This is a genomic window from Variovorax sp. KBS0712 (assembly GCF_006323185.2).
Classification (GTDB): domain Bacteria; phylum Pseudomonadota; class Gammaproteobacteria; order Burkholderiales; family Burkholderiaceae_C; genus Variovorax; species Variovorax boronicumulans.
Map to the genome: position 1 here is coordinate 220,728 of NZ_VCCD02000004.1, position 54,964 is coordinate 275,691.

The 54,964-nt window shown below is 69.3% G+C and carries 55 protein-coding genes and 1 tRNA gene (1 of these 56 running past the window's edge); 21 read left to right on the top strand and 35 right to left on the bottom strand.

Features of this window, described 5'->3' with window-relative positions:
- A protein-coding gene (gene boxA / locus FFI97_RS29240) for a benzoyl-CoA 2,3-epoxidase subunit BoxA (RefSeq protein ID WP_062470507.1) crosses the window boundary here: on the top strand, positions 1–784 show its 3' portion. Its footprint begins 497 nt before the window's first position; only the last 784 of its 1,281 coding nucleotides appear in the window; the start codon falls outside the window, past its left edge; the stop codon is at positions 782–784.
- Positions 785–794: 10 nt separating this feature from the next.
- Entirely contained in the window at positions 795–1,241 is a 447-nt protein-coding gene (locus tag FFI97_RS29245; RefSeq protein ID WP_062470325.1) for a MaoC family dehydratase, read from the top strand.
- Between the two features lie 102 nt (positions 1,242–1,343).
- Here the strand turns inward: FFI97_RS29245 and FFI97_RS29250 are convergent, their stop codons facing one another.
- Positions 1,344–1,820 carry a hypothetical protein gene (locus tag FFI97_RS29250; protein WP_062470328.1) on the bottom strand — a complete coding sequence of 159 codons (477 nt, stop codon included), beginning with the start codon at positions 1,818–1,820 and terminating at the stop codon, positions 1,344–1,346.
- A 250-nt stretch (positions 1,821–2,070) separates the two neighbouring features.
- Between FFI97_RS29250 and FFI97_RS29255 the strand changes: the two genes are divergently transcribed.
- The 3 genes from FFI97_RS29255 (at position 2,071) to FFI97_RS29265 (ending at position 3,563) form a co-directional block, all read left to right on the top strand.
- Positions 2,071–2,532: an Rrf2 family transcriptional regulator gene (locus tag FFI97_RS29255; RefSeq protein ID WP_139703472.1), complete on the top strand. Its 462-nt coding sequence runs from the start codon at positions 2,071–2,073 to the stop codon at positions 2,530–2,532.
- Positions 2,522–3,424: an NAD(P)/FAD-dependent oxidoreductase gene (locus FFI97_RS29260; protein WP_139703475.1), complete on the top strand. Its 903-nt coding sequence runs from the start codon at positions 2,522–2,524 to the stop codon at positions 3,422–3,424. Before FFI97_RS29255 ends, FFI97_RS29260 begins: the two co-directional genes overlap by 11 nt.
- A gap of 63 nt (positions 3,425–3,487) precedes the next feature.
- Positions 3,488–3,563: transfer RNA gene (locus FFI97_RS29265), tRNA-Gly, on the top strand.
- A 54-nt stretch (positions 3,564–3,617) separates the two neighbouring features.
- Here FFI97_RS29265 and fahA read toward each other — a convergent pair.
- Genes fahA through FFI97_RS29300 form a run of 7 tightly spaced genes read right to left on the bottom strand, consistent with a single transcriptional unit; the run spans position 3,618 to position 9,846 of the window.
- Positions 3,618–4,940 carry a fumarylacetoacetase gene (gene fahA / locus FFI97_RS29270; RefSeq protein WP_139703477.1) on the bottom strand — a complete coding sequence of 441 codons (1,323 nt, stop codon included), beginning with the start codon at positions 4,938–4,940 and terminating at the stop codon, positions 3,618–3,620.
- Positions 4,941–4,942: 2 nt separating this feature from the next.
- Positions 4,943–5,749, bottom strand: coding sequence for a cyclase family protein (locus tag FFI97_RS29275; RefSeq protein ID WP_095743084.1), 807 nt, complete (start codon positions 5,747–5,749; stop codon positions 4,943–4,945).
- A 49-nt stretch (positions 5,750–5,798) separates the two neighbouring features.
- A complete protein-coding gene (locus FFI97_RS29280) occupies positions 5,799–6,590 on the bottom strand; it encodes an ABC transporter permease (protein ID WP_139703479.1) in 792 nt (263 codons plus the stop codon).
- Positions 6,587–7,357, bottom strand: a complete 771-nt coding sequence (locus FFI97_RS29285) for an ABC transporter permease (protein WP_070061386.1) — start codon at positions 7,355–7,357, stop codon at positions 6,587–6,589. The genes FFI97_RS29280 and FFI97_RS29285 overlap by 4 nt, the downstream gene beginning before the upstream one ends.
- Complete coding sequence (locus FFI97_RS29290) at positions 7,350–8,135, bottom strand: ABC transporter ATP-binding protein (protein WP_139703481.1); 786 nt, start codon at positions 8,133–8,135, stop codon at positions 7,350–7,352. Before FFI97_RS29290 ends, FFI97_RS29285 begins: the two co-directional genes overlap by 8 nt.
- Entirely contained in the window at positions 8,132–9,079 is a 948-nt protein-coding gene (locus tag FFI97_RS29295; RefSeq protein ID WP_139703483.1) for an ABC transporter substrate-binding protein, read from the bottom strand. Before FFI97_RS29295 ends, FFI97_RS29290 begins: the two co-directional genes overlap by 4 nt.
- Entirely contained in the window at positions 9,076–9,846 is a 771-nt protein-coding gene (locus FFI97_RS29300) for a TetR/AcrR family transcriptional regulator (protein ID WP_139703484.1), read from the bottom strand. The genes FFI97_RS29295 and FFI97_RS29300 overlap by 4 nt, the downstream gene beginning before the upstream one ends.
- Before the next feature lie 100 nt (positions 9,847–9,946).
- On the opposite strand from FFI97_RS29300, the gene FFI97_RS29305 reads away from it, so the two are divergent.
- Both FFI97_RS29305 and FFI97_RS29310 read left to right on the top strand, forming a co-directional pair.
- Positions 9,947–11,941: an acetoacetate--CoA ligase gene (locus FFI97_RS29305; RefSeq protein WP_139703486.1), complete on the top strand. Its 1,995-nt coding sequence runs from the start codon at positions 9,947–9,949 to the stop codon at positions 11,939–11,941.
- Positions 11,942–11,972: 31 nt separating this feature from the next.
- Positions 11,973–12,416, top strand: coding sequence for a YbaY family lipoprotein (locus tag FFI97_RS29310; RefSeq protein ID WP_095747385.1), 444 nt, complete (start codon positions 11,973–11,975; stop codon positions 12,414–12,416).
- Positions 12,417–12,460: 44 nt separating this feature from the next.
- Here the strand turns inward: FFI97_RS29310 and FFI97_RS34370 are convergent, their stop codons facing one another.
- A complete protein-coding gene (locus FFI97_RS34370; RefSeq protein ID WP_139703488.1) occupies positions 12,461–14,425 on the bottom strand; it encodes an adenylate/guanylate cyclase domain-containing protein in 1,965 nt (654 codons plus the stop codon).
- Positions 14,426–14,652: 227 nt separating this feature from the next.
- Complete coding sequence (locus tag FFI97_RS29320) at positions 14,653–15,366, bottom strand: 2OG-Fe(II) oxygenase (protein WP_139703489.1); 714 nt, start codon at positions 15,364–15,366, stop codon at positions 14,653–14,655.
- Positions 15,367–15,486: 120 nt separating this feature from the next.
- On the opposite strand from FFI97_RS29320, the gene FFI97_RS29325 reads away from it, so the two are divergent.
- Complete coding sequence (locus FFI97_RS29325) at positions 15,487–15,996, top strand: GFA family protein (RefSeq protein WP_139703492.1); 510 nt, start codon at positions 15,487–15,489, stop codon at positions 15,994–15,996.
- A 98-nt stretch (positions 15,997–16,094) separates the two neighbouring features.
- On the opposite strand, the gene FFI97_RS29330 is transcribed toward FFI97_RS29325, so the two are convergent.
- Positions 16,095–16,589, bottom strand: coding sequence for a helix-turn-helix domain-containing protein (locus FFI97_RS29330; RefSeq protein WP_139703494.1), 495 nt, complete (start codon positions 16,587–16,589; stop codon positions 16,095–16,097).
- 63 nt (positions 16,590–16,652) lie between these two features.
- Complete coding sequence (locus tag FFI97_RS29335) at positions 16,653–17,555, bottom strand: LysR substrate-binding domain-containing protein (protein WP_139703495.1); 903 nt, start codon at positions 17,553–17,555, stop codon at positions 16,653–16,655.
- 185 nt (positions 17,556–17,740) lie between these two features.
- Between FFI97_RS29335 and FFI97_RS29340 the strand changes: the two genes are divergently transcribed.
- From FFI97_RS29340 to FFI97_RS29350, 3 genes are read left to right on the top strand one after another with little or no spacing between them, the layout of a single operon-like run.
- Positions 17,741–18,940, top strand: a complete 1,200-nt coding sequence (locus tag FFI97_RS29340) for an acyl-CoA dehydrogenase (protein WP_062470370.1) — start codon at positions 17,741–17,743, stop codon at positions 18,938–18,940.
- Between the two features lie 8 nt (positions 18,941–18,948).
- The gene (locus FFI97_RS29345) at positions 18,949–20,187 is read left to right on the top strand and encodes a CaiB/BaiF CoA transferase family protein (RefSeq protein ID WP_139703497.1); all 1,239 of its coding nucleotides are present in this window, start codon (positions 18,949–18,951) and stop codon (positions 20,185–20,187) included.
- A gap of 13 nt (positions 20,188–20,200) precedes the next feature.
- Complete coding sequence (locus tag FFI97_RS29350) at positions 20,201–20,659, top strand: VOC family protein (RefSeq protein ID WP_139703499.1); 459 nt, start codon at positions 20,201–20,203, stop codon at positions 20,657–20,659.
- On the opposite strand, the gene FFI97_RS29355 is transcribed toward FFI97_RS29350, so the two are convergent.
- Both FFI97_RS29355 and FFI97_RS29360 read right to left on the bottom strand, forming a co-directional pair.
- Positions 20,656–21,114, bottom strand: a complete 459-nt coding sequence (locus FFI97_RS29355; protein WP_139703501.1) for a CopD family protein — start codon at positions 21,112–21,114, stop codon at positions 20,656–20,658. The two genes, FFI97_RS29350 and FFI97_RS29355, sit on opposite strands and share 4 nt — an antisense overlap.
- A 56-nt stretch (positions 21,115–21,170) precedes the next feature.
- Complete coding sequence (locus FFI97_RS29360; RefSeq protein WP_139703571.1) at positions 21,171–22,154, bottom strand: LysR family transcriptional regulator; 984 nt, start codon at positions 22,152–22,154, stop codon at positions 21,171–21,173.
- A 113-nt stretch (positions 22,155–22,267) separates the two neighbouring features.
- Between FFI97_RS29360 and FFI97_RS29365 the strand changes: the two genes are divergently transcribed.
- From FFI97_RS29365 to FFI97_RS29390, 6 genes are all read left to right on the top strand, one after another.
- Positions 22,268–23,617, top strand: a complete 1,350-nt coding sequence (locus FFI97_RS29365) for a DUF3100 domain-containing protein (RefSeq protein WP_095743098.1) — start codon at positions 22,268–22,270, stop codon at positions 23,615–23,617.
- A gap of 25 nt (positions 23,618–23,642) precedes the next feature.
- Positions 23,643–24,812 carry a M20 aminoacylase family protein gene (locus FFI97_RS29370; RefSeq protein WP_139703503.1) on the top strand — a complete coding sequence of 390 codons (1,170 nt, stop codon included), beginning with the start codon at positions 23,643–23,645 and terminating at the stop codon, positions 24,810–24,812.
- A 4-nt stretch (positions 24,813–24,816) separates the two neighbouring features.
- On the top strand, positions 24,817–26,202 hold the full coding sequence (locus FFI97_RS29375; protein WP_185993757.1) for an L-serine ammonia-lyase: 1,386 nt from the start codon (positions 24,817–24,819) through the stop codon (positions 26,200–26,202).
- A 115-nt stretch (positions 26,203–26,317) separates the two neighbouring features.
- A complete protein-coding gene (locus tag FFI97_RS29380) occupies positions 26,318–27,415 on the top strand; it encodes a serine hydrolase domain-containing protein (protein WP_185993751.1) in 1,098 nt (365 codons plus the stop codon).
- A gap of 25 nt (positions 27,416–27,440) precedes the next feature.
- Positions 27,441–28,271, top strand: a complete 831-nt coding sequence (locus FFI97_RS29385) for an oxaloacetate decarboxylase (protein WP_139703509.1) — start codon at positions 27,441–27,443, stop codon at positions 28,269–28,271.
- Positions 28,272–28,281: 10 nt separating this feature from the next.
- A complete protein-coding gene (locus FFI97_RS29390) occupies positions 28,282–28,866 on the top strand; it encodes a uracil-DNA glycosylase family protein (protein WP_139703511.1) in 585 nt (194 codons plus the stop codon).
- Here the strand turns inward: FFI97_RS29390 and FFI97_RS29395 are convergent.
- Together FFI97_RS29395 and FFI97_RS29400 are read right to left on the bottom strand one after the other, a co-directional pair.
- On the bottom strand, positions 28,847–30,514 hold the full coding sequence (locus FFI97_RS29395) for a hypothetical protein (RefSeq protein WP_139703513.1): 1,668 nt from the start codon (positions 30,512–30,514) through the stop codon (positions 28,847–28,849). The two genes, FFI97_RS29390 and FFI97_RS29395, sit on opposite strands and share 20 nt — an antisense overlap.
- Positions 30,515–30,577: 63 nt before the next feature.
- Positions 30,578–30,772: a DUF1127 domain-containing protein gene (locus FFI97_RS29400; protein ID WP_139703515.1), complete on the bottom strand. Its 195-nt coding sequence runs from the start codon at positions 30,770–30,772 to the stop codon at positions 30,578–30,580.
- A gap of 90 nt (positions 30,773–30,862) precedes the next feature.
- On the opposite strand from FFI97_RS29400, the gene FFI97_RS29405 reads away from it, so the two are divergent.
- Positions 30,863–31,753: a LysR family transcriptional regulator gene (locus tag FFI97_RS29405; RefSeq protein WP_095948497.1), complete on the top strand. Its 891-nt coding sequence runs from the start codon at positions 30,863–30,865 to the stop codon at positions 31,751–31,753.
- 6 nt (positions 31,754–31,759) lie between these two features.
- Here FFI97_RS29405 and FFI97_RS29410 read toward each other — a convergent pair whose 3' ends face one another.
- From FFI97_RS29410 to FFI97_RS29470, 13 genes are all read right to left on the bottom strand, one after another.
- A complete protein-coding gene (locus tag FFI97_RS29410) occupies positions 31,760–32,413 on the bottom strand; it encodes an ANTAR domain-containing response regulator (RefSeq protein ID WP_095948498.1) in 654 nt (217 codons plus the stop codon).
- Positions 32,414–32,596: 183 nt separating this feature from the next.
- A complete protein-coding gene (locus FFI97_RS29415; RefSeq protein WP_062470403.1) occupies positions 32,597–33,751 on the bottom strand; it encodes a transporter substrate-binding domain-containing protein in 1,155 nt (384 codons plus the stop codon).
- A 66-nt stretch (positions 33,752–33,817) separates the two neighbouring features.
- Entirely contained in the window at positions 33,818–35,455 is a 1,638-nt protein-coding gene (locus tag FFI97_RS29420) for a nitric oxide reductase activation protein NorD (protein WP_139703517.1), read from the bottom strand.
- Complete coding sequence (locus FFI97_RS29425; RefSeq protein ID WP_139703519.1) at positions 35,452–36,270, bottom strand: CbbQ/NirQ/NorQ/GpvN family protein; 819 nt, start codon at positions 36,268–36,270, stop codon at positions 35,452–35,454. Before FFI97_RS29425 ends, FFI97_RS29420 begins: the two co-directional genes overlap by 4 nt.
- A complete protein-coding gene (locus FFI97_RS29430; protein ID WP_139703521.1) occupies positions 36,267–37,277 on the bottom strand; it encodes an alpha/beta fold hydrolase in 1,011 nt (336 codons plus the stop codon). Before FFI97_RS29430 ends, FFI97_RS29425 begins: the two co-directional genes overlap by 4 nt.
- Before the next feature lie 11 nt (positions 37,278–37,288).
- Complete coding sequence (locus FFI97_RS29435) at positions 37,289–38,326, bottom strand: aliphatic amidase (RefSeq protein WP_070061362.1); 1,038 nt, start codon at positions 38,324–38,326, stop codon at positions 37,289–37,291.
- A 42-nt stretch (positions 38,327–38,368) separates the two neighbouring features.
- Positions 38,369–39,058, bottom strand: a complete 690-nt coding sequence (urtE, locus tag FFI97_RS29440) for an urea ABC transporter ATP-binding subunit UrtE (protein ID WP_139703522.1) — start codon at positions 39,056–39,058, stop codon at positions 38,369–38,371.
- Between the two features lie 17 nt (positions 39,059–39,075).
- On the bottom strand, positions 39,076–39,858 hold the full coding sequence (gene urtD / locus FFI97_RS29445; RefSeq protein WP_139703574.1) for an urea ABC transporter ATP-binding protein UrtD: 783 nt from the start codon (positions 39,856–39,858) through the stop codon (positions 39,076–39,078).
- A gap of 14 nt (positions 39,859–39,872) precedes the next feature.
- Positions 39,873–40,925: an urea ABC transporter permease subunit UrtC gene (gene urtC, locus FFI97_RS29450; protein WP_139703524.1), complete on the bottom strand. Its 1,053-nt coding sequence runs from the start codon at positions 40,923–40,925 to the stop codon at positions 39,873–39,875.
- A 3-nt stretch (positions 40,926–40,928) separates the two neighbouring features.
- The gene (gene urtB, locus FFI97_RS29455; protein ID WP_062470432.1) at positions 40,929–41,831 is read right to left on the bottom strand and encodes an urea ABC transporter permease subunit UrtB; all 903 of its coding nucleotides are present in this window, start codon (positions 41,829–41,831) and stop codon (positions 40,929–40,931) included.
- Positions 41,832–41,836: 5 nt separating this feature from the next.
- The gene (urtA, locus tag FFI97_RS29460) at positions 41,837–43,030 is read right to left on the bottom strand and encodes an urea ABC transporter substrate-binding protein (protein WP_139703526.1); all 1,194 of its coding nucleotides are present in this window, start codon (positions 43,028–43,030) and stop codon (positions 41,837–41,839) included.
- A gap of 400 nt (positions 43,031–43,430) precedes the next feature.
- Positions 43,431–43,925 carry a hypothetical protein gene (locus FFI97_RS29465; protein ID WP_070061358.1) on the bottom strand — a complete coding sequence of 165 codons (495 nt, stop codon included), beginning with the start codon at positions 43,923–43,925 and terminating at the stop codon, positions 43,431–43,433.
- Positions 43,926–44,882, bottom strand: coding sequence for a LysR family transcriptional regulator (locus tag FFI97_RS29470; RefSeq protein ID WP_139703528.1), 957 nt, complete (start codon positions 44,880–44,882; stop codon positions 43,926–43,928).
- A gap of 95 nt (positions 44,883–44,977) precedes the next feature.
- On the opposite strand from FFI97_RS29470, the gene FFI97_RS29475 reads away from it, so the two are divergent.
- Positions 44,978–45,967 (top strand): NAD-dependent epimerase/dehydratase family protein, encoded by a 990-nt coding sequence (locus FFI97_RS29475; RefSeq protein ID WP_139703530.1) that lies wholly within the window; start codon positions 44,978–44,980, stop codon positions 45,965–45,967.
- A 7-nt stretch (positions 45,968–45,974) separates the two neighbouring features.
- Here FFI97_RS29475 and FFI97_RS29480 read toward each other — a convergent pair whose 3' ends face one another.
- The 5 genes from FFI97_RS29480 to FFI97_RS29500 form a co-directional block, all read right to left on the bottom strand.
- The gene (locus FFI97_RS29480; protein WP_139703532.1) at positions 45,975–46,919 is read right to left on the bottom strand and encodes a glutaminase; all 945 of its coding nucleotides are present in this window, start codon (positions 46,917–46,919) and stop codon (positions 45,975–45,977) included.
- Complete coding sequence (locus FFI97_RS29485) at positions 46,916–47,824, bottom strand: DMT family transporter (RefSeq protein WP_139703533.1); 909 nt, start codon at positions 47,822–47,824, stop codon at positions 46,916–46,918. Before FFI97_RS29485 ends, FFI97_RS29480 begins: the two co-directional genes overlap by 4 nt.
- A gap of 82 nt (positions 47,825–47,906) precedes the next feature.
- Positions 47,907–48,410 carry a BON domain-containing protein gene (locus FFI97_RS29490; RefSeq protein ID WP_139703536.1) on the bottom strand — a complete coding sequence of 168 codons (504 nt, stop codon included), beginning with the start codon at positions 48,408–48,410 and terminating at the stop codon, positions 47,907–47,909.
- Positions 48,407–48,916, bottom strand: a complete 510-nt coding sequence (locus FFI97_RS29495; RefSeq protein WP_139703538.1) for a flavin reductase family protein — start codon at positions 48,914–48,916, stop codon at positions 48,407–48,409. Before FFI97_RS29495 ends, FFI97_RS29490 begins: the two co-directional genes overlap by 4 nt.
- A gap of 50 nt (positions 48,917–48,966) precedes the next feature.
- Positions 48,967–49,881: a LysR family transcriptional regulator gene (locus tag FFI97_RS29500; RefSeq protein ID WP_139703541.1), complete on the bottom strand. Its 915-nt coding sequence runs from the start codon at positions 49,879–49,881 to the stop codon at positions 48,967–48,969.
- Positions 49,882–50,004: 123 nt separating this feature from the next.
- Between FFI97_RS29500 and FFI97_RS29505 the strand changes: the two genes are divergently transcribed.
- Entirely contained in the window at positions 50,005–52,005 is a 2,001-nt protein-coding gene (locus tag FFI97_RS29505) for an alkyl/aryl-sulfatase (protein WP_139703542.1), read from the top strand.
- Positions 52,006–52,011: 6 nt separating this feature from the next.
- Here FFI97_RS29505 and FFI97_RS29510 read toward each other — a convergent pair whose 3' ends face one another.
- Positions 52,012–53,241, bottom strand: a complete 1,230-nt coding sequence (locus tag FFI97_RS29510) for a nucleoside recognition domain-containing protein (RefSeq protein WP_139703544.1) — start codon at positions 53,239–53,241, stop codon at positions 52,012–52,014.
- Positions 53,242–53,337: 96 nt separating this feature from the next.
- Here FFI97_RS29510 and FFI97_RS29515 point away from each other — a divergent pair, with 96 nt between their 5' ends.
- A complete protein-coding gene (locus FFI97_RS29515; protein WP_139703546.1) occupies positions 53,338–54,930 on the top strand; it encodes a phospholipase D family protein in 1,593 nt (530 codons plus the stop codon).
- The last annotated feature ends 34 nt before the right edge of the window (positions 54,931–54,964 follow it).

A 54,964-nucleotide genomic window follows, 5' to 3' on the forward strand; every position in this document is an offset into this window, starting at 1 on the left:
CACCGAGGCCGGCTTCGACAGCGAGACCCACCACATCGTGCTCGACTTCGGCGTGGTGCCGTTCCCCGTGCTCGAAGGCCAGTCGATCGGCATCGTGCCGCCGGGCGTCGATGCCATCGGCAAGCGCCACCATGCGCGCCAGTACTCGGTGGCCAGCCCGCGCAACGGCGAACGGCCCGGCTACAACAACGTCTCGCTCACCGTGAAGCGCGTCACCGAGGACCACGAGGGCGACCCCGTGCGCGGCGTGTGCTCCAACTACGTGTGCGACCTCAAGGTGGGCGACACCGTGCAGGTGGTGGGGCCCTTCGGTGCGTCGTTCCTGATGCCGAACCACCCCAAGTCGCACATCGTGATGATCTGCACCGGCACCGGCAGCGCCCCCATGCGCGCCATGACCGAATGGCGTCGGCGCCTGCGCAAGAGCGGCAAGTTCGAAGGCGGCAAGCTCATGCTGTTCTTCGGCGCGCGCACGCAGCAGGAGCTGCCGTACTTCGGCCCGCTGCAGTCGCTGCCGAAAGACTTCATCGACATCAACTTCGCGTTCTCGCGCACGCCGGGCCAACCCAAGCGCTACGTGCAGGACCTGATGCGCGAACGCGCCGCCGACCTGGCCGCGCTGCTGAAGGACGGCGCCAGCCACTTCTATGTGTGCGGCCTCAAGAGCATGGAAGAGGGCGTGGTGCTCGCACTGCGCGACGTGGCGAAGGAAGCGGGGCTCGACTGGGACACCGTCGGTGCGCAACTCAAGCGCGAAGGCCGCCTGCACCTCGAAACGTACTAAGCTGCGGCGGATGCAGTTCGCCGACTTCCACGCAGGCCAGGTCATCGAGGCCGGGCCTTACGTGCTCACCGAAGCCGAACTCGTGCAGTTCGCGCGGGCCTACGACCCGCAGTGGTTCCACACCGATGCCGAGGCGGCGGCAGGCAGCCCCTTCGGCGGGCTCATCGCGAGCGGCTGGCACACCTGCTCGATCGCGATGCGGCTGGTGGTCGAGGCGGCGCTGGCCGGTTCCGAATCGTTCGCGTCGCCCGGGCTCGAGCACGTGCGCTGGCCGAACCCCGTGCGCCCCGGCGATGCGCTGCGGCTCGTGGCCGATGTGATCGAGGTGCGCCGCTCCGAGAAGCGCCCCACGCTCGGTATCCTGCGTTGGCGCTGGCGGCTGTTCAACCAGCGCGCGCTGGTGGTGCTCGACACCGAAGTCACCAGCCTCTTCAAGCTGCCCGCCCCCGACCTCTGAACGACACAAGCCCGCAACGCTTTAGCGCTGCGGGCTTGATTACTTGCGGAGCGATGCGCTGCAACAGCCGCGTCCGGCCGCTGCAACCATGCGGCGTGCGACTTACTTCTTGTGCAGGTCGACCGCGCCCGAGCCCTGGGCCTTGCCGCTCGCCTTGGCGCCGGCCGTGGCCGGTTTCACGGCGCCGCCCACGGCGCCCGCGGCACCGGTCGCGCTGTTCACGGTGCTGCCCACGGTGTTGGTCACACCGCCGACGGCTTGCGTCGCGCCGCCCACGGCGCCGGTGGCACCGCCGACCGCACCCGTGGCCGTGCCGAGCACGCCACCGACGGCATTGCCCACGCCGCCGGTCGCGCCGGAGGTGGAGGTGTCCGCATTGGCATCGGCCGACGCACCGGTCTGCGCGCGTGCACCTGCTGCGCCGCCTTGTGGCGTCGCGCCGGTGCTGCCCGAGGCCTTCACATCGGCGTTGACCCCCACGCCGACCCCGACGCCTTGCGCCTGGGCCGTCCCGCCGAGGGCCAGCAGGCCCGCCAGCATGGCGCCGATGAAGATGCGGTTGGTTGCATGTGTAGTCATGAGTGACAGTTCCTTTCGTTGCTGAGTCACGGTTTGCAGAACCGACCGGGGTTCGATCGATTCGGGGGCAACCATGACGGGCCGGCAGGTTGTCGCCATGTGCGGCGCGTTCGCTCGACGCTGTGGGAATCGGCCGTCGGCGGAATCGGGGGCTCGTGCGTTAGGGCGGCGTTTGCAAATCCCCGCCCGATCCGGGGGTTTCTTGGCGCGATGCGCCACGTCATCGAAAACATGCAACTCATAATGTTGCATGAAACGAGACAGCAAGCTTTCCGGTGTGCTCCACGTGCTGCTGCACATGGCCGAGCTGGACGCCCCCATCACCTCCGAGGCGCTCGCCGCGGCGATGCAGACCAACCCCGTGGTCGTGCGCCGGCTCATGGCGGGCCTGCGGCAGGCCGGCTTCGTCAGCTCGGCCAAGGGGCATGGCGGCGGGTGGGTGCTGTCGTGCTCGTTGAATTCGGTGACGCTGGGCGACATCCACAACGCCGTCGGTGCGCCTGCGCTGCTGGCCATGGGCAACCGCACCGAGAGCCCGGGCTGCATCGTCGAGCAGGCGGTGAACGCGGCGCTCGACGGCGCCTGCCAGGAGGCCGAGGCGCTGCTGCTGCGGCGGCTCAACGGGATCACGCTGGCCGATCTTTCCAGGGACTTTCATCGCCGCATGACGGGTGGCGGCTTCACCGCGAAGGACATCGCACATGCGTTTTGACGCACTCATCGTGGGCGGCAGCTTTGCCGGCCTCTCCGCCGCCATGCAACTGGCGCGCGCACGCAGGAAGGTCTGCGTGGTCGACGCGGGCGCGCCGCGCAACCGTTTCGCCGCAGCCTCGCATGGCTTCTTCGGGCAGGACGGCATGCCGCCGCTGCAGATGATTGCCGATGCGCGCGACAAGCTGCTCGCCTATCCGTCCGTCACCTTCGTCGAAGGCACGGTGACTGCGGCAACGGCCGATGGCGCGGAGGGCTTCACGGTTTCGTTGAACAACGGGGAACAGTTGTCGACGCGCAAGCTGCTGCTGGCCTTCGGCGTGCAGGACGGCCTGCCGGACATCGCGGGCCTCGGCGAGCGCTGGGGAAAGAGCGTGCTGCACTGTCCTTATTGCCACGGCTACGAGTTCGGCGACCGTCCGCTGGGCGTGCTCTTTCACAGCGCGCACCCGCCGGACCACGCGCTGCTGATCGCCGAGTGGGGCCCGACCACGCTCTTCCTGAATGGCGACGCAGGGCCGGATGCCGAGGCACGCGTCCGGCTGCAATCACGCGGCGTGGCCGTGGAGCCCGGGCGCATCGCCGGCCTCGAAGGGCAGGGGACGGACCTCGCGGCCGTGCGCCTGGACGACGGCCGGCGCGTGCCGATCGAGGCGCTGTTCGTGGCGCCGCACACGCGGCCGACCAGTCCGCTGGCCGCGCAGCTGGGCTGCGCGTTCGACGACGGCCCCATGGGCCCGGTGCTGCGCGTCGATGCGATGAAGACGACCACGGTGCCCGGCGTGTATGCGGCGGGCGATGTGGCGATGGCTTTTTCCAACGCCACGCTGGCCTCGGCCGACGGGCTGTTCGCCGGGGTGTCGATGCACCGCGCGCTGGTGTTCGGCGCCTGATTTCAAATTTTTTCGGGGGAAGATGGCAAACCGCCTCAAACCACCTTATAATCTGAGGCTCACGCGGGAATAGCTCAGTTGGTAGAGCGCAACCTTGCCAAGGTTGAGGTCGAGAGTTCGAGACTCTTTTCCCGCTCCAAATCGCATGAAAAGGCCACCTCACCAGGTGGCCTTTTTCATTGGCGCGTCGCTTTCAACCTCGCGCCGGCAGCACGGTCCCCCGGCTCTCGCCGAAACCGATGCGCGCATGGCCGGGCTTCTCGCACCAGCCGCGCAGCAGCACCGCATCCCCGTCTTCCAGGAAACCGCGCGTTTCGCCGTTGGCGAGCGTCACCGGCGTTTGCGCCGCGCGGGTCAGCTCGATGATCGCGCCGGCCTCGCCCTCGCCAGGGCCCGAGATGGTGCCGCTGCCGAACAGGTCGCCCGGGTTCAGACTGCAGCCGCCCACCGTGTGGTGCGCCACCATCTGCGCAATGCTCCAGTACTGATGCCGGAAGCTCGTGCCCGACAGGCGCGACGGCCCGGTCTTCTGCTCGCGCGCCTTTTCGCTTTCGAGCCACACCTCGAGCCGGATGTCGAGTGCGCCGCCGTCGCGGTTCGCGCTGCCTTCCAGGTAGGCCAGCGGTTGCGGCTCGTTCGCGGGCCGCGTCCACGCCTGACGGTAGGGCGCCAGCGCTTCCATCGTCACGATCCATGGCGAGATCGTGGTGGCGAAGTTCTTCGCAAGGAAGGGCCCGAGCGGCGCCATCTCCCAGAACTGGATGTCGCGCGCCGACCAGTCGTTGAGCAGGCAGAGACCGAAGATGTGGTCTTCCGCGCGCGCGAGCGGAATCGCCTCGCCCTGCGCATTGCCCTGGCCGATCCACACGCCCAGCTCCAGCTCGTAGTCGAGCCGCGCGCAGGCCTGGTAGGTCGGCGCCTTCGCACCGGGTGCCATGGCCTGGCCCATCGGCCGGTGAAAGCGCTGGCCGCTCACGCCGATGGTCGACACGCGCCCGTGGTACGCCGTCGGCACCCAGCGGAAGTTGGGCGTGACGTCGCCGTCGGGGTTCATCAGGCGGCTGATGTTCAGCGCGTGGTCGATCGAGGTGTAGAAGTCGGTGTAGTCGCCGATGCGCGCGGGCACGGTGTATTCGACCTCGGCCTGCGGCACGAGGCAGCCGCGCAGGTCGTCCGCGGTCGCGGCCGGCGCGTCGCTGTGCAGCAGCGCGAAGACCGCATGGCGCAGCGCCTGCCAGGCGGGCGGGCCGAGCGCGAAGAAATCGTTCAGCGCGGGCAGGGCGGCGGCGCGCGCCGCATCGAGCGCCAGGCCGTCGACGTGCGAGCCCGCGGCCAGCGCCGCGAGGTCGAGCACCTGGTCGCCGATGGCCACGCCGCCGCGAAACGGCTCGGGGCGGCCGGTGCGGCGGAACATCGCATAGGGCAGGTTCTGGATCGGAAAGTCGCTGCCCGCGACGTTGGCGGATGCGACCCAACTGCGGGCGCCAACGTCGTGCGTGTGGTTGAGTTCGATCATGTTCACACCGACGCCATCAACGCGTCGTCGAAGATCGCCACCGCGCGCGTCCAGCCCGCCGAGGCGCCGCGGATCTTGTGCGGGAAGCAGCTGATGAAAAAGCCCGTGGGCGGCAGCACCTCGAGGTTGTGCAGCTTCTCGATGTGGCAGTAGCCGATGTCGCGACCGGCCTTGTGGCCTTCCCAGATCAGCGAGGCGTCGTGCGTCTCGCCGTACTTCTTGGCGGTGTGCACGAAGGGCGCGTCCCAACTCCAGGCGTCGGTGCCCGTGAGGCGCACGCCGCGCTCCAGCAGGTACATCGTCGCTTCGTAGCCCATGCCCGCGCCGGCCGACACGTAGTCGGGGTTGCCGTAGCGCGAGCCGGCGCGCGTGTTGACCACCACGATCTCCAGCGGGCTCAGCGTGTGGTTGATGCGCTTGAGCTCGGCCTCGACATCGGCGGCCGTGACCACGTAGCCGTCGGCGAAGTGGCGAAAGTCGAGCTTCACGCCGGGCTGGAAGCACCATTCGAGCGGCACGTCGTGGATGGCGATGGCGGGCTTTTTCTCGCCCAGCGCCTTGTCCATGGTCGAGTGGAAGTGATAGGGCGCGTCGAGGTGCGTGCCGTTGTGCGTGGAGAGCTGCACCAGTTCCACGGCCCAGCCTTCGCCGTCGGGTAGGTCTTCTTTCTTCAGGCCGGGAAAGAAGGGCTCGATCTGCTCGAAGGTGTGCTCGTGCGTGAAGTACTGGATCTTCGGCGCGAAGGCCGGCGGATCGGACAGCACGTCGTTTTCGAGAAAGATCGACAGGTCGACGAACTTGCGTGGCATGGCGAGGCTCCTTGTGGGGTGTAGGTTTTGAAGGAATCGATCGAATCGGTCAGGGCTGCTGCCAGCGCAGCAGGCGCTTTTCGGCCAAGGCCAGCAGCGCGTTGCTCACGAAGCCGATGAGCCCGAGCAGCACGATGCCGGCGAACAGATCGCTGGCGCGGAAGGCGCGCGCCGCCAGCAGGATGGCCTGGCCCAGGCCGCTTTGCGAGGCGATCATTTCGCCCACCACCGCGACGATCAGCGCAATGGTCAGTGCCAGCCGCATGCCGGCCAGGATGTCGGGCATGGCGTTGGGCAGGCCCATCTTCCAGATGTACGCGGTGCGCGACATCTGCAGGCAGCGCGCCACCTCCGACAGGCGCGGCTCCACCGCCGCGAAGCCGTGCACCGTGGCCAGCAGCACCGGCCACATCGCGCCGAAGGCGACCACGAACAGCACCATGCCGGGGTTCAGTCCGAAGATCGAAATGGCCAGCGGCAGCAGCGCCGAGGCGGGCAGCGGACGGATGAACTCCAGCGTCGGCTGCACCCACGCGCGCACGGCGGGCGACACGCCGATGGCCGCGCCCAGCAGCACGCCGAAGAGCGACGCCAGCAGCCAGCCTTCGACCATGCGGCCGACCGTGGCCTGCGTGAAGGCGAGCAGCTCGCCGTTGCCTGAATTGCCCGAAGAGAGATTGAGTCCTTCGAGCAGGCTCGCGAAGGTGGCCTGCGGCGTTGGCAGGAACACGCGGCTGACCCAGCCCGCGTTGCTCGCCACCCACCACAGCGCGACCAGCGCGAGCAGCACGCTCACCGAGCCCAGCCACCCCAGGCCCAGTCGGCCGTTGCGGTTGTTCATGGCTGCACCCCCATGCGGCGTGCGACCCAGGCCTGCAGGCGCACCATGCCCGCGTTGACCGCGAAGCCCACCACGCCGATCCAGCCCAGCCACGCGAGCATCAGCGCGGGGTCGAAGCTCTGCTGCGCGATCATCATCGCGTAGCCCATGCCGTGCGGATTGGCGGCGATCTCGACCGTCACCGCCACCACCAGCGCCACCGCCACACCGAGGCGCAGCGCGACGAACAGGCGAGGCACGATGGCCGGCAGCACGATCTTGAAGGCACGCTCGCGCGCCGACAGCCCGAGCACGCGGCTCACCTCGAGCAGCCGGGGCTCGATCTGCTGCACCGCCGACTGCACCAGCACCAGCAGCGGCCAGAAGGTGGCGAAGGCGACGATCGCCACTTCCATGCGCACGCCGAAACCGAAGCCCAGCATCGCGAGCGGGATCAGCGCGACGGAAGGCACGGGGCGCAGCACCTCGATGGACACGGCGCCCAGCTGCGCCGCACGGCGCGAGAGCCCGAGCACCAGCCCGAATGCAATGCCGAGCACCGCACCCAGCAGCAGGCCCAGTGCCGCCGTGCCCAGCGTGAAGCCCGTGGCCTGCCAGAGCGAGCCGTCCATGGCCGCGCCGACAAAGGCCTTGGCGGCCGCGCTGGGCGGTGCAAGCGCATCGCTGCCCAACGCCGCCGCGCGCCGCGCGTACCACTCGAAGGCGCCGACCAGCAGCGCGGGAAACACCCACGGCCGCAGCCAGCGAAAGAGACGGCCTTCAGTCATGACCCTGCTCGATGAAGGCGAACAGCTCACGCCGCAACTGCAGGTATTCCGGATGCTCCTTCGTCGTGAGCTGGTCGCGCGGACGCGGGATCTTCACGTCGATCATCCGCGCCAGGCTCGGCCGTCCCGGCCCGGGATTGGCCTGCAGCGCGATCACGCGGTCGCCGAGGTAGATGGCTTCTTCCAGGTCGTGCGTGACGAACAGCACCGTGAGCCCGTCGTCGCGCACCAGCCGCGCGAGCTCGTCCTGCAGGCTCTGGCGCGTGAGCGCGTCCAGCGCGCCGAAGGGCTCGTCCATCATCATCAGCTCGGGCTTCTGCGCGAGGCAGCGCGCAATCTGCGCGCGCTGCTGCATGCCGCCCGACAGCTGCACCGGAAACTTGTGCGCATGCTTGGCGAGCCCGACCTTGCCGAGCACGTCGGCGATGCGCGGCGCGCGCTCGGCCGCCGGCACGCCGGCCGCTTCGAGCGCCAGGCTCACGTTGCCTTCCACCGTGCGCCACGGCAGCAGCGCGCGGCCGTAGTCCTGGAACACGAAGGCCACTTCGCGCGAGGGCGCCGTCATCGGCACGCCCTTGCGCCGCACCTCGCCGGCACTGGCGGTGACGAGGCCGCTGGCCGCGCGCAGCAGCGTGGTCTTGCCGCAGCCGCTCGGGCCGACGATGCACACGAACTCGCCGCGCGCCACGTCGAACGAGGTGGGCGACAGGATCTCGCGCCCGCCGAGGCGGATGGTGACGCCGTCGAAGCGCAAAAAGGAATCGGCGGCCGCGCTCACTTGGCGATCAGCTTCGCAACGTCGATGTTCGTCTTGAGCATGTCCTGCTCCTTCATGAGCCCGGTCCAGTAGCCCAGTTGCTTGTCGGTGACCACGGGGCCGGGCGGCGAGACCTGCACCTTGGCCAGCACCTCGGGCGGCAGCTTGATGTACTTGCCGATGGCCGTGCGCACCTTGGCGTCGTTCTTCGGCTGCTGGATGAAGGCGCCGGCCTCGACCAGCGCCTCGCGGAAGGCGCGCGCGGTGGCGGGGTTCTTCGCCACCCACTCGCGCTTGGCCGCGTGCACGATGGTCTGGTTGTTCTCGGGCAGGAAGGTCGAGTAGTACGAGGCCACGTAGCCCGCGCCGCTCTCGGTGATGCGGCTCATGAACGGGTCGGCCGACACCACCGCATCGACCGAGCCGCCGCGCAGCAGGTCGGCATGCTGCGGGAACGCGGCCTCGATGAAGTTGACCTTGCGGTAGTCGACGCCGCTGTCTTTCAGCCACGCGCGGAAGGTCACGTGCAGGAAGGCACCGAGCCCCGGCACGCCGATCTTCTTGCCCACGCAGTCCTGCGCGCTCTTGATGCCCGAGCCCGCGCGCGCCACGAGGCCGAAGCCCGTGATCGTCTTCGAGGTGAGGCCGCCGCCGGCCACCAGCACCAGGTCGAGTCCGCCGTCCACCGCCTGCAGGAACACCGAGGGCGTGGGCCCGCCGATCTGCAGCGAGTCGGACTGCAGTGCGGCCGGGATGGTGGAGTTGAGCGGAATGAACTTCAGCTCCACGTCGAGGCTGCGCTTCTTGAAGTAGCCCTCTTCGGCCGCCACGAAGACCGAGGCGAAGTCGGTCACCGCCGTGTAGCCGAACACGATCTTCGGGTGGGCCTGCTGGGCGCGCGAAGGCAACGAGGCGGTGGCCGATGCGGCCGCGAGCGCCGACAGCAGGGTGCGTCTTTTCATCATGGCTGGGGTCTCCTGGGGATGGTCTTTTTCGTGCGTGAGGGCTTGGCGGCGGCGGTCTTGGCGGCCGCTTTCGGTTTCGGCAGCGCGGCGCGCAGGCCGCCGGCGATGAAGTTCACGAGCATCGGCGCCACGGCCGGGTCGGCGCGCGTGTTCTCGCCGCGCGAGAGCCGTTCGATGCGGCTGTCGGTCAGGTGGTGCAGCAGCGCGCCCAGCGCGAACTGGTAGCCCCATGCGACCTGGCTGCGCGTGGCGTGCGGCAGCGCCACGTGCAGTGCGTCGATGTAGGCCTCGGCCAGCGGATCGAAGTAGCCGCGCAGCACGCGGTCGGCTTCCTCGGTGGCGTGGTACAGCTCGCGCGCCACCAGCAGCGCGTAGTACTCGCCCTCGGTGCTCGCGCGCAGCGCCAGCACGGGCGCGGTGAAGGCTTCGATGATGCGCGGCAGCGTGCGCGCGTCGTCGGGGTCGATGGTCACGGCCGCCAGGCGCGCCAGCCGCTCGTCGATGGTGTGGCTCCAGTGCTCGAAGATCGCGTGGAACAGCTCATGCTTCGGGCCGAAGTAGTAGCCCACCAGCGCGAGCGGCACGCCGGCTTCTTCGGCGATCTGGCGGATCGTCACGGCGTGGTAGCCGTGCTGCGCGAAGAGCTTCTCGGCCGCCAGCAGGATGGCCTGGCGGCGGTCGGGCCGGGCGGGCTCGGGCGCGACGGTCGGGGCGCGTGATGCAGCCGAGGCGCTGCGTTTTCGGGCCGGCGGTGTGCGAGCGTTCATGGGGGCGTATTGAACGGCTGTACAAAAATGTTGAACACACGTATAAACCCTGAGGTCAACCCTCATTGAGCACGGCCGTTCGCGGCGCTACGCTCGTGGCATGCCCGCTCCCAACATCCCCCAGATCCGCCTCTATCAGAACTGGCTGCGCGACACGCGCGGCCTGGCCTTCGACAGCTACGACGCGCTGTGGCGCTGGTCCGTCACCGACCTCGATGCCTTCTGGCAGAGCATCTGGGACTACGCCGGCCTGCACTCGCCCACGCCGCACACCGCGGTGCTCGCCGAACGCCGCATGCCCGGCGCGCGCTGGTTTCCCGGTGCGCAGGTCAACTACACGCGCGAGGTGCTGCGCCACGCCGACGCGGCCCATGCGGCCGGCCTGCCCGCCATCGTGAGCGACAACGAACGCGGCGAGGTGCGCGAGCTGTCGTGGCCCGAGCTGCGCCGGCAGGTGGCCTCGGTGGCGCTCACGCTGAAGTCGCTCGGCGTGCGCCGCGGCGACCGCGTGGCCGCCTACATGCCGAACGTGCCCGAGACCATGGTGGCGTTTCTCGCGTGCTCCAGCATCGGCGCGGTGTGGAGCGTGTGCGCGCCCGACATGGGCACGGCCGCCGTGGCCGACCGCTTCCGCCAGATCGAACCCACGCTGCTCATCGCGGTCGACGGCGTGCACTACGGCGGCAAGCCGCTCGATCGCAGCACCGTGCTGCAGGAGCTGCGCGGCCAGCTGCCGAGCGTGCAGAAGCTGCTGCTCGTGCAGTCGCCTTTTGCTGCGAACGCGGTGGCGCACGACGGCGAATGGCAGCAGGCCATCGCGCGCGACGACGCCGTAGTCGCAGCCTTCGAGCCCGAGTGGCTGCCCTTCGACCACCCGATCTGGATCGTCTATTCGAGCGGCACCACCGGCCTGCCCAAGCCCATCGTGCACGGGCAGGGCGGCATCCTGCTGACCATGCACGCCTGCGGCCTGCACAACGACGTGGGCGCGAGCTACGGCGCCAACAACTTCGGCGAGCGCTACCACTGGTACAGCTCCACGGGCTGGGTGATGTGGAACTCGCAGCTCTCGGGCCTGGCCTTCGGCGCCACCATCTGCATCTACGACGGCAACCCGGCGGGCAGCAAGGAGAAACCCGACTGGGGCGTGCTGTGGCGCTTCGTTGCGAAGCACCGTGTCACCTTCTTCGGCGCGGGCGCGGCCTACTTCACCAACTGCATGAAGGCGGGGCTCGTCGCGAAAGACTGCGGCGACCTGTCGCGCGTGCGCGCGCTCGGCAGCACCGGCTCGCCGCTGCCCGACGAGGTGCAGCGCTGGGGCTCGCAGCAGATCCTCGACGCGGGCTCGAAGGGGGTGTGGTGGTGCAACATTTCCGGCGGCACCGACTTCTGCGGCGCCTTCGTCGGCGGCAACCGCGAGCTGCCCGAAGTGCCGGGCCAGATGCAGTGCCGCGAACTCGGCCACGCGGTCGAGGCCTGGAACGAGCAGGGCCAGCCGGTCATCGGCGAGGTCGGCGAGCTGGTGTGCACGCAGCCCATTCCGTCGATGCCGCTGTACTTCTGGGGCGACGAAGGCAACGCGCGCTACGTGTCGAGCTACTTCGACACCTACCCCGGCGTGTGGCGCCACGGCGACTGGATCAAGGTCGGCAGCGACGGCGGCTGCATCATCTACGGCCGCAGCGACGCCACCATCAATCGCCAGGGCCTGCGCATGGGCACCAGCGAGATCTACAGCGCGGTCGAAGGCCTGCCCGAGGTGCTCGACTCGATGGTGGTCGATCTCGAATACCTGGGCCGCGACAGCTACATGCCGCTGTTCGTGGTGCTGCGCCCCGGCGTGGCGCTCGACGAGGCCATGCGCACGCGCATCAACAATGCCATCAAGACCTCGCTGTCGCCGCGCTTCGTGCCCAACGACATCTTCCAGGTGGCCGAGATTCCGCGCACGCTGTCTGGCAAGAAGCAGGAGCTGCCGATCAAGAAGTTGCTGCTGGGCCAGCCCATCGAGAAGGTCGTGAACCGCGAGGCGATGGCAAACCCCGGCAGCCTGGATTGGTATGTGGCTTTCGCCGCGCAGCGGGCCTCCGCATAATGGGGCGATGAAAAGACGCACCAGCCTCCTCATGCTCTCCGCCGTTGCCGGCGCCTCCGTCCTGAGCGCTTGCGCGGGCGGCTCGCCGGGCACGCCGGCCCAACCCGCCGCCGCACCGCTGCGCGTGACGGGCACCGTGGCCTACCGCGAGCGCATCGCGCTCGATCCCGCAGCCGAAGTGCGCGTGCAACTGCTCGACGTGTCGCGCATGGACGCGCCCTCGGTCGTGCTCGCCGAGCAGCGCATTCCCGCCAACGGCAAGCAGCCGCCCTTCGCCTTCGAGCTCAGCGTCGATGCCGCGCGCATCGACCCGCGCATGCGCTACGCCGTGGCGGCACGCATCACGCGCGGCGAGCAGCTGCTGTTCATCAACGACACGCAGTATTCGGTGCTCACGCAGGGCAACGGCACCAGCGCCAACCTGATGTTGGTGCGCGTGGCCACGCCACCGCCGCCGCCGCGTCCCTCGCGCTAATCGACCACCCCGCGCGACACGACGTTCGCGTGGGTCAGTTCAGATCAGGTCAGCAATTCGTGCAGCACCATGCGCGTCTGCCGGCCGCGCAGTTCCACCAGCTCTTCGATGCGCCGCGTGGCCAACCGGCCGTTCAGCGCCGCGAAGGTGACTTCCGAGATCAGCATGCGCGTGCCCAGCTGGCGGTTCGCGCCTTCGATGCGACTGGCCACGTTCACCACGTCGCCGAACGCCGTGTACGACAGCCGGTCGTTCGAGCCCAGCACCCCCGCCACCACCACGCCCGTGTGAATGCCGATGTGCGTGCGGAACTCGGGCAGGCCCTGTTCGGCCCACTGCCGGTTGAGCTGGTGCATCTCGGCGTGCAGTTCGAGCGCGGCGCGGCAGGCCTTGTACTCCGCGTCTTCCAGGTCGGCCGGCGCGCCCCACAGCACCATGATGCCGTCGCCGATGAACTTGTCGATCACGCCGCCGTGGCGTGCGAACACCGCGGCCGCGAGGTTGAAGTAGTCGGTCAGCTGGCGCACCAGCACGTCGGCCGCGATCGATTCGGAGATCGACGTGAAGCCCTCCACGTCGGTGAACATCACCGTCACCTGGCGCGGCGAGCCGTTGGGCGCGAGCGCGTGGCCCTGCGCCACCAGCTGGTTGATCACGTCCACCGGCACGAACTTGCTGAAGGCCTTGAGGCTGCGCGCCGAATCGTCGAGCGCCTGGTCCAGGTGCTGGATTTCGAGCACGCGGCTGGGCTCGCGCGGCAGGTCGTCGAGCTCGAGGCGGCCGATGCGGTGCGCGATGCGCGAGAGGTTCTCGACCGGCGCCGTCACCAGCTTCGACAGCTTCAGCGACATGTACAGCGCCAGCCCCAGGAACACCAGCGCCAGCAGCAGCGACCACGCCACCGCGCGGCGCAGGCCACCCAGCAGCACGTCTTCGGGCACCCAGCTGACCAGCTGCCAGCCGGTGGCGGGAATGCGCGAGGCCTGCACCAGGTAGCGCCGCCCTTCGTGGCTGAAGGCGAAGGCCTTGTCGCTGCCGCTGCCGGCGATGCCGTCGGCCACCATCTGCGCGTTCAGTGCGCCGAGTGCACCCGTGGGTGCTTCCAGCGTGTGCAGCACGCCCGGCATGTCGCTGCGCGCGAGCACCTTGTGGTCGGCACTGAGCAGCGCGCTGTTGCCATTGCCGTTGCGGCTGAACAGGCGCACGAACTCCGACAGCCGGCCCAGCGACACGTCGCCTGCCACCACCATCGCCTGCGGGCTGCCTTCGGCCTGGCGGCGCTGGCTGGGCAGCGCGTAGGTCACGCCCAGTTCCTGCGCGGCGGCGAACACGTAGGGGCTGGTCCACACCGGCCCTTGTGTCTTGCGCGCCTGCATGAACCAGCTGCGTTGCGTCGGGTTGTAGTTGCTGCGGTAGGCCTCCACGCGCTGCGTGGCAAAGCGCTGCTGCACATCGGCCTCGGAACCCAGCGGCAGCTTGTACTGCCAGGTCTCGGTGGTGAAGCCGTCGCCGCGCGCGATGTGCCGGATCGCCGGCACCGGGTAGCGCAGCGCCATCAGCATCTTGCCCTCGACGTTCGCCACGTAGACGCTGTCGAGTTCGGGTGATTGCTGCAGCAGCGTCCACAGGAGCTCGGCCGTGCGGTCCACGTTCTCACCCGCGGGCGTGAGGCTGGGCGAGCTGCCGATCGCGCCGACGGCCGACTCGGCCTTGGCCAGGAAGGCCAGCACCTTGTCTTCGGTGCGGTCGTGGTTCGACTTGTGCGCCGAGGTGCCGATCGTCGTCACCAGTCGCTGCGAGCCCCAGTAGCCCAGCGTGACCAGCAGCAGCGACTGCGCGAGCGCCACGGCACTGACGATGGAGCCGACATCGACCCGGAAGCGACGCGGGCGTCGGGGCGGCGGACTCTCGGCGGTGGAAGGGGACGGGGATGGTGGCACCGGCGTGGTGACGTGCGCGAAAGACGGGCGACCCGCCGCATCCGGAGGCCCGGACGATTCCTTGTACATACAGCTCCCTGACGACAACTCGGAACGGACCCCGGCTCCTCCTCACGAGGTCGTGGTCCGGCGTCCGGAGGGTGTTGCGGGGCCGATCGTGTGCGCCGGCCATCCTGGCAATCCCCCCGGATGCGCGCGGGATTTTCGCCTGTATTTGATACATGTGTGCAACTTTGCACGCTTGGTGCGATGTTGCTGCGCCCGAGGGCTTGATTGCGAACGGACGTTCGTTCTATTCAGCGCGCGTCGTGAAAGATCAGGCCCAGCGTGTGGCGCTGTCCGCTGCGCACGCGGCTCACGCCGTGGCGCATCGTCACGCGGTAGTTGCCGCGCGTGCCCGCCACGGGCCGCTGGTTCACCGCGAAGACCACGGCCTCGCCCTGCGCGAGCGACACCACCTCGGCGCGCGACTGCATGCGCGGGCGCTGCTCGGTCAGCACGAACTCGCCGCCCGTGAAGTCTTCGCCGGGCCGGCTCAACAGCACCGTGAGCTGCAGCGGAAATTGCAGGTCGCCGTACAGGTCCTGGTGCAGGCAGTTGTAGTCGCCCTCGCCGTAGCGCAGCAGCAGCGGAGTGGGGCGCAGCTGGCCCGCTGCATGGCAGCGCGCGAGGTAGGCCGCGTGGTCCGGCGGGTAGTTGGCCGGCTGGCCCATGGCCGCGGCCCAGGCATTGGCCAGCGGCGCGAGGCGTTCGTACAGCGCGCTGCGAAACGCCACGAGTTTGGAAGGCAGCGGGTTCGCGAAGTACTGGTACTCGCCCTGGCCGAAGCCGTGGCGCTGCATGACCACGCGGCTGCGAAAGCGCACGCCTTCGTCGTACATGGCCGTGAGCGCGGCGCATTCCGCGGGCGTGAACAACGCTCCGGTGACGGCACAGCCGCGCGCGGCGAGGTCGGCATCGATGCGGGGCCAGTCGAGGGCGTGGATGCGGGCGGCGACGGAAGAACTCATGCGGGCAGTGTCGCGCGGCGGCGGGATGGGGGCTCGCCGTTTTCGGACGCGGGTTTCGGTGGGGCAGGGCCCGGCTTGAGCGATCATCCCGGAGACCCAGCCTGAAAGCATTCACATTCAATGAGCACTCAGAACCACACCCCCCAAGACACCGCCAGCGACTGGCAACTCCCCTGGACCGGCGGCTGCCGCTGCGGCCAGGTGCGCTTGCGCATCACCGCACCGCCGCTGCTGGCCATGGCTTGCCACTGCACCGGCTGCCAGCGCATGAGCGCCAGTGCGTTCTCGCTGTCATTGGCGATCCCCGCGCCGGGCTTCGAAGTGGTGTCGGGCGAGCCCGTCATCGGCGGGCTGCACGGCGAGGAGTCGCACCACTTCTTCTGCCCGCATTGCAAGAGCTGGATGTTCACGCGCACCGAGGGCATGGACTATTTCGTCAACCTGCGCGCCACCATGCTCGACCGGCACGAATGGGTCGTGCCCTTTGCGGAGACTTGGACCGACGAGAAGCTGCCGTGGGCCACGACGCCCGCGAAGCACAGCTTCGGCACCTTGCCCGCGATGGACGCCTTCCCAGCGATGATTCAGGCGTACGCGCAAGAGGGCGCACGGCCGGCTGCGAAGGCCTGAGCGGACCTGCCTCGATTCCCGTCTCGGCTCAGGAGCCGGGGTTGCCGGCCGCGTCTAGCGCCGCGAGCATGTCGGCGACCTGGCGATGGTGCGCACGCTCAAACATCGAGCGGTTTCCGGCCCAGCAGGCGGGCCAACTCGGCCAGCAGCTGGCGTTCGTTGTCCTCGAGCGCGGACGGATCGGCGTGGCGCCAGTTGCGCTCGTAAGTGCCCCAGGCCTCTTCGGGGGTGAGTTCCGCGTCCGCGGGCAATTGCCAGGCGAGGCGGCGCAACTGCGCGAAGTCGCCCACCCGGACGGTCTGCGTCGGCGTGCGCGAAGGCGCCGGCGTCGCCATCTCTTTGGCGGTGCCTGCGACCGGTGCCGTCACTTCGACATCCAGACCCAATGCCGCCAGGGCGTTCATGTAGGCCCCCATCGTGACGGAGGGCTCGCCGCGTTCGATGCGATGCAGCGTCATGCGCGACATGCCCGCCGCCTCGGCGGCCGTGGTGGCGCTGATCTTGAGCGACTTCCGACGGACATGGATATGCCGACCGAACGCTTCAAGGCGTCGGTTGGCTTTGTCTAAGGTCGGCGGGGCGGTGGATGGCATATGTGTATCTCATATTAGTCAAAACCAATGAAATGTCTAGTACGAGATGCATTTTTGGCTGCTTCAACCTTCGCGTGCCTGCCCCAACAGCCAATCACTGAACAACTTCAGCAACGGCCGCTGGTCCGCCCGCTCCGGCGTCACCAGGTAATAGCTGCGCTCCGCCGACAGCGCCCGCGGGCAGGCCACCACCAGCTCGCCGCGCGCCAGTTCGTCGGCCACCAGCATGGTCGGCATCAGCGCCACGCCCAGGCCGTGCGAGGCGGCGGCGGCGAGGATCGAGAACAGCTCGTAGCGCGGGCCGCCGCGGGCGGTGGGCGCGTCGACTTGCTGCGCGTCGAACCACTGGCGCCAGCCGTCGGGGCGGGTGCTCTGCTGCAGCAGCGGCATCTGCGCGATGGCTTCGGGCGACACGGCCTTGCCGTCGGGCAAGAGAGAAGGGCTGCACACGGGCACCACGTCTTCATGCATGAGCAGCAGCGCGCGCGCGCCGGCCCAGTTCTCGACCTGCGCGGGTGTGCCGGCGTACAGCGCGGCGTCGAATTCCGCGTCGGCAAAGAGGAAGGGGCGGGTGCGCGTCTCGATGTGCACCACCACGTCGGGCTGCAGCGCCGCAAAACCGCGCAGGCGCGGCACCAGCCAACGCGTGGCGAAGGTGGGCACTGCGGCCAGCGACAGCGACCCGCCTTCGCCCTGGTGCGCCATGGCGTCGAGCGTGTCGCGTTCCATGGCCTCCAGGCGGCGGGCGATCTGGCGTGCGTAGGCGGCGCCGCTGGCCGTGAGCGCCACGCCGTGCCGCGTGCGGCGAAACAGCGCCACGCCCAGGAAGGCCTCGAGCGCGCCGACCTGACGCGACACCGCGCTCTGCGTGAGCGCCAGTTCCTGCGCGGCGCGGGTGTAGCTCTCGTGGCGCGCGGCGGCGTCGAAGCACACGAGGGTCTGCAGGGGGGGGATCTTGCGGCGCATGTATGCTGTGAGTGTATGACTGGCGTCCTGGTTTCACCAGTAAATCAACAGGATGTATCTCTCAAGATGTGCGTCAGACGCATATCTGGGTGAGGATTCATCGTTTGCGCCGGGCCCCCTGCGTGGCTACGATCGACCGCATTCCCCCTTCTTTTGTTTCTTCTTCCTTTTCCGGAGACATCCACATGGCCGCCAAAGCGCAATTCCACTGGGACGACCCCCTTCTTCTCGACCAGCAGCTGACCGACGAAGAACGCATGATCCGCGACGCGGCCAACGCCTACTGCCAGGAGCGCCTGGCGCCCCGCGTCATCGAAGGCTTCCGCACCGGCGAGACCGACCCCGCCATCTTTCGCGAAATGGGTGCGCTCGGCCTGCTCGGCCCGACGATCCCCGAGCAGTACGGCGGCCCCGGCCTGAACTACGTGGCCTACGGCCTGATCGCCCGCGAAGTCGAGCGCGTCGACTCGGGCTACCGCTCGATGGCCAGCGTGCAGAGCTCGCTGGTGATGGTGCCGATCTTCGAATTCGGCACCGAAGCACAGAAGCAGAAGTTCCTGCCCAAGCTCGCCACCGGCGAATGGATCGGCTGCTTCGGCCTGACCGAACCCGACCACGGCTCCGACCCCGGCAGCATGGCCACGCGCGCCAAGAAGGTGCCGGGCGGCTACTCGCTCAGCGGCTCGAAGATGTGGATCAGCAACTCGCCCATCGCCGACGTGTTCGTCGTGTGGGCCAAGGAAGTCAGCGAAAGCGGCACCGTCGGCCCGATCCGCGGCTTCGTGCTCGAAAAGGGCATGAAGGGCCTGACGGCCCCCGCCATTCACGGCAAGGTCGGCCTGCGCGCCAGCATCACCGGCGAGATCGTCATGGACGGCGTGTTCTGCCCCGAAGAAAACGCGTTCCCTGAAGTGCAAGGCCTCAAGGGTCCGTTCACCTGCCTGAACAGCGCCCGCTACGGCATCTCGTGGGGCGCCATCGGTGCCGCCGAAGACTGCTGGCACCGCGCCCGCCAGTACACGCTGGACCGCAAGCAGTTCGGTCGCCCGCTCGCCGCCAACCAGCTCATTCAAAAGAAGCTGGCCGACATGCAGACCGAGATCACGCTGGGCCTGCAAGGCAGCCTGCGCCTGGGCCGCATGAAGGACGAAGGCATCGCCGCGGTCGAGATCACCTCGATCATGAAGCGCAACAACTGCGGCAAGTCGCTGGACATCGCCCGCATGGCGCGCGACATGATGGGCGGCAACGGCATCAGCGACGAGTTCGGCGTGGCCCGCCATCTGGTGAACCTCGAAGTCGTGAACACCTACGAAGGCACGCACGACATCCACGCGCTCATCCTGGGCCGCGCCATCACCGGCATCGCCGCTTTCGCCAACTGAACGAACGCATGAGCACCAAGCCCGCAGCACTCGACGGCATCAAGGTCCTCGATCTGTCCCGCGTGCTCGCGGGCCCGTGGTGCACACAGATCCTCGCGGACTTGGGCGCCGATGTCGTCAAGATCGAACGCCCCGGCGTCGGCGACGACACGCGCACCTGGGGTCCGCCGTTCGTGAAGGACGCGAACGGGCACGACACCGACCAGGCCAGCTACTTCACGTCCTGCAACCGCAACAAGCGCTCGGTCACCATCGACATGGCCACGCCCGAAGGGCAGGCGCTGCTGCAGCAGATGGCGGCGCAGGCCGACATCGTGGTCGAGAACTTCAAGACCGGCGGCCTCAAGCAGTACGGCCTCGACCAGGAAAGCCTGCGCGCGGCCAACCCGCGCCTCATCTATTGCAGCGTGACCGGCTTCGGCCACGACGGCCCCTACGCCGAGCGCGCCGGCTACGACCTGATGATCCAGGCCATGACCGGCATGATGAGCATCACCGGCCGCCCCGACGGCGAGCCCGGCGGTGGCCCGCTGCGCGTGGGCGTGGCGCTCACCGATCTCTTCACCGGCGTGTACGCCAGCACCGCCATCCTCGCGGCGCTGCAGGTGCGCGACCGCACCGGCGAAGGCCAGCACATCGACATGGCGCTGCTCGACGTGGGCATGGCCATCCTCGCCAACCAGGCGAGCGCTTTTCTCAACACCGGCAAGGCGCCGGGCCGCCAGGGCAACACGCACCCGAGCCTCGCGCCTTATCAAGACTTTCCGACGCAGGACGGCGCAATGCTGCTGGCCATCGGCAACAACGGCCAGTTCGCGCGTTTCTGCGAAGCCGCCGGCCACGCCGGGTGGGCCGCCGACGAACGCTTTGCGACCAACACGCTGCGCGTGAAACACCGCGGCGTGCTGATCCCGATGATGGAAGAGCTCACGCGCACCCGCACCACCGCCGACTGGGTCGCGCTGCTCGAAGACAAGGCCGTGCCCTGCGGCCCCATCAACGACATCGCGCAGGCCTTCGACGACGCGCAGGTCAAGGCGCGCGGCCTGGCCGTCACGCTGCCGCGCGATGCGGGCGACGGCATCGCCAGCATCACCGGCGTGGCGAGCCCGTTGCGCCTCACGGCCACGCCGCCGGTGCTGCGCCGCGCACCGCCCGCGCTCGGACAGCACACGCAGGAGGTGCTGGCCGAGATGGGCGTCGACACCTCGCGCTTCGAGGCATTGCGCGCGGCCGGGGTGGTCTGACACACTGGCGGGCATGACGCGCCCGCCTGCTTCGTCTCCTGTTGCTTCCGCAGCCGATGCGGCCCCGTTCGCGGTGCTGCGCATCGACCACGTCGTGCTGCGCGTGCGCGACGCCGCGCGGTCCATGGCCTTCTATTGCGAGGTGCTCGGCTGCACGCTCGAGAAGCGCTGCGACGACCTCGGCCTCGTGCACCTGCGCGCCGGCAGCAGCCTCATCGACCTCGTCACGCACGACGGCAAGCTGGGCCGCCAGGGCGGCGCGCTGGCCGGGCGCGAGGGGCGCAACGTCGATCACCTCTGCCTGCGCATCGAGCCCTTCGACGAAGCTGCGATCCGCGCGCGCATGGCGCGGCACGGCGTGCCGGTGCAGGGCGAGGTGCAGAACAACTTCGGGGCCGAGGGCAGTGGCCCTTCGATCTACCTCGAAGATCCCGATGGCAACGGCGTCGAGCTGAAGGGCCCGGCGGCCTAGCCGCCGCGCCCCATCACCGCCACCGCGAACACCACCACGCCCAGCGCGAGGTTCAGCGTCACCAGCTGGCGCACAGTGTTCAGCCGCGCGGCCGCCACGGGCCAGGCGTTGTCGTCCACCGCGCGGCGCAGCGCGCGGAACACCGAAGCACGGATGTAGACGTAGATCGCCGCCATCACGAGCGCGATGCCCATCATGGCCTCGACGCGCCAGTGCACGGCGCGAAAGCCGCCGGTCGCGAGGATCATCGCGAAGCCGCTCACGAACAGCAGCGTGACCGACGCGTCCACCCCGATGAAGAAACGCCGCAGCGTCGCGGCCATCATGCGCAGGCGCAGCGGCGGCTCCAGCGTGGCGACGGCGGCGGGGCGCACCGCGAAGTGCATGACGGCCATGCCGCCGACCCAGAAGGCGGCGCACAGCAGGTGAATGAAGAGGGGAGCGAGGTAGGACATGGGGTCCGATCAGAACACCGAACCGTGCGCGCACGCAACGCAAGCCCCCATGCCCTTCAACCCGTCGCGCCGCGCCCGCGCGTGCTCGCACGGGGCTTGCCGATGCCGGTGCCGGTGCCCGCGATCGAATCGGCATAGCGCTTCATGTCCGCCACCACCTGGCGCAACAGCGTCGCCGCGGCCGGCGGCAGCAGGCGGCCGTGGCGCGACACGATGTGCGAGCGCCCCTGCGACAGCAGCGGGTTCTTCATCGGCAGCTCGACCAGCGACGGGTGGTCGGCGTTGGGCGTGAGCGAGATGCGCGTGCCCAGCGTGTAGCCCAGGCCGGCCGACACGAAGTGGCCCAGCGCGCTGAACGAGGTGGTGGTCAGCAGCGCGGGCAGCCGCACGCCCTCGCTGATCTCGGCCGCCTCGATGTGCTGGCGCACGCCGAAGTTGCGGTGCAGCGTGGCGCCGGGGTAGGGCAGCAGGTCGGCCAGCTTCAGCGGGCGATCGAGCTGCGCAAGCGGGTGCGAGCCCAGCACCATGGCCTGGATCGGCTGCGCGTGCGACTGGTGCGAGGTGAGCCGCTCGTCCTTCGGCGGCTGGAACAGCATGCCGATGTGGGCGCGCTCCTCGATCACGCGGCGCACGATCTCGTCGGTGCTGGCGACGTCGAGGTTCACCGTGATCTTCGGGTGGCTGGCCATGAAGATGCGCAGGCTGTGCCGCATGAGCCAGTCGACATAGCCTTCGCCGGCCACGATGTCGATGTGGCCGCTCTCGATCTTGCGGATGCTGTCCATCTGCGCCAGCAGGTGCTGCTTCTGCCCCTGCTGCCTTCGCACGTAGCCGGCCAGCAGCTGGCCCGCGTCGGTGGGCACCACGCCGCGTCCGTGGCGCTCCAGCAGCGGCAAGCCGCACTCGGTCTCCAGGATGCCGATGGCACGGCTCACGGCCGAGGGGTCCATGTCGAGCACGTCGGCCGCACCGCGCACCGAGCCGCTGTCGAGCACCTGCATGAAGTAGCGCACCCGGCGGGTGTCGAGCTTGTCGTCCATGGCGGTCGTCTCCGAGTGTTGCATTCAATGCAACGAATATCCTTATTTGCGGTCATTGATGCAAGAGGCTTGCCGCCTGAAACTCGCCGGCACCCCTCGAACACCCTCCATCCATGACCTCCGCCGCCTCCACGATTGCAGCCGTCGCGCCGTCCACCGCCGCCGGCAAACTCAAGCTCCTCGTCGTCACCCTGGTCCTCGTGGCCGTGGCCGAACTCATCGGCCCGACGCAGTTCAGCGTCGGCCCCGGCAAGGTGGTGCTGCTGCCGATGCTGTGGGCGCTCCTCATGGCCGCCGCCTGGGGCATCGCGCACCGGCGCGTGCCGGGCGTGGTGCGCGTGGCCACGGCGCAGCAGTCGCTGGCCGGCGGCCTGCTCAACGCGGGCCTGCTGCTGTTCGTGGTGAAGCTGGGCCTCACGGTCGGCGCCGCGCTGCCGCAGGTCAAGCAGGCCGGCTGGGCGCTGCTGTTCCAGGAGTTCGGCCATGCGCTGGGCACCCTGGCGCTGGGCCTGCCGCTGGCGCTGCTGCTGGGCATCAAGCGCGAGGCCGTGGGCGCCACCTTCTCGGTGGGTCGCGAGGGCAACCTCGTGATCATCGGAGAGAAGTACGGCATGGCCTCGCCCGAAGGCCGCGGCGTGCTGGCCGAGTACATCACCGGCACCGTGCTGGGCGCGCTTTTCATCGCGGTGCTGGCGGGCTTCATCGCCAGCCTGCACATCTTCGATCCGCGCTCGCTGGCCATGGGCGCCGGCGTGGGCTCGGGCAGCCTGATGGCGGCGGCGCTGGGCGCCATCGCCGCGCAGAGCCCGCCCGAGATGCTGCCGCAGCTCACGGCGATTGCCGCTGCGTCGAACCTGCTGACCACCGTGGCCGGCTTCTACTTCACGCTGTTCCTGTCGCTGCCGCTGTGCTCGTGGCTCTACGGCAAGCTGGAGCCGGTGCTGGGCCGCTTCTCGAAGCATGGCGCACAACAAGGCGCCGCCGTGGACGCGGGCGCGAACGTCTCGAGCGCCGACGTGGCCCACGCCGCGCCGACCTCGCTGCGCGACACGCTGCTGGCCTGGCTGGTGGTGGGCGGCGGCGTGCTCATCGGCAATGCCGTGACCTACAAGGTGCCGGTGCTGGTGTCGCTCGAAGGCGTGCTCGCCGTGGTGGCGATTGCCGGCGCCGTCGAAGCCATCAAGCGCTTCGTGCCGCGCCTGCCGATGGTGCTGGTGCTCTCGGTGGTGGCCACCGTGGTCGGCATCCCGGGCCTGTTCCCCTTCTCCGACGCGCTGATCGCGATCACCGCCAAGCTCAACTTCCTGGCCTTCACCACGCCGGTGCTGGCGCTGGCCGGCTTCTCGGTCGCCAAGGACCTGCCCGTGTTCCGCCGCCTCGGCTGGCGCATCGTGGTGGTGTCGCTCACCGCGACGGCCGGCACCTTCCTCGGCGCCACGTTCATCGCCGAGTTCTTCCACTGATTTCATCCCACGAGAGATACACGCCATGTACCGCGACCCCGAGATTGCCGAAGACACCCGTGCCCGCATGCTCAGCTGGCGCCGCGACATCCACGCCAACCCCGAAACCGCCTTCGAGGAACACCGCACCGCCAACGTGGTGGCCAACGCGCTGATGCTCATGGGCCTGCCCGTGCACCGCGGCCTGGCCGGCACCGGCGTGGTCGGCACGCTGAAGAACGGCGAGGGCCCCAGCATCGCGCTGCGCGCCGACCTCGACGCGCTCAACATGCAGGAGCTCGGCACGCAGGCGCACGCCTCCAAATGCGCCGGCAAGATGCACGCCTGCGGCCACGACGGCCACACGGCCATGCTGCTGGGCGCGGCCGAGCACCTGTCGCGCCACAAGCCCTTCCAGGGCACGGTGCACTTCGTGTTCCAGCCCGCCGAGGAAAACGAAGGCGGCGGCCGCGTGATGGTGGAAGAAGGCCTGTTCGACCAGTTCCCGGCCGACGCCGTCTACGGCATGCACAACTTCCCGAGCCTGCCGCGCGGGCGCTTCGCGATCCGCAAGGGCACCATGACGGCCTTTCTCGACACCTTCGAGATCGTCATCACCGGCAAGGGCGCCCACGGCGCCATGCCCGAGACCGGCATCGACTCGGTGGTGATCTCGGCCCAGCTCATCAACGCGCTGCAGACCATCGTGAGCCGGCGCACCGGCGCCACCGACGCGGCCGTGGTCAGCGTCACGCAGATCCACGGCGGCGACACCTGGAACGTCATTCCCGAGACCGTGGTGCTGCGCGGCACCGTGCGCACGCTCGACGCCGCCATTCAGGACAAGACCCAGGCGGCGATGCAGCAGATCTGCGACGGCGTGGCCGCCACGCACGGCGCCAAGGTGGCGCTGGAGTACCGCCGCGGCTACCCCGGCGTGGTCAACACACCGGCCGAGACCGACGCGGCCATCGCGGCAGCGGCCAGCCTGGTCGACATCGAGCAGGTGCACACCGACATCCCGCCCGCCATGGGCTCGGAAGACTTCGCCTTCATGCTGCAAAAGCGCCCCGGCGCCTACATCGGCATCGGCGCGGGCGAGGGCCCGAACGACCCGAACGTGCACAACCCGTACTACGACTTCAACGACAACATCCTGCCGCTCGGTGCGGCCTACTGGGTGGCGCTGGTCAAACAGCAGCTTCCGGTCGCATGATGCGCTGATGCTCTCCGCCTTCGACATCTTCAAGATCGGCATCGGCCCGTCCAGCTCGCATACCGTCGGACCGATGCGCGCCGCGCTGCTGTTCGCGCAATCGCTCGAACGGCGCGGCCTGCTCGCGCAGGTGGCGCGCCTGCACGTCGACCTGTTCGGCTCGCTCGGCGCCACCGGCCACGGCCACGCGACCGACCAAGGTGTGATCCTGGGCCTCTTCGGCGACGCGCCCGACACCGTGCGGCCCGAGACCGTGCAGCCGCGCCTGGACGCGCTGCGCCGCACCGGCCAGTTGAGCCTGCTGGGCACCGCGCCCATCGCCTTCGACCGCGTGCGCGACATCGCCTTTCGCGGCGAGGAGTCGCTGCCCGAGCACCCGAACGCGATGCGCTTCACCGCTTTCGCGGCCGACGGCGCTGTGCTGGCCGAAGGCACTTACTTCTCGGTCGGCGGCGGCTTCGTCGTCGAGGGCGGGCAGGCGGTGGCGCAAACGGCCGCCGCGGCAGCGGCCGTGCCGCATCCCTTCACGACCGGCGACGAACTCATGGCGCAGTGCCGCGCGCACGGCATCTCCGTGGCCACGCTGGTGCTGCGCAACGAATGCGTGTGGCGGCCCGAGGCCGAGGTGCGCGCGGGCCTGCTGCGCATCTGGGGCGTGATGCAGCAGTGCGTGCAGCGCGGCTTCGGCATCGACAACCCGCTGGCCGCACACGCGCTGCCCGGCCCGCTGCGCATGCGCCGCCGCGCGCCCGAGCTGCACCGCGAGCTGCTGGCGCAGGCCGGCGCCGCCGATCCGCTCGCGGCCATGGACTGGGTCAACGCCTTCGCGATGGCGGTGAACGAGGAGAACGCGGCCGGGGGCCGCGTCGTCACCGCGCCCACCAACGGCGCGGCCGGCGTGGTGCCCGCCGTGATGCACTACTACCAGCGCTTCGTGCCGCAGGCCAGCGACGAAGGCATCGTCGACTTCCTGCTCACCGCCGCAGCCATCGGCATGCTCTACAAGACCAACGCCTCCATCTCGGGCGCCGAGGTCGGCTGCCAGGGCGAGGTCGGCGTGGCCTGCTCGATGGCGGCGGGCGCGCTCGCCGCCGTGCTCGGCGCCACGCCCGCGCAGGTCGAGAACGCGGCCGAGATCGGCATGGAGCACAACCTGGGCCTCACCTGCGACCCGGTCGGCGGCATGGTGCAGATTCCCTGCGTGGAACGCAACGCGATGGGCGCCGTGAAGGCCATCAACGCCTCGCGCATGGCGCTGCGCGGCAACGGCAGCCACTACGTCTCGCTCGACGCCGTGATCCGCACCATGAAGCAGACCGGCGAGGACATGAAGTCCACCTACAAGGAGACCTCGCTGGGGGGGCTTGCGGTGAACGTGGTGGAGTGCTGAGGCAGCAAGACTGGCGTCGCTGCGTCAGAATGCGAGGCTCGTCGCGCCGGGCCCCGCAGCCCCCAGGTTTCCACGTCGTTTCCACGGCGCACGACTTTCAGGAGTCGAGATGCCCATGGCCGGTCTTCCGCGCAGTCTCTTGCCCGGCGTGTTGCGCACCGCGCTGTCTGCCGTGCTGCTGCTGTGCGCCGCGCACGCCGTGCCCGCGGCCGGTGTGTTCCCCGCCGCGCAGTGGGCCACCCCGAGCGTGGCTGAACCGAGCCACTGGTCCGACGCGAAGCTCAAGGTGGCCGATGCGTTTGCCGCATCGATCAAGTCCGACGCCTACCTCGTGATCGACAAGGGCGTGCTCGTGCATGCCTACGGCGACATCGACAAGCCGATGAACCTGGCCTCGGTGCGCAAGAGCGTGCAGAGCGTGCTCTACGGCATTCACGTCGGCCGCGGCGAGATCGACCTGGACCAGACGCTGGGCCAGCTCGGCATCGGCGACAAGGACGGGCTCAGCGGCACCGAACGCACGGCCACCGTGCGGCAGCTGCTGCAGCTGCGCTCGGGTGTCTACCATCCGGCCGCCTACGAGACCGCCCAGGCCAAGGCCGAGCGACCGGCCCGGGGCAGCCATGCGCCGGGCGAGTTCTGGTACTACAACAACTGGGACGCCAACGTGCTGGGCACCATCTTCGAGCGCCGCACCGGACGCAGCGTCTTCGAGGCGCTGAAGACCGACCTGGCCGAACCGCTGCAGTTCCAGGATTTCCGCTACCCGCAGGACACCGAGTCCCGGCTCGAACGCAGCTCCGAGCACCCGGCCCAAGTGATGCATCTGTCGGCGCGCGACTTGGCCCGCATCGGCCTGCTGATGGCGCGCGACGGCATGTGGCACGACAAGCGCATCGTCCCGGCCGGCTGGGTGACCGAAAGCACCACCTCGTACACGACCGTCGGACCCGGCTGGAGCGGCTATGGCTATCTGTGGTGGGTGCCGCTCAAGGGCTTCCCGTTCTGGCAGCGCGGGCCCAACCAGCTGCTCCTGGCCGTGGGTGCCGGCGGCCAGTTCATGATGGTCGATCGCAAGCGCGACCTCGTCGTGGTGCACCGTGTCGACAACGGCAAGGGCTGGTTCCAACGCAGCGAGGTCCGCACCGACCAGTTCGCCGTGCTCGCGGCACACATCCTCGCGGCTGCACCGGTGGCCGCAACCCCTCCCTGAACCCCAAAGGAAAGATGAGGCTCTCATGACCCGCTCCATCGCGCAGAAGCGCGCAGACTTTCGCGCGCTCCACACCCAAGGCTGCTTCGTCATTCCCAACCCCTGGGACACCGGCAGCGCGCGCTACCTCGAAGGCCTGGGCTACCAGGCGCTGGCCACCACCAGCTCGGGCTTCGCGTGGTCGCAAGGCCATGCCGACGGCGCCATGTCGCGCGACCAGATCCTCGCCCACCTGCGTGAACTCGTGGCCGCCACCGACCTGCCGGTGAACGCCGATTTCGAGAACGGCTTTGCCGCCGACGCACAGGGCGTGGCCGAGAGCGTGCGGCTCGCGGTCGAGACCGGCGTGGCGGGCCTGTCGATCGAGGATTCGACGGGCAACCCCGACGATCCGCTGTTTCCCATCGACGTGGCGGTCGAGCGCCTGCGCGCCGCGCGCCGGGCCATCGACGCCGCGGGCGGCGACACGCTGCTCGTGGGCCGCGCCGAGAACTTCTTTGCCAACCGCCCCGACCTGGACGACGCCATCGCGCGCCTGCGCGCGTACGCCGAGGCCGGCGCCGACTGCCTCTACGCGCCCGGCATCAAGACACGCGAGCAGATCGCCGCCGTGGTGGCCGCCGTCGCGCCCAAGCCGGTCAACCTGCTGGTCGGCGCGACCAGCGAGCTGACGATGGCGGACATCGCCGCGCTCGGCGTGCGCCGCGTGAGCGTGGGCGGCGGCATGGCGCGCGCGGCTTGGGGCGGCTTCATCCGCGCCGCGCGCACGCTGGCCGAAGAGGGCCGCTTCGACGGCTTTGCCGATGCCACGCCGGGCACCGAGCTGAACGCCTTCTTCCGTCCGTTCGCTGACTAGCTTCAACATCGTGGATGCGCTGCTCGCCGAGATCCGCGCCTGCCGCGCGTGCGAGGCGCACCTGCCGCTCGGGCCGCGCCCGATCGTGCAGGCCAGTGCGAGCGCGCGGCTGCTGATCGTCGGCCAGGCGCCCAGCCTCACGGTGCACCAGACCGGCGTGCCGTGGAACGACAAGAGCGGCGACCAGCTGCGCCGCTGGCTCGGCATCGACCGCGAGCTGTTCTACGACGCGACGCGCATCGCGATCGCGCCCATGGGCTACTGCTACCCGGGCCGAGGCAAGAGCGGTGACCTGCCCCCGCGCAAGGAATGCGCGCCGCTGTGGCACGACCGCCTGCTGGCGCAGATGCCGCACATCGCGCTGACCTTGCTCATCGGCCAGTACGCGCAGCGCCACTTCCTCGGCAAGACCGCGCGCGGCGGCGTGACGGAAACCGTCGAGGCCTTCGCCGACTACGCGCCGCGCTTCATTCCGCTGCCACATCCGTCGCCGCGCAACACCGCGTGGTTCCAGCACCACCCGTGGTTCGAGAACGACGTGTTGCCGGTGCTGCGCGAGCGCGTGCAGCAGGCGCTCAGCGCGCCTTCTTTTTAGGGGCGGACGGCCTCCTCGGCGGCTTCGCCTCCAGCACCAGCTCGGCCGGCAGCGCATCGTTCCACGACTCGGTGAAGTAGGCGCGGTCGCTCGGCACCAGCTGCGGCAGCACTTCGCGCAACAGGCCCAGCGAGTGCTCGGCCGCCTTCAGGTCGCCCGCATGCGCCGCGTACCACGCGTGCTCGAACAGCAGGCTGCCCTGCTGCAGGCCGGGGTAGCGGCGTCGCCCGGCCTGGTGGTCGGCCAGCCGCGCCTGCGCCACGTCGACCCAGCGTGCGGGCCAGTTCGCGGTGTCGAAGGCGTCGGCGAGCGGGCCCGCGAGCTTCGACATGGCGGCCGGATCGAGCGGCTTTTGCGCGCGGAACTGCGCGAGCGTGGGTTGCGCGTCGGGCCGGCAGTGGCCGCGCGCGATGCGCATCAGGTAGATCGCGTTCCACGCTGAGCGGCCCTGGCCGTCGGTGTGGCCGCACAGCCATTCGCTGAAGGCGATCCACTGCACCGCGCGGCGCGTGGTGTCGGCCCGGTGGCCGTCGTGCGCGAGCGCCGGCAGGTCGCCCAGGCCCACGCGGTCGAACAGCCACGCGGCCATGCCCATGTTGGCCGCCACGTGCTGCGCGGCATCGAAGGAGTGCGACTCGAAAGCCGCGGCCAGCGCTTCGCCGAAGCGCTGCAGCGACTCTTCGGCGAGCGCCGCGGCGGCCGGGCGGTCGTCGGCGGCCAGCGCGAGGGCGCGCGAGCGGCAGGCCAGCGCCCACAGGTTGCACCACTCGAAGCGCACGTCGGGGTGGTGGCGCAGCACCAGCGCGCGCGCCGGGTCTTGCGCCATGCCGCCCAGCAGCGACTGCGCCAGCGGCAGGTCGCGCGCAGTGTAGGCGCACCAGGCCGAGACGATGCATTCCATGGCGCCCAGGTAGTCGTTGCCCGCCACGTGATGGGCAAGCCGCTGCTTCTTGAGCGCCTGCAGCCGGCGGCGTGCCTGTTCGTTGTCGCCGAGCCGGCGCCACAGCATCGCCTCGTTGAGCGTGACCAGCGCACGCTGGAAGTCGCTCGCGGCCAGCGTGCCCGCCAGGCGGATGGACTCGAGCGCGCTGCCATTGCCGTTGCCGCCCGCCACCGGCGACATCAGCCGGCCCTGCCGCGCGGCCTGCTGCGAGGCGACCAGCTGCTTCCAGAAGGCGGCGTCCTGCAGGTGCACGGCGTCGGGCGGCGTGATCGTGCCGGCGGCCTGCGCCTTGCGGGCGCGCAGGCCGAGGAACGACGCCACCTCGGCGGCGGTGGCCGGGCGGTTGTCCACGAGCAGGCGCAGGCGCTTCGCTTGCGCGGCCGGCAGCCAGAACGGGCCCTGGCTGCGCCGCTCGGCGTTGAGAAAGCGCGGCTCGCGCTGCAGGTCTTCGCCCCAGCCGACTTCGAGGCCCCAGGCCTTGAAGTCGCGGAACGCGCGGCTCACGACCATGCGCAGCGTGCTGGCGTCGGACACCTCGCCGCGCAGATCGGCCAGCCGCACGACACCGCTGCCGCCGCCGTGGGCATGGGCGTGTTGCATGCGCACCAGCAGCCACAGCGACTGGAAAGCCGCGCGTCGTCCGTCGACGGACTGCGGCGAGGTGAGTTCGATGGAAAGAAGGGCGGGGGAGGCGGTGGAGGGCACGCCCCGGATTGAACCTCAAATCGCCCGCGGCTTCCTGAAGAAACCGCAGGCGGGTTCAACGAGTCAGTAGCGGTTGCGGTCGACCAGCTCGGGCACTTCGCTGCGGCCGATGCCCAGGTCGCGCAGGTCGTGGTCGCTCATGCCGGCCAGCAGCAGCACGTCGTCGCGGGCGCGGCGGCGTGTCACGGCGCGGCGGCGCCAGTTGCGCAGGGCATGCAGCAGGCGTTGATGAAAAGACGGTGGCTTCGGCGCGGTCACGGTGGGCTCCTGGTAGGGGAGCGCTCATCTTCCGGCGGCGCGTGCTATTGTGGAAGTTGAGATTTCTGACACCTTCAATCAGCATTTCTGATGCGACAGCTCAACCTCGACCAACTGCGCACCCTCATCGCCATCGCCGACCTGGGCACCTTCTCGGCGGCGGCGCAGGCGCTGCACCTGGCGCAGCCCACCGTGAGCCTGCACATCAGCGAGCTCGAATCGCGCCTGGGTGCGCAGCTGGTGGTGCGCGGCAACCGCCGCGTCACGCCCACCGCGGCCGGCGCGGCGCTGGTCGAGCGCGGGCGCAAGCTGCTGCGCGACACCGACGAGGCGGTCGAGGCCGTCAAGCGCCAGGCCGAGGGCCGCACGGGCCGCGTGCGGCTGGGCACCTCCACCGGCGTGGTGGTCGACCTGCTGCCGCAGGTGCTCGAGGCGTTGGGCGTGGGCCATGCGGGCATCGACGTCGAGGTGAGCATCCTCGGTTCGGCCGAGGCGATGGCGCGGCTGGCGGCGGGCACGCTCGACATCGGCCTGGTGGCGATGCCGCAGCCGCCGCAGCGCGAGCTGGTGGTCACGCCGTGGCGCACGCAGCCCATGATGGCCTTCGTGCCGCCGCGCTGGAAGGCGCCCAAGCGCGCCACGCCGGCCTGGCTGGCGACGCAGCCGCTGATCTTCAACGACGCGACCACGCACATGTACCGGCTGTCGATGGAGTGGTTCGCCGCGGCTGGTTTTGCGCCGCGCGCGCGCATCGAGCTCAACTACGACGCGGCGATCCGCAGCCTGGTGGCGGCGGGCTATGGCGCGGCGCTGCTGCCGCTGCAGCAGACCACCGACGCGGCGCTCAACGAGCGCATGCAGATCGTGCCGGTCACGCCCAAGCTCACGCGCCGCCTGGGCATTGCGCACCGCCCGCACGCCACGCTCGACGGCGCCACGCAGAGCGTGCTGAAGGTGCTGACGGCGTTTCGCCAGCTCTGAGCGCGTTCAGCCCGGCCCGGGCTTGGGGCCGCGGGTGCCCAGCGAGAGGATCTCGTTGGCGTTGACGATGGCCGCGGCAATGTCTTCCATGGTGGTGCGCTTGCTCATGGCCTGTTCGCGGATCAGGTCGTGGGCCTGGCCTTCGGACACGTCGTGCGTCTTCATGAGGATGCTCTTGGCCTCGGCCAGCTGGCGCACGCCGAGCAGCTTGGCCTCGGTCTTGCGCAGGCGCCGCGCGAGCGAGCGGCTTTCCTTGTGCGCTTCGCGCGCGACCACCAGCGCCGACAGCAGGCCGAACGAGCGCACCGGCGACGGCAGCACGGCCTTGGCGCGGATCTCGAGCACGGCCTCGACGATGGTCGGGTTCTCGTAGGTCACGACGGCGATGACGGCGGGAGCATCCTCGCTCTGGGTCCACTCGAAGCGCAGGTTGATGAAGTCGGGCTGCACGGCCATGAAGGCCACGTCGATGCCCTCGGGCAGATGCTGCACGGGCGGCCAGAAGGCCTGCACCTGGCAGCCGATGCGCTGCAGTTGCTGGGTGAGCTGCCGGCCGTCTGCGTCGTCGGGGTGGATCACCGCGATCTTCAGCAGCCGCAGCTCCTTGAGCTGCGGTGGCGTCACCCGCAGGGTGTGTCGCTTGGGGGCTGTGCTGTCCACGGTCAGCGCTTTCGTTGGGGGCTGCTGTTGTCCGGGGTGCGTGCGCAGGCCATCGGGTACTTCCCTCCGCGAATGTCCCCCGCCTTCGGCTCCTCCTTGATTTCGCTGCGGGAAGCACCCGGTGCCCTGCGCACGGGGACACGCTGCCGGGACTCGCCGATGAACGACCGCTGCGGGTTCATCCTAGAGCTCCAGCGCATCGAGCCGCGCCGTCCAGTCGCCCAGCGAGTGCGTGACGAGGTACGGGTCCGGGTACACCGGGCGCGTCGCCTGGCGCACGATGGTGAACTGCCCGTGCGCGTCGACGCGGCCGATGCGCGGGTACAGGCAGGTGTGGTGGTTGGTCGGGTCGATCTTCACGCGGCCCTGCGGCGCATCGAACTCGCTGCCCAGGATGTGCGGCAGGATCTCCGCGATGCCGTCGGTGCCCGCCTGCCGGAAGGCGTTGGCGAAGATGTGCATCTGGAAGTACGAGGCCTCCCAGCACAGGTTGGGCACGCAGCCGTCGCCGAAGCGCGCGCGCAGCCGCGCCAGGCAGCGCTGGTTGGCGGGCGAATCGATCGACTGGAAATACGGCGCCGCCGTGAAGTGGCCCGTGGCCACGCCAGGGCCCATCTGCGAAATCTCGGCCTCCGAGGTGGTGAGGCTCGAGATGGGCATCGTCTTCGGGTCGAAGCCGGCCTCGGCATAGGCGCGGTACAGGCTCGCGGTGGAATCGCCCACCACCGTCGAGAAGATGAAGTCGGGCCGCTTGTCGCGGATGTCGTCCATGATCGCGCGGTAGTCCTTCTCGGTGGCGTCCAGCGCCACGTAGCGCTCGCCGAGCTTTTCGCTGCCGGGGCGCTGCATCACCAGCTCGCCCATGATGCGGTTCGACTCGTAGGGGTAGATGTAGTCGGAGCCGATCAGGTACACGCGCGCGCCGAAGTTCGTGGTCATGAACTCGGCCAGCTGCACGCTGTTCTGGTTGGGCGCCGCGCCGGTGTAGATCACGTTGCCCGAGTACTCGAAGCCTTCGTACAGCGTGGGGTAGAACAGCAGCTTGTTCCACTTCTCGATCACCGGGATCACGGCCTTGCGGCTGCTCGACATGTAGCAGCCGAAGAGCACGTTGACGCGGTCCTGCACGATCAGCCGCTCGGCCAGCTGGGCGTAGCGCACGGGGTTCGATTGCGGGTCGTAGCGCACGGCCACGAGTTCGCGGCCGTCGACGCCGCCGGCCGCGTTGATCTCCTCGATGGCCAGCAGCGCGCCCTGCAGCTGCGACAGGCCGATGGTCGAGGTGACGCCGGTCTCGGAATACAGAATGCCGACGCGAAGAGGGTCCCTGTCAGCCACTGGGGTGTCTCCTGGATGTGTGGGCCCTCATTGTGTGCTCCTCCCTGGCTTTCTTCATTCGGTCGGTCAATGGGCGGCGGCCAGCCGCGTGCTCATGCGGGCCAGCCGCGCGGGCAGGCTGCGCGCGTCGTCGGCGATGCAATAGTTGCGCCAGCCGAAGATGCGCCGCACGTACGCGTCGGCCGCGCCGTCCACCGCGATGCAGGCGCTGCGCACGCCGGCGTCGCGCGCCTCGGCCACGGCCTGGCGGGCGTCTTCGATCAGGTACTTCGGGTCGTGCACGTCGATGTCCGACGGTGCACCGTCGGTCACCAGCAGGATCGCGCGCGGCCCCGCCGGCTCGGCCTGCAGGTGCGAGGCCGCATGGCGCAGCGCGGCGCCCATGCGCGTCGAATAGCGTCCGCGCACCGCGCCGATCATGGCGCGCGAGGGCGCGGCCAGCGGCTGGCCGAACTCGAGCAGGCGGTAGTAGTACACCTCGGCGCGCGTGTTCGACGAGAAGCCGTGGATGGCGAGCCGGTCGATGCCGCGCGCGTTCGAGGCGGCCAGCAGCAGCGCGGCCTGCTTCTCCAGGTCGAGCAGCGAAACGGCGCCGTCGCCGTGGCCCGCGTCGTTGGCCGACTCCGAGAGATCGAGCAGCACCAGCACGCTCGACGGGCGCGGCCCCTTGCCGGGGCGCATGAACAACCGCGCATCGGGCCGCAGGCGCAGGCGGCGATCGACCAGCACCTCGATGGCTGCGTTGAGGTCGATGTCGTCGCCTTCCCACTGGCGGCGCAGGCGGTGCGTGCGGTCGAGGTGGCGCGCGCGGGGCAGGGCGAGCGGCACGATCCGCTCGTTGCCAGCCGCCGCCGAAGTGCCCGCCGTGCCCAGGCCCTGCCACGCGGGCAGCTTCTCGATCACCGTGCACCAGTCGGGGCGCAGGCGCTCCTGCGTGCGGTCCCATTCGGGGTAGCTGTAGCGGCCGAGTTCCATGTCGGCGATGCCTTCGGGTGGCGCGTCGTTGCCTTCGTTCGGTGCATCGGACGAAGGTGGCGGTGGCCGCGCGCCGGTCTGCTGCAACGCGATGGCGTCGTCGGGCGGCGTCTCGGCCTCGCCGAAGTCCCACAGGTAGCTGTTGTCGTCGCGCCAGGGCGCGGGCACGGCGTAGTCCTGCGGCTCGAAGCGCACGCGCATCTGGCCCAGGTCGTTGGCGAGGATCGAGGCGACGGCGCGGAAGGCGTCGTAGTCTTCCAGCCCTGCGCGCGAGACTGTCTCGTCGAACAGGCGGCGCGCTTTGTTCACCCAGTGGTTGTCGTCCTGCGCTTCGGCGCGAAGCAGCACGCGGTCCATGCGCGCGACCAGCGCGGCAAAGCGCAGGTCCAGTGGATCGGGCGCGGGCGGCAGGGCGGCGACGAACCAGCCATGCAGGCCGGGAAAGTCGCGGCACAGCAGCCGCTCGACGCGCGCATCTTCAAGGGCCGAGACCACCGCGATGCCCATGGGCTTGAGTGCGCGCGCCGGTCGCGCAGGCGTCGAGTGGCGCAGGTGCGCGACCGCATGCGCGACCATCGCGCGGTGCAGGCGCACGGCCTCGTCGCCCTCGGGCAGCAGCAGCCGGCGCCCCGTGAGCACAGCACGCGCGCCGGCCAGCGGCTGCACGTCGACATCGACGCCGGCCAGCCCGCGCGCCAGCAGCGAGAGGGCGCCGTGCCCGTCGTTCATCCGAACTGCGCCTCGACAAAGCCCTGCAGCGCGCTCGCCATGTCGGGGTCGTCGGTGAGGGCGCGCGTCATCGTCATGTCGCAGCTGTCGCGCGGCGACACGCCGTCGCGGATCAGCACGCCCGCGTAGATCAGCATGCGCGTCGACACACCCTCGTCGAGCCCGCGGTGCTTGAGCTCGCGCGAGCAGTGCGCAATGGCCACCAGCTTCGTGGCGAGCTCGATGCCGACGCCGGCCTCGTGCGCGACGATCTCCGCTTCGAGCGCGCCGTCGGGGTAGTCGAACTCCAGCGCGGCGAAGCGCTGGCGCGTCGAGGGCTTCATGTCCTTGGCGCTGCTCTGGTAGCCGGGGTTGTACGACACCACCAGCTGGAAGTCGGGGTGCGCGTGCACCAGCTCGCCCTTCTTGTCCAGCGGCAGGATGCGGCGCGCGTCGGTCAGCGGGTGGATCACCACGGTGGTGTCCTGCCGCGCCTCCACCACCTCGTCGAGGTAGCAGATGCCGCCATGGCGCACCGCGAGCGTCAGCGGCCCGTCGTGCCAGGCCGTGCCGCTCGCGTCGAGCAGGTAGCGCCCCACGAGGTCCGACGCCGTCATGTCCTCGTTGCACGCGAGCGTGACCAGCGGCCGCCCGAGCGACCACGCCATGTGCTCCACGAAGCGCGTCTTGCCGCAACCGGTCGGCCCTTTCAGGATCAGCGGCATGCGGTGGCGATAGGCGTGTTCATAGAGCGCCACTTCGTTTCCAGCGGGCCGGTAGAAGGGCTCGGTCTCGATGCGGTAGCTGGCGAGCGGATCGTGGACGGGGGCGTTCATGGCGTGGCGAGCAGTTCCTTGAGGGCGTTGTCGATGAAGCGGGTGTCGACCGGGCTGCTGCCGCCGCCGGCAAAGTGGCCCCACACGCCCGGGATCGGGCGGCACTCGGCGTTCGGCATGTGCGACACCTCCCATTCGTTGTCGGCCACGGGAAAGTACAGGTCGCGCTCGGCCGGCATCACGAGCGCGCGCGCCTGGATGGCGCCCAGTGCTTTCTTGATGTCGCCCTTGAACACCGGGTTGTCGCTGATGTCGCCGTGCTGCCACGACCACAGCATCGCGAGCAGGTTGTTCGCGTCCTTCTGCAAAAAGAAGCCTTCCCAGTAGCCGACCAGGAAGTCTTCGAGCGAGCTGAAGCCCAGCTCACGCCACAGCTGCTGCATGTAGAAGGGCTGCGACAAACCCCAGCCCGCGTACACGCGGCCCACCGCGCGCAGTCCGCGCGTCGGCGGCGTGGTGTACCAGCCGCCGTTCCATGCGGCATCGGCCGTGAGCGCGGCCTTCACGCCTTCGAGGAACACGATGTTGTGCGGCGCCGTCTTCGCCGAACCGCAGAAGGGCGCGATGCGCTTCACCATCTCGGGGTACAGGCACCCCCACTGGTTGGTCTGCTGCGCGCCCATCGACCAGCCCACCACCAGCGCGAGCTGTTCGATGCCGAACTGCTCGGTCACCAGCCGGTGCTGCAGCGTCACGTTGTCGTAGAGCGTGACGTTCGGAAAGCGCGCCAGGTTGTAGGGCTCGGGCGTGTTGCTCGGCGAGGACGAGAGGCCGTTGCCCAGCATGTTGGGCACGATGATGAAGTACTTCGCCGGGTCCAGCGCCATGCCGGGGCCGATGAGCCACTCGTTGTCATAGTGCTGGCCCGAGTACCAGGTCGGATAGACGATGGCGTTGCTCTTCTGTGCGTTGAGCGTGCCGTAGGTCTTGTAGGCGAGCTTCGCGCCGCGCAGGGTGGCCCCCCGCTGCAGCGCGACATCGCCGAGTTCGAAGATGTCGTGGTCCATGGGGCGGTGCTTCAGCGGTGCTTGGCCGGTTCGTTCGGAATGCCCTCGATCGGGCACTCGGGCGTGCCGACCGTGGTGCGCGTGAACGACTCCACCATCTCGCGCGTGCCCTCGGGGTCGTTGATCCACTGCGTGTAGAAGTTGTAGGGGCAGGCCGCCACGCCCTTGTCGCCGTCGCCCGAGTTGATGGTGCCGGTGTAGCCGCGGTGCACCAGCTTGAACAGGTGGTTCTGCGACTGGCCGTTCTTGCGCGCGTCGCGGATCAGGCCCATCGACAGCTCGGCGTAGTTGATGCCCATCTCTTCCTCGCCGCATTCGCCGAGCGTGCGGCCGTCGAAGCCGATGAGCGCCGAGTGGCCGAAGTACGAGTACACGCCGTCGAAGCCGGCCGCGTTGGCCACCGCCACGTAGGTGTTGTTCATGAAGGCCATGGCCTTGGAGACCATGATCTGCTGCTCCTTGGCCGGGTACATGTAGCCCTGGCAGCGGATGATGAGCTCGGCGCCGCGCATCGCGCAGTCGCGCCAGATCTCGGGGTAGTTGCCGTCGTCGCAGATGATCAGGCTCATCTTCATGCCCTTGGGGCCTTCGCTCACGTAGGTGCAGTCGCCCGGGTACCAGCCCTCGATGGGCACCCACGGCATGATCTTGCGGTACTTCTGGACGATCTCGCCCTGGTTGTTCATGAGGATCAGCGTGTTGTAGGGCGCCTTGTTCGGGTGCTCCTCGTGGCGCTCGCCGGTGAGCGAGAACACGCCCCACACGTTGGCGCGCCGGCACGCGTCCGCGAAGATCGCGGTCTCCTCGCCGGGGATGGCCGACGCGGTGTCGTACATCTCCTTGGCGTCGTACATGATCCCGTGCGTGGAGTACTCGGGAAAGATCACCAGGTCCATGCCGGGCAGGCCTTTCTTCATGCCGACCAGCATCTCGCCGATCTTGCGTGCGTTGTCCAGCACCTCGGCCTTGGTGTGCAGGCGGGGCATCTTGTAGTTGACGACCGCGACGCCGACGCAATCGTTGCTGCTCGAAATATCACCATGTCTCATGACGCTGCTCCTGAAGGGGTGGTTGAAGAAAAAGAGGAAGGGCTACACGGTCAGGAAAGACCTGACCTTGTCCTGGTCGAGGCTCGCGCGCGCTTCGTCGTGCACGATGCGGCCCCGGTCGATGACGAGAAAGCGGTCAGCCAGGTCGAGCGCGAAGCTCAGCACCTGCTCCGACACCACGACGGCGAAGCCGCGCTCGGCGCGCAGCACGTTCAGCGTCTGCGCGATCTCCTTGATGATCGAAGGCTGGATGCCCTCGGTGGGCTCGTCGAGGATCAGCACCTTCGGCTCCGAGATGAGCGCGCGCGCAATCGCCAGCATCTGCTGCTGGCCGCCCGAGAGGTTGCCGGCCTTGCGCTGCTTCATGTCCTTGAGCACGGGGAAGAAGGTGTAGAGGTAGTCGGGCACCGTGCGATGACCCGACTTCGCGGCACCGGCGAGGATGTTCTGCTCCACCGTGAGGAACGGGAACACCATGCGCCCCTGCGGCACGAAGGCCAGGCCCTGCGCCACGCGCTGGTAGCTGGGCAGCGTCGTGAGCTCGGCGCCGCCCAGGCGGATGTGGCCGCCGCGCGCGGGCAAGAGGCCGATGAGCGACTTCAGCAAGGTGGTCTTGCCCATGCCGTTGCGGCCCATGATGGCGACTGCTTCGTCGGGCGCAACGCGCAGCGACACATCGCGGATGACGTGCGATTCGCCATACGCCACGTTGAGATCGGAGACTTCGAGCATGTGGATATCTCCTTTTCTCAATGGCCGAGGTACACGTCGATCACGCGCGGGTCGGCCTGCACTTCGGCGGCTGTGCCTTCGCTCAGCAACTTGCCCTGGTGCAGCACCGTGACGCGGTGCGCGATGCGCTTGACGAAGTCCATGTCGTGCTCGATCACGACCACCGACTTGCCGGCCGAGATGCGCCGCAGCAGGTCGCCGGTCTGTTCGCGCTCGCGCGGGCTCATGCCGGCCACGGGCTCGTCGAGCAGCAGCAGCTCGGGCTCCTGCATCAGCAGCATCCCGATCTCGAGCCACTGCTTCTGCCCATGGCTGAGCTGCCCGGCGCGGTGGCCCAGGCGATCGCTCAGGAAGACCTGCTCGGCCATCGCGTCGATGCGTTCGCGCACGGCGGGCGTGCGGCGAAAGGTCAGCGATTGCAGCAGGCCGTGCATGCGCGGCAGCGAGATCTCGAAGTTCTCCAGCACCGTGAGGTCTTCGTACACGGAGGGCGTCTGGAACTTGCGGCCCACGCCGGCACGCACGATCTCGTACTCGTTCAGGCGGCCGAGGTCCTGGCCGTTGAACAGCACGCGGCCCGCGCTGGGCTTGGTCTTGCCGCACACCATGTCCAGCAGCGTGGTCTTGCCGGCGCCGTTCGGGCCGATGATCACGCGCAGCTCGTTGCGCTCGACCGAGAGGCTGAGCCCGTCCACGGCCTTGAAGCCATCGAAGGACACGGTGAGGTCTTCGATGCGCAGGATCTGCTCGCTCGACGGCGGCACCGCCGAGGCCGCCTGCGGCAGCCCGCCGTTGGGCATCGTCATCGTGGCGTTCATGGCGCGACCTCCGCACCCCGACGGCGCATGAGCCTCTCGCCCAGGCCCGCGAGCCCGTTCGGCATCGCCCACACCACGAGGATGAACACCGCGCCCAGCACGTACAGCCAGCCTTCGGGGAAGGTCTCCGACAGGTACGACTTGAGGAAGCCGATGAGCAGCGCGCCGATCACCGCGCCCGGAATCGACAGCCGCCCGCCGACCGCTGCGTAGATCACCATCTCGACCGAGGCCACGACGCCGATCACGCCCGGCGCGATCAGCCCCACCTGCAGGCTGTAGAACGCACCGCCGATGGCTGACAAGACGGCGGCCACCGCGAACACGAAGGCCTTCATGTGTGCCGTGTTGTAGCCGCTGAAGCGCACGCGGTCTTCCTTGTCACGGATGGCGATCAGCAGCTTGCCGAAGCGGCTGCGCACGATGGCGAGCGACACCATCATCACGAGCGCAATGGCCGCCACCTCGACGAAGTACATCGTGCGCTTGGCTTCGTCGCCGGCGATGTCCCAGCCCAGCAGCGTGCGGAAATCGGTGATGCCGTTGGCACCGCCGGTGTCGCCCTGCTGGCCGACCACCACCACCGTGAGCGTGAGCGCCAGCGACAGCGTGACGATCGCGAAGTACACGCCGCTCACGCGCCGCTTGAAGATCGCGTACGAGAACACGTAGGCCAGCACGGCGGGCACGACGAGGATGCCCGCCACCGTCCAGCCCAGCGAGTGGAAGGGCTGCCACCACGCGGGCAGCTGCTCGACGCTGCTCCACACCATGAAGTCCGGCAGCTCGGGCGCCGAGGCCTCGAGCTTGAGGAACATGGCCATCATGTAGCCGCCCAGCCCGAAGAACATGCCCTGGCCCAGGCTCAGCACGCCGCCGTAGCCCCAGGTGAGCACCACGCCCACCGCGACGAACGCGAAGGCGAGGTACTTGCTCACGAGGTTCAGGCGGAACGGGTCGAGCGTGAGCGGCAGCACCACCGCCAGCAGCACCAGCACCGCGAGCAGCGCGCCGAGGTCGCGCTTGCGTTGAGGAGAAAGACCGTGCATGCCTCAGCTCCTCGACCGCGTGGCGAACAGGCCGTTCGGCCGGAAGTACAGCACCGCGATCACCAGCAGCAGGATCGTGGCCTTGGCCATCGAGCCGCTCATGAGGTACTCGAGCCAGGTCTGCGACTGCGCGATGGCAAAGCCCGAGAGCGCGGTGCCGATGAGGCTCTGCACGCCGCCGAACACCACCACGATGAACGAATCGACGATGTACAGCTGGCCCGTGCCGGGGTTGGTCGAGCCGATCATGGTGAACACCGCGCCCGCGATGCCCGCCAGGCCCGAGCCCAGCGCGAAGGTCATCGCGTCGACGCGGTGCGTGTCGATGCCTACCGCGCCGGCGATGGCGCGGTTCTGCGTCACCGCGCGCACCTTCAGCCCCCACGGCGTGCGGTACAGCAGCAGGTACACGCCGACCGCCACCAGGGCCGTGAGCCCGACGATGAAGATGCGGTTCAGCGGCAGCTGGATGCCCGCCGTCGGCTCCCACGCCCCCGCCAGCCACGAGGCCAGCGGCACGCTCACTTCCTGCGCGCCGAAGATCGAGCGGTAGGCCTGCTGCAGCATGAGGCTCAGGCCCCAGGTGGCCAGCAGGGTGTCCAGCGGGCGGTCGTAGAAGAAGCGGATGAAGCCCCGCTCCAGCACATAGCCGAACGCGAAGGTCACGGCGAACGCGAACGGAATCGCGGCGAACAGGTACAGGTCCATGAAGCCCGGCGCGTAGTGCGCGAAGAAGCGCGCCGCCAGGTAGGTCATGTAGGCGCCCAGCGCCATCAGCTCGCCGTGCGCCATGTTGATGACGCCCATCAGGCCGAACACGATGGCCAGCCCGATGGCCATGAGCAGCAGGATGGTGAACAGGCTCACGCCGTTGAACACCTGCATCACCGCGATGTCGAAGTTCATCGCGTTCAGACCTTCGGGAAGGGGTTGGGCTCGACCAGCTGCGGCGATTCCCACACGATGTCGAACTGTCCGTCGGGCCGCGCGCGGCCCACGCGCACCTTCTTCCACACGTGGTGGTTGGTGGCGTGCACGCGCACCGTGCCCTCGGGCGCCTCGATCTCCACGCCCGCGGCAGCGGCCGTGACCTTGTCGACGTCGAAGGACTTGGCCTTTTCCACCGCCAGCTTCCACAGGTACACGCTGTTGTAGGCCACCTCCATGGGGTCGCCGATCACGCGGTCCTGCCCGTACTTCGCCTTGAAGGCCTTCACGAACTTCTCGTTGGCCGGTGACTTGATGCTCTGGAAGTAGCCCATGCAGGCGTAGTAGCCCGCGGCGTTGTCCTTGCCGATGCCGTCGATCTCGTTCTCGGACACCACGGTCGAGAGCAGCACCTGCTTGGCGCCGTCCAGGCCCGCCGCGCGCAGCTGCTTGTAGAAGGCCACGTTGGAGCCGCCCACCACCGTGCTGTAGATGCAGTCGGGCTTGGCGGCCTTGATCTTGTTGATGATCGAGGAGAACTCGGTGTGGCCCAGCGGTGCGTACTCTTCGCCGAGCACCTTGCCGCCGGCCTTCGCGATGGCGGGCTTGGCGATCTTGTTGCAGGTGCGCGGGTAGATGTAGTCGGAGCCGACGAGGAAGAAGTTCTTGCCCTTCTCGCGTGCCATCCACTCCACCGCCGCGATCACCGACTGCGTGGCTTCCTGCGAGGGGTAGAACACGCGCTTGTCCTGCTCCTGGCCCTCGTAGTAGGTGGGGTAGAACAGCAGGCCCTTGGCCTGGTTGAGCACCGGCAGCAGCGCCTTGCGCGAGGCCGAGGTGTAGCAGCCGATGATGGCCGCCACCTTGTCGCGCTCCAGCAGCTTGCGCGCCTTCTCGGCGAACACCGAGTTCTCGCTCGCGCCGTCTTCGACCACGGCCTCGATCTTCTTGCCCATCACGCCGCCGGCGGCGTTGATCTCCTCGATGGCCAGCTTCTCGGCGTCGACCAGCGAGGCCTCGGCGATGGCGATGGTGCCCGAGAGCGAGTGCAGCAGGCCGAGCTTCACGGTGGCGCCGTCCTGCGCGCGAGCCAGGCCGGCCACGCCGGAGGCGGCGCCCAGCACGATCATCGAGCCGCCGGTCTTCACGATCTGGCGGCGGTTGAAAGCGTTCGTCATGTCAAATTCCTTTGCTTTGGTTTTGTGCGAGTCATCAGGAACATCCGACCTTCGGAACCGCGTGGTGGGTGTCTCCTCCCGCCGCGCGGCCCCTGCAAACGAGCGCTGTGCTGCCAGTGCGTTTTCTTCGGGCAAAGCTGCGCCACCGGATGACGCGCATCCGTTTTGAAAAGGCGTTGTTGCGACCGAAAAAACAAAAAAGCCCGAACCGGTGGTGAAACCGATTCGGGCTTAATTGCCCGACACCTCGCTGGCAGCACTGGCAGCGGGCGTCGTATGACTGGGAACGATTGCTCGTTGGGGCGGATTCTTCTCAACTCACCCCGGCGTGAACATACGCTCTTTCGCTAATTGGCGAAAGTGCGGCGCGTGTGCTATTCGCGCGCAGCGCCCGGGTGCATCAGCTGCGCGGGCGTGCGTAGTCCGACTCGATCCACGCGGTCGCGCTCGAGGTCGTGAGCCGGAACGCGGGCGACACGTTCACGCTCGCCAGCTCCGAGTCGTCGGCGTCGTCGTAGGCCGTGAGCGTGGCCGAGGGGTTGTCCTCGTCGGGCACGATCGACAGCGCCACGCGCACGCGTTGGTCGTTGCGCGCGGTGACCGTCACGCTCTTGTTGAGCGTGGCGTGCAGCTGCTGTTCGTGGCGGCGGATCACCTCGGCGGCGGTCTTCACCAGCGTGTGGAAGGCGGGGGTGTCCAGCGGCTTGGGGTTCTTCTTGTCGCGGCCCATGGTCCAGGGACCGACGAGCGCGGGCTCGGGGTCGCCGTGGCGGGTCATCTCGACGGCCCAGCCGTCGTCTTCCTCGTTCTTGATGATGCGGGCGGTCCAGAGGTCGTCGCGCCAGAGGCGGGGTTCCTGCAGGGGGAGGTGGTCGGGGGAATCGGTCGTCGTCATTCAGGGAGAAGCTTTGGGTCTTGCGCGGGGCATTGTCGCCCGGGGCGCGGGGGCGGCCGCCGCGCCCACGTACTGTTGCAAGCCCTCGACCAGCGCATCGAAGGCCACGCGGCAGCGCGGGCTGTGGCGCAGGTCCTCGTGCATCGTGACCCAGGTGTCGAGCTTGAGCGAGAGCGCGCGCGGCAGCAGGCGCACCAGCGCGGCGTCGCGCTTGGCCAGGCCCACCTGGCACACGCCGATGCCCGCGCCCGCGCGGATGAGGGCCAGCTGCGCGAGGTCGCTGTCGGTGCGCAGCGCAAAGGCATCGCGCGTGAAACCCGTGACCGACTTGAAGGACTTGATCGCCTCGCGCACGAAGGCCGAGGGCTGGTCGTAGCCGATGAGCGCGTGCGCCGCCAGGTCGTCGGGCGTGCGCGGCGTGCCATGGCGCGCCAGGTAGCTCGTGTGCGCATGGAAGCCCAGCTCGATGTGGCCGATGCGGCGCGCCACCAGCTGCGCCTGCCGGGGCCGCACCATGCGCACGGCGATGTCGGCCTCGCGCCGCAGCAGGTCTTGCACGCGGTTGGTCGACACCAGCTCGACCTTCAGCGCCGGGTGCGCCTCGCGCAGCCGCGCCACCACCGGCGGCAGCACCTCCACCGCGACCACCTCGCTGACCGACACCCGCACCACGCCGCGCACGCCGTCACCCTGGCTGCTGGCGGCGCGCTGCAGCGAGGCCGCGGTGCTCTCCATGGCCTCGGCGTGCGTGCGCAGCGCCAGCGCGACCTCGGTGGGCAGCAGGCCCACCTGCGAGCGGGTGAAGAGCACCACGCCGAGCGCTTCTTCGAGCGCCGCCACGTGGCGACCGACGGTGGGTTGCGTGATGCCGAGTGCGCGCGCCGCACCCGAGAGCGAACCCTCGCGCAGCACGCCGAGGAAGGAGCGGTACAGCTCCCAGCTGATGTTCCAGGTCATACGGAAATGTATGGCCGGTGGTGCATGTTCGGCAATTCCATTCGAACCCCATCCTGCCCAGAATTCACCCATCGATCACTGTTCAGGAGCATTTCATGGCACGCAACGACAACACGGTTCTGGTGCTCGGCGCCACGGGCGGCATCGGCGGCGAGGTGGCCCGCCAGCTGTGCGATGCGGGCTGGGAGGTGCGCGCCCTGAAGCGCGGCGCGGTCGAAGGAAAGCGCGAGGGCATCACCTGGCTGGCCGGCGATGCGATGGACGCGCAGGCCGTGCGACGGGCCGCGAAGGGCTGCGCGGTCATCGTGCATGCGGTCAATCCGCCGGGCTACCGCGGCTGGTCGGAGCTGGTGCTGCCGATGCTCGACAGCACCCTGGCCGCCGCGAAGGCCGAGGGCGCGACCGTCGTGCTGCCCGGCACGGTCTACAACTTCGGTCCCGATGCCTTTCCGCTGCTGGCCGAAGACTCGCCGCAGCGCCCGCTCACCGCCAAGGGTGCGATCCGCGTCGAGATGGAACGGCGCCTCGAAGACGCCAGCCGCGAGGGCGCGCGCGTGCTGATCGTGCGCGCCGGTGACTTCTTCGGCCCGAAGGCGGGCAACAACTGGTTCTCGCAGGGGCTGGTGAAGGCGGGCCAGCCCGTCCGGGCCGTCAGCCGCCCCGGCGACCCCGGTGTGGGCCACCAGTGGTCGTACCTGCCGGATGTGGCCCGCACCATGGTCGAGCTGCTGGCGCGGCGCGACCGGCTCGCGCCCTTTGCGCGCTTTCACATGACCGGCCACTGGGATGCCGACGGCACGCGCATGAGCGACGCGATCCGCAAGGTGGTGGCCCGGCGCACCGGCGCCCAGGTGCGCGTGTCGGCCTTCCCGTGGTGGTTGCTGGCGCTGGCCTCGCCCTTCGTCGTCACCTTTCGCGAACTGCGCGAGATGCGCTACCTGTGGCGCACGCCCGTGGGCATGGACAACGCGAAGCTGGTGGCCTTTCTGGGCCGCGAGCCGCACACGCCGCTCGAAGAAGCGGTGGAGGCCGCGCTCGACGGCATGGGCTGCCTGCCTGTGGCGCCGGTGGCCGTCGCGGTCTGAGCGTGGGTCAGAACACCGACAGCCCGGTGCGCGCCACGAACAGCTCCAGCGCCTTCATGCCCAGCAGCGAATTGCCGGTGGCATCGAGCGCCGGCGACCACACGCACAGCGTGAGCTGGTCGGGCACCACCGCGACGATGCCGCCGCCCACGCCGCTCTTGCAGGGCAGGCCGATCGAAAAGGCCACGTCGCCGGCCGCGTCGTAGGTGCCGCAGGTGAGCATCAGCGAGTTGATGCGGCGCGTCTGCCGCTCGCCCGTGACCTCGGGCTCGCCGGGAATCGGGTGCGCGCCGTCGCGGCACAGGAAGGCGGCGGCGCGCGCGAGCTGGCGGCAGCTCATGCGCAGCGCGCACTGGTGGAAGTAGGTGTCGAGCACCTCGGCCACGTCGTTGTCGATCTTGCCGAAGCTCTTCATGAAGTTGGCCAGCGCGACGTTGCGAAAGCCCGTGTCGGCCTCCGACTGCGCCACCTCGCCGTCGAAGCCGATGCGCTCGCCGCACAGGCTGCTCATGAGCGCGAGGATGTCGGCCTTGGCGCTGCCGCCCTTGGCCTTGGCCTGGCTCACGAGCCGGTCGGCCACCGCGATGGCGCCGGCATTGATGAAGGGGTTGCGCGGCTTGCCCTGCTCGTTCTCCAGCTGCACCAGCGAGTTGAAGGGGTTGCCCGAGGGCTCGCGCCCGATGCGCTCCCACAGCGCGTCGCCCATGCGCTGCATGGCGAGCGTGAGCGTGAAGAGCTTGGACACGCTCTGGATCGAGAAGGGCGTCTCGAAGTCGCCCGCGCCGGCTTCCTCGCCGTCGCAGGTGCGCAGCGCGATGCCGAACTGCCGCGCATCGACACGCGCCAGCGCCGGGATGTAGCTGGCCACGGTGCCGCCCTGGCCGAGCTGCAGGCGCAGGGTGGCGACGATCTCGTCGAGGACGGGCTGGAACCGGTGGAGTTTCTTGCTCATGCCGGGCGTTGTACCGCAGGCCGCCGGTTCACCAGCACGATGCCCAGCGCCACGCCGATCAGTGCCACCACCAGCTGCAGCGTGAGCGGCTCCTTCAGCAGCGCCACGCCGAAGATCAGCGCGAACAGCGGCGTGAGAAAGGTGAAGGACGACATCTGCGTGGCCGGGTAGTGCCGCAGCAGCCACATCCAGGTGAGGTAGCTGGCGAAGGCGCCGACCACCGTCTGCAGGCCGATGGAGGTCCAGGCCCAGGCGGAGTAAGAGAAGCCCCAGGTTTCGCCCAGCGCGAGCGACAGCACCGGGCACACGGCCGCGGTCACGGCCACTTGGTAGAACAGCGTCTTCTCGGCGCTGGCCGTGGCCAGGCGCGTGGTGCGCAGTGTGAGCGTGGTCAGGCCCCAGAGCATGCCGGCCGCCAGGGCCATGCCGTCGCCGATGAGCTGCGACGAGCTCATGTGGCCGAAGCCTTCGCTGAAGGCCAGCACCACGCCCGCGAAGGCGATGAACAGGCCCAGCCACTGGAAGCCGCGCAGCCGCTCGGCCGGCACCCAGCGCGGCAGCAGCAGCGAGACCCAGAAGGGCGCGGTGTAGAGGAACACCGTGAGCCGCGAGGCGCTGGTGTGCTGCAGGCCCAGGTAGATGCCGGCGAACTCGCCCGCGAACAGCAGGCCGGCCAGCAGCCCGGGCCACAGCGTGCCGTCGCGCTCGAACAGCGGCACGCGCCGCACCGCGCACCACAGCCACAGCAGCGCCACCGCGCCGACCATGCGCACCGTGGCCTGCCACAGCGGCGGCACCTCGGTCACGGTGGTCTTGATGAGGATCTGCTGCAGGCCCCAGAACGCGCAGCAGACGATGAGCAGGCCGATGGCCAGGGAGTCGAGGTGGGTCTTGCGCTGGATCATTCGCGGTCAATCGGTGGCGGCACGGGCCGCGGAATTCATCCGATGATCGTATCGCGCCGGCGAAGAACCCGTGCGGCGCCGCTCAGTGCCCGGCCAGCGGGTAGGGCGGCTTGCCGCGCGTGCCCACCATCAGGTCGGGCACCACGGTCTCGACGTCGGCCACGGTGCGCGCCGCGCGTTCGAGCCTGCGGGCCATCGCCGCGTCGGGCACGCAGCCCTGCAGGTAGACCCAGCGGCGCTGCACCGTGACCCACACGCTGCTGCGGCGCACGCCCGGCACCGCGCGCAGCGCGGCACGCACCTTCGGCGCGAGCGGCTTGTCGTAGCGGTAGGCGTTGCTGTCGGTGCATTGGCCGGCGAGCCAGCAGCTGGTGCCGCGCTCCAGCCGCGAGTGGGTCTGCGCGCGGCGTTCCTCGGCGGTGTAGTAGGGGCCCTGCGGCATGGGGCAGGCCGGCAGGCCCGCGGCGACCTGGAAGAAGGGGTCGTCGAACCAGTTCTGCCGCAGCGGCGACGGCTCGGCGGTGCCCTGCGCCGTGGCGATCCGCGCGGCGAGCAGCAGGACGGCCAGCAGCGCGGGGTGCTTCACAACGGGTGCTCGGTGTAGAAGCGCCCGCCGTGGAACAGCAGCGGCGAGGCGTCGGGGTCGTGCGTGCAGCGCTCCACCTCGCCCACGAAGATCACGTGGTCGCCTTCGTCGTAGCGGCTGCGGTTGAAGCACTCGAAGCTGGCCGCCGCACCCTGCAGCACCGGCGCGCCGCCCAGGCCGTCGGTGTAGGCCACGTCGGCCCAGCGGTCGATGTTCTTGGTGGCGAAGCGTTCCGCCAGCGCCTTCTGGTTGGCGGCCAGGATGTTGACCGCGTAGTGCGAGCCGGCGCGCAGCGCCGACATCGACGCCGCCGCGCGCGCCAGGCTCCACAGCACCAGTGGCGGCGCGAGCGACACCGAGTTGAACGAGTTGGCCGTGAGGCCGACCAGGCTGCCGTCGGCCGCGCGTGCGGTGACGATGGTCACGCCGGTGGCGAACATGCCGAGTGCCTTGCGGAATTCGCCGGGCGAGAAGGTGGGGGGCTGGGCCCGGCGGGAAGTGGTCACGGGAGAACGGACGGCAAGGCGGTGAACGGCGGAGAAGGGGCCATTTTGGCTCAGGCTCTGGCGGGCTGCTGAACCGGCCCGAGCAACTCGGTCACCAGCCGGGTATAGACCGTGGCGGCGGCCGAGGGCGTGCGGCCTGCCAGCGTCACCAGGCTGTAGTGGGTGCGCATGCGCGACAGGCCCGCCACCGGCAGCGGCGCGAGCGCGGCGGTCTCGGGCGCGAGGCCGGGCGCGTGGGGCGCGAGGATCACCGCGTGGGCCGTGAGTGCGAGGTGCCGCAGCGTGTCGGCGTCGTCGCAGGTCACGTTGAACACGCCGCGGTCGGTGCGGCGGATCTGCCGGTCGAAATGCGCGGCCACCTCGGCCGGCAGGTTGGGGCCGGCCACCGGGTAGTCCATGAGCTGCTCGAGCGTGACCGGCGCCGGCTGCCTGAGCAGCGGATGCCGGGGCCGCACGAAGAAGGACACCGGCACGTTGGGCAGCCGCGCCAGCTTCAGGCCGGGCTGCTTCTTCAGGTCGCGGGTGTCGGCGATGAACAGGTCGATCTGGCGCCGGTGCAGGCGCTCGCTGAGGGTGGGGGTGTCGGCCACTTCCATGCGCATCAGCAGCTGCGGGTGGCGCTGGGTCATGAGCGAGAGCGCCGCGCGCCCCAGCAGCCCGGCCGCGAACGGGCCCAGGCCGACGTTGAGGCTGCCGAGCGTGAGGCCTTCGAGCTGTTGCACCTCGCGCTGGATCTGCCGCGCGTCGGCGACCAGCTCGCGGGCCCGCGCCAGCACCAGCTCGCCGGCCTGCGTGAAGCGCACGGTGCCGTAGGCGCGGTCGACCAGGCGGGCCTTCAGCGCCTGCTCCAGCGCGTCGATGCTGCGCGAGAGCGCGGGCTGCGACAGGTGCACGGCCTGCGCGGCACGCCCGAAGCTGCCTTGCTCGGCGAGGGCGATCAGGTGCTGGAGGTGGCGCAGCTGCATTTTGCGTTTTGGTTCAAAAGCAAGCGCACATTTTGCATTTGCCAAGAGGTTGGGCGCTTCCGAAAATCGACCGCTGCCTTCCCGTGCTCCCGTCGTCCGACAGACCCCAACTCCGAGACATCGATGACCCGCATTGCTTCTGCTGCTCCCTTCGCGCCTACCCGTTTCTCCCTGGCCCTCGTCGCCTGGGCCTGCGCCTTCGCCGCCACCGCGCAGCCGGTGGTCGCGCCCAAGGCGGCCGAGCCCGTCACGCTGAAGGCCAACGCCGACATGGCGAAGGCGCTGCCTTTTGCGAACAAGCAGGACTTCGAGGACGCGATGCGCGGCTTCATCGGCACCGTGCCCGACGCACTGGTGAGCGGCAGCGGCCCGCGCCCGGTCTGGAACATGAAGCCCTACGACTTCCTGAAGGCGAACGAGGCGGCCGACACGGTCAACCCGAGCCTGTGGCGGCAGGCGCAGCTCAATGCCATCCACGGCCTGTTCAAGGTGACCGACCGCGTCTACCAGGTGCGCGGCTTCGACCTGGCGAACGTCACCATCGTCGAAGGCGACACCTCGCTGATCGTGATCGACCCGCTGCTGGCCGCCGAGACGGCGCGCGCCGCGCTCGAGCTGTACTACCAGCACCGCCCGAAGAAGCCGGTCGGCACGGTGATCTACACGCACGGCCACGCCGACCACTTCGGCGGCGTGAAGGGCGTGGTCAGCGAGGCCGACGTGGCCGCGGGCAAGGTGCAGGTGATTGCGCCTTCGGGCTTCATGGAGTCGGCGGTGGCCGAGAACATCCTGGCGGGCAATGCGATGAACCGCCGCTCGCAGTACCAGTTCGGCACGCTGCTGCCGCCGGGCGCGCGCGGGCAGGTCGACACGGGGCTGGGCAAGGCGCTGGCGCGCGGCAGCGTGACGCTGATCGCGCCCACTTCGACCATCGAGAAGACCACCGAGGAGCGCACCATCGACGGCGTGCAGATCGTGTTCCAGCTGGTGCCGGGCTCGGAGGCGCCGTCCGAGATGCTCATGTACCTGCCGCAGTTTCGCGTGCTCAACATGGCCGAGGACGTGACGCACAACATGCACAACCTGTACACGATCCGCGGCGCCGAGGTGCGCGACGGCAACCTGTGGGCCAAATACATCGACGAGGCCCGCGTGGCCTTCGGCGACAAGACCGACGTGCTGATCGCGCAGCACCACTGGCCCACCACGGGGCGCGAACGCATCGTCGACCTGCTGAAGAAGCAGCGCGACATGTACAAGTTCATCAACGACCAGTCGCTGCGCCTGCTGAACCACGGCTACACGGCGCCCGAGATCGCCGAGACGCTGCGCATGCCCGCGAGCCTGGAGCAGGAGTGGTCCACGCGCGGCTACTACGGCACGCTGCGCCACAACGCGAAGGCGGTCTACCAGAAGTACCTGGGCTGGTACGACGCGAACCCGGCCAACCTGAACCCGCTGCCGCCGGTGGCGCAGGCGAAGAAGACGGTCGAGTACATGGGTGGGGCCGATGCGGTGGTGGCACGGGCCCGCGAAGATTTCAAGAAGGGCGAGTACCGCTGGGTGGCGAGCGCGATGAGCCAGGTGGTGTACGCCGACCCGGCCAACCGCGCGGCGCGCGAACTCGGCGCCGATGCGCTGGAGCAGCTGGGCTACCAGTCGGAGGCGGGCACGTGGCGCAGCGCCTACCTGGTGGGCGCGATGGAACTGCGCAACGGCGTGCCGAAGATCCCGGGCGGCAGCAGCGCGAACGGCGACACGCTCAAGGCGGTGAGCAACGAGCTCTTCTTCGACTTCCTCGGCGTGCGGCTCGATGCGGCCAAGGCCGAGGGCAAGACCATGGTGGTCAACTGGAACTTCACCGATTCGAACCAGAAGTTCGTGCTGACGCTGGAGAACTCGGCGCTCACGCACGTGAAGAACCAGCAGGCGGCCGGTGCAGACGCCACGGTCACATTGAGCCGGGCGACGCTCGATGCGATCACCTTGAAGCAGACGACGTTCCCCGAGGCCGTGCAGTCGGGGCAGGTGAAGATCGATGGCAACCGCGCGAAGCTCGGGGAGCTGTTCGGGATGCTCGACAACTTCGACCTGATGTTCCCCGTGGTGGAGCCCCGCAAGTAAGCGGGCTCAGCCGAAGAACCAGTAGCAGACCGCGATCGCGGCCACCACCCCCGCAAGCTCCGCCAGCAAGGCACAGGCCACGGTGTGCCGCGCACGCTGGATGCCCACCGCGCCGAAGTACACCGCCAGCACGTAGAACGTGGTTTCGGTGCTGCCCTGGATGGTGGCGGCCACCAGCGCGGGGAAGCTGTCGACGCCCTGGGTCTTCATGGTCTCGATGAGCATCGCGCGGGCCGCGCTGCCCGAGAAGGGCTTGACGAGCGCCGTGGGCATGGCGTCGACAAAGCGCGCGTCCCAGCCGCCCGCCTGCACCAGCCAGCGCAGGCCGTCGAGCGCGAAATCGAGCGCGCCCGAGGCGCGCAGCACGCCCACCGCGCACAGCATCGCGACAAGGTAGGGCAGCAGGTGCTTCGCGATGTCGAAGCCTTCCTTCGCGCCTTCGACAAAGGCCTCGTAGACCTTGATGCGCCGGATCGCGCCGGCCGCCAGGAACACGATGATCACGCCGAACAGCGTGAGGTTGCCCAGCAGCGACGACAGCGAGGCGATGGCCGCCGCCGACAGCGTGCCCAGCAGCGCCATGAAACCGCCCAGCAGCAGCGCGCCCGGCACCAGGTAGGCCAGCACCACCGGGTCCCACAGCCGCAGGCGCTGCACCACCGCCACCGACAGCAGGCCCACCAGCGTCGAGGCGCTCGTGGCCAGCAGGATCGGCAGGAACACCAGCGTCGGGTCGCTGGCGCCCTGTTGCGCCCGGTACATGAAGATGGTGACGGGAAGCAAGGTCAGTGACGAGGCGTTGAGCACCAGGAACAGGATCTGCGCGTTGGTGGCCGTCACGGGGTCGGGGTTCAGGCGCTGCAGTTCGCGCATGGCCTTCAGGCCGATCGGCGTGGCGGCGTTGTCCAGCCCCAGCGCGTTGGCCGCGAAGTTCATCGTGATGAGCCCGAGTGCGGGGTGCCCGGCCGGCACGCCCGGCATCAGCCGCCGGAACAGCGGCCCGAGCAGGCGCGCGAGCCAGCCGACGAGGCCGGCGGTTTCCGCGATGCGCAGGAAGCCCAGCCACAGCGTGAGCGTGCCGAACAGCAGCACCATCACCTCGACGGCCAGCCGCGCCATCGCGAACAGGCTTTCGACCAGCGCCGCGAACACGGTCGGGTCGCCGCCGACGAGCCACCGTCCCAGCGCTGCGAGCGCCGCCATCCCGAAGAACCCCAGCCACAACCCATTGAGCACGCGTTTTTTCCTTCTTTTCGTTGGCTGCCGTGTGTGCCGTTGATCATAGGGCGGCATGCCGCCCGGGCCGGGCTCTGCGGCGCTACAGTGCAACCCATGGCCGCCGCCCTGTTCCGCCTCCGTCGCTTCGTCGCCCTGGTGTCGAGCGGGCTGGCCCTCGCCTGGCTCGCGGGCTGCGCCAGCCTGCCGCCGCCGCAGCCGCACCCGGTGCTCACGAACGCGATCACCGACGTGGCCGACACCGACCTGGGCCGGCTGGCCGCCCAGGACGCGCCGCAGGGCGGGGCGGCGGGGCTGTCGGGCTTCCGGCTGCTGCCCGAGGCGGCGTTCGCGTTCGATGCGCGCATCTCGCTGGCGCGGCATGCGCAGAAGTCGCTCGACGTGCAGTACTACCTGATCAGCAACGACGACGTCGGCCTGCTGTTCCTCAAGGAGCTGCGCGAGGCCGCCGCGCGCGGCGTGCGCGTGCGGCTGCTGGTGGACGACCTGTACACGGCGGGCGAGGACGAGGTGTTCAGCAGCCTCTCGGCCTTTCCGAACATCGAGGTGCGGCTGTTCAACCCGCTGCCTTCGCGCGCCGGCTCGTTGCCCGCGCGGCTGCTGTTCTCGCTGGGCGACTTCGGGCGCATCAACCACCGCATGCACAACAAGCTGCTGGTGGCCGACAACAGCTTCGCCGTCTCGGGCGGGCGCAACATCGCCAACGAGTACTTCATGCGCAGCACGGCGGCGAACTTCATCGACATGGACGTGCTGTCCAGCGGGCCGATCGTGCGCCGCATGTCCGAGGGCTTCGACCGCTACTGGAACAGCGAGCACGCCTGGCCCATCGAGCGCATTGCGCCGCGGCGCGTGCCGGTGGAAGAAGCCCAGCGGCGCTTCGACACCCTGGCGCGCGCGGCCGTGCCCGACGTGCCCATGCGCCAGCGTGACATCCTGAACAAGTCGCCGCTCGGCGAGCAGCTCACTACCGGCCGCATCGACCGCTACTGGGCCCCGGCCACGCTGTTCGTGGACGACCCCGACAAGATCACGCGCAAGGCCGAGGCGGCCTACGGCGGCAGCGTGACCGAGGGTGCGCTCGGCGTGATCCAGGCGGCGAAGCACGAAGTGAAGATCGGCTCGCCGTACTTCATTCCGGGCGCGCGCGGCATGGCGATGATGAAGGCGACCATCGAGCGCGGCGGGCGCATCACGGTGGTCACCAATTCGCTGGGCGCCACCGACGAACCGCTGGCCTATGCGGGCTACGAGCGCTACCGCGCCGACATGCTGAAGATCGGCGTCACCATCTACGAGATCGCGCCCACGCTCACCGGGCGTTCGGGGCGCTTCGGCGACTTCGGCAAGTCGATCAGCCGGCTGCACGCCAAGCTGGCCATCGTGGACGACGAGCGCTTCTTCGTCGGCTCGATGAACCTCGACCACCGCTCGGCCGCCGTCAACACCGAGATGGGCCTGGTGATCGACAGCCCGCGGCTGGTGCAGGACTACGACAAGCTCATGAACGGCGAGCGCGTCAACCTGGGCTACCGGCTGCGGCTCGCGCCGGGCGGGCGGCGCGTGCAGTGGCTCGAATACGACGACGCCGGCGGCGACATCGTGCACGAGGACGAACCGGGCGAATTCCTCTGGCTGCGCTTCAAGAACTGGCTGCTTTTACCCATCGTGGGCGAGGAGCTGCTCTAGGGTTTGTCATGACCGATCCAGTGAGGTGCGTTAC

Excerpts from the sequence above, each read along its gene's own strand:
- FFI97_RS29325 (WP_139703492.1), top strand. The coding sequence starts at position 15,487 with ATGAGCACTCAGAACCACACCCCCCAAGACACCGCCAGCGACTGGCAA.
- FFI97_RS29320 (WP_139703489.1), bottom strand. The coding sequence starts at position 15,366 with ATGAGTTCTTCCGTCGCCGCCCGCATCCACGCCCTCGACTGGCCCCGC.
- FFI97_RS29480 (WP_139703532.1), bottom strand. The coding sequence starts at position 46,919 with ATGAGCAAGAAACTCCACCGGTTCCAGCCCGTCCTCGACGAGATCGTC.
- FFI97_RS29345 (WP_139703497.1), top strand. The coding sequence starts at position 18,949 with ATGAGCACCAAGCCCGCAGCACTCGACGGCATCAAGGTCCTCGATCTG.
- FFI97_RS29330 (WP_139703494.1), bottom strand. The coding sequence starts at position 16,589 with ATGCCATCCACCGCCCCGCCGACCTTAGACAAAGCCAACCGACGCCTT.
- FFI97_RS29310 (WP_095747385.1), top strand. The coding sequence starts at position 11,973 with ATGCTCTCCGCCGTTGCCGGCGCCTCCGTCCTGAGCGCTTGCGCGGGC.
- FFI97_RS29250 (WP_062470328.1), bottom strand. The coding sequence starts at position 1,820 with ATGACTACACATGCAACCAACCGCATCTTCATCGGCGCCATGCTGGCG.
- FFI97_RS29350 (WP_139703499.1), top strand. The coding sequence starts at position 20,201 with ATGACGCGCCCGCCTGCTTCGTCTCCTGTTGCTTCCGCAGCCGATGCG.
- FFI97_RS29370 (WP_139703503.1), top strand. The coding sequence starts at position 23,643 with ATGTACCGCGACCCCGAGATTGCCGAAGACACCCGTGCCCGCATGCTC.
- FFI97_RS29430 (WP_139703521.1), bottom strand. The coding sequence starts at position 37,277 with ATGGACCACGACATCTTCGAACTCGGCGATGTCGCGCTGCAGCGGGGG.
- FFI97_RS29505 (WP_139703542.1), top strand. The coding sequence starts at position 50,005 with ATGACCCGCATTGCTTCTGCTGCTCCCTTCGCGCCTACCCGTTTCTCC.
- FFI97_RS34370 (WP_139703488.1), bottom strand. The coding sequence starts at position 14,425 with ATGTACAAGGAATCGTCCGGGCCTCCGGATGCGGCGGGTCGCCCGTCT.
- FFI97_RS29275 (WP_095743084.1), bottom strand. The coding sequence starts at position 5,749 with ATGCCACGCAAGTTCGTCGACCTGTCGATCTTTCTCGAAAACGACGTG.
- urtD (WP_139703574.1), bottom strand. The coding sequence starts at position 39,858 with ATGCCCAACGGCGGGCTGCCGCAGGCGGCCTCGGCGGTGCCGCCGTCG.
- urtE (WP_139703522.1), bottom strand. The coding sequence starts at position 39,058 with ATGCTCGAAGTCTCCGATCTCAACGTGGCGTATGGCGAATCGCACGTC.
- FFI97_RS29500 (WP_139703541.1), bottom strand. The coding sequence starts at position 49,881 with ATGCAGCTGCGCCACCTCCAGCACCTGATCGCCCTCGCCGAGCAAGGC.
- FFI97_RS29425 (WP_139703519.1), bottom strand. The coding sequence starts at position 36,270 with ATGAACGCCCCCGTCCACGATCCGCTCGCCAGCTACCGCATCGAGACC.
- FFI97_RS29280 (WP_139703479.1), bottom strand. The coding sequence starts at position 6,590 with ATGAACAACCGCAACGGCCGACTGGGCCTGGGGTGGCTGGGCTCGGTG.
- FFI97_RS29465 (WP_070061358.1), bottom strand. The coding sequence starts at position 43,925 with ATGACGACGACCGATTCCCCCGACCACCTCCCCCTGCAGGAACCCCGC.
- fahA (WP_139703477.1), bottom strand. The coding sequence starts at position 4,940 with ATGATCGAACTCAACCACACGCACGACGTTGGCGCCCGCAGTTGGGTC.
- FFI97_RS29260 (WP_139703475.1), top strand. The coding sequence starts at position 2,522 with ATGCGTTTTGACGCACTCATCGTGGGCGGCAGCTTTGCCGGCCTCTCC.
- urtA (WP_139703526.1), bottom strand. The coding sequence starts at position 43,030 with ATGACGAACGCTTTCAACCGCCGCCAGATCGTGAAGACCGGCGGCTCG.
- FFI97_RS29245 (WP_062470325.1), top strand. The coding sequence starts at position 795 with ATGCAGTTCGCCGACTTCCACGCAGGCCAGGTCATCGAGGCCGGGCCT.
- urtB (WP_062470432.1), bottom strand. The coding sequence starts at position 41,831 with ATGAACTTCGACATCGCGGTGATGCAGGTGTTCAACGGCGTGAGCCTG.
- FFI97_RS29470 (WP_139703528.1), bottom strand. The coding sequence starts at position 44,882 with ATGACCTGGAACATCAGCTGGGAGCTGTACCGCTCCTTCCTCGGCGTG.
- FFI97_RS29305 (WP_139703486.1), top strand. The coding sequence starts at position 9,947 with ATGCCCGCTCCCAACATCCCCCAGATCCGCCTCTATCAGAACTGGCTG.
- FFI97_RS29255 (WP_139703472.1), top strand. The coding sequence starts at position 2,071 with ATGAAACGAGACAGCAAGCTTTCCGGTGTGCTCCACGTGCTGCTGCAC.
- FFI97_RS29405 (WP_095948497.1), top strand. The coding sequence starts at position 30,863 with ATGCGACAGCTCAACCTCGACCAACTGCGCACCCTCATCGCCATCGCC.
- FFI97_RS29295 (WP_139703483.1), bottom strand. The coding sequence starts at position 9,079 with ATGATGAAAAGACGCACCCTGCTGTCGGCGCTCGCGGCCGCATCGGCC.
- FFI97_RS29515 (WP_139703546.1), top strand. The coding sequence starts at position 53,338 with ATGGCCGCCGCCCTGTTCCGCCTCCGTCGCTTCGTCGCCCTGGTGTCG.
- FFI97_RS29285 (WP_070061386.1), bottom strand. The coding sequence starts at position 7,357 with ATGACTGAAGGCCGTCTCTTTCGCTGGCTGCGGCCGTGGGTGTTTCCC.
- FFI97_RS29335 (WP_139703495.1), bottom strand. The coding sequence starts at position 17,555 with ATGCGCCGCAAGATCCCCCCCCTGCAGACCCTCGTGTGCTTCGACGCC.
- FFI97_RS29420 (WP_139703517.1), bottom strand. The coding sequence starts at position 35,455 with ATGAACGACGGGCACGGCGCCCTCTCGCTGCTGGCGCGCGGGCTGGCC.
- FFI97_RS29365 (WP_095743098.1), top strand. The coding sequence starts at position 22,268 with ATGACCTCCGCCGCCTCCACGATTGCAGCCGTCGCGCCGTCCACCGCC.
- FFI97_RS29380 (WP_185993751.1), top strand. The coding sequence starts at position 26,318 with ATGGCCGGTCTTCCGCGCAGTCTCTTGCCCGGCGTGTTGCGCACCGCG.
- FFI97_RS29475 (WP_139703530.1), top strand. The coding sequence starts at position 44,978 with ATGGCACGCAACGACAACACGGTTCTGGTGCTCGGCGCCACGGGCGGC.
- FFI97_RS29385 (WP_139703509.1), top strand. The coding sequence starts at position 27,441 with ATGACCCGCTCCATCGCGCAGAAGCGCGCAGACTTTCGCGCGCTCCAC.
- FFI97_RS29355 (WP_139703501.1), bottom strand. The coding sequence starts at position 21,114 with ATGTCCTACCTCGCTCCCCTCTTCATTCACCTGCTGTGCGCCGCCTTC.
- FFI97_RS29435 (WP_070061362.1), bottom strand. The coding sequence starts at position 38,326 with ATGAGACATGGTGATATTTCGAGCAGCAACGATTGCGTCGGCGTCGCG.
- FFI97_RS29300 (WP_139703484.1), bottom strand. The coding sequence starts at position 9,846 with ATGAACGCTCGCACACCGCCGGCCCGAAAACGCAGCGCCTCGGCTGCA.
- urtC (WP_139703524.1), bottom strand. The coding sequence starts at position 40,925 with ATGCACGGTCTTTCTCCTCAACGCAAGCGCGACCTCGGCGCGCTGCTC.
- FFI97_RS29340 (WP_062470370.1), top strand. The coding sequence starts at position 17,741 with ATGGCCGCCAAAGCGCAATTCCACTGGGACGACCCCCTTCTTCTCGAC.
- FFI97_RS29485 (WP_139703533.1), bottom strand. The coding sequence starts at position 47,824 with ATGATCCAGCGCAAGACCCACCTCGACTCCCTGGCCATCGGCCTGCTC.
- FFI97_RS29360 (WP_139703571.1), bottom strand. The coding sequence starts at position 22,154 with ATGGACGACAAGCTCGACACCCGCCGGGTGCGCTACTTCATGCAGGTG.